Genomic DNA, 52639 nt, shown 5'->3' with positions numbered 1-52639 from the left:
CCGTCTGAAACCAAGTTTCAGACGGCCTTTATAATGAATAGTGCTATTCTTCGCGGCCATTGAAATACTCGGCCGCTCCACCTTCAAAAAAGCCTTGCAAAATCGCCTGTGCCGCTACTTGGTCAAGCACGGATTTTTGTTTTTGGCCAAATACTTGCGCTTCAGCAAGCAGGCTTTCCGCGTATAGGGAAGACATCCTTTCGTCCACCCAATAAACCGGCAACTTAAAACGTCCATACAAACGGCGGCCAAACTTGCGGCTCAATCGGGTCAGCTCATGTTCCGTACCGTCGGTATGCGTCGGCAGGCCGACCACAAAATACTTGGGTTGCCATTCTTTGACCATCTTGGCAATGGCCTCAAATTTCTCATCATTGCTGTTGCCGGTTACCGTCGCCAGCGGATGAGTCATGCCCAACTCGGCATCGCCCTGCGCCACGCCAATACGCGCCTCGCCGAAGTCAAAGGCCAAAACCGTACCTTTTGGTGCATCAGGCATGGCCGACTCCTGAAACCAAGGCGTTCGGATTGATACCCAATTTTTCAAAAGCGGCGGCATAACGGAGTTCGTAAGGCACATCAAAAAGAATATGCTCGTCCGCAGGCACGGTCAGCCAAACATTTTCTGCCAGCTCGCGCTCCAACTGCCCTTTGCCCCATTTCGAATAACCAATACTGATCAAAGCCTTGTCCACCGCACCTTCTTTAGACAGGTTTTCAATCACATCGCGCGAAGAAGTTAGCGCGACGTTATCGGTTACCACCATGCTGTTTTGCCAGCGGCCGATCGGCGTATGCACGACATAGCCGCGCTCAATCTGAACCGGCCCGCCCATCATCACGTTTTCATGTTGCAGACGCAACGGGATATTGCGGTCGGCGGCGGCGAAAATCATGTCCATGGTAATCGGCGAAGGTTTGTTGATGATGATGCCCAGCGCACCTTCTTCATCGTGTTCGCACACATAAATGACCGTATCCGTAAAAAACGGATCATCCATATGAGGCATGGCAATCAGGAAATGGTTGGCTAAATTCATATTCTTTTAATCTATTAAGCTGATTTTATTATTTTTGTCCATCGGCAACCGGCGCGTCCACCACGCACGCACCGTAAACCGCGCCGCCTGCCGGTACCGGCGTATCGGTTTTCGCATGGGCAAAACACGATACCGCGCTCAAAGAGTTCTTCGGCGAACCTTGAACGATTTTATCGCTGTATACCAAATAAGCAAAAGACTTACGTTTCGGATCGTAGTAGCGGATAATCTGCTGGCTCTTAAATGCTATGCTGGCACTGCGTTTGAACACTTGTCGCGGTTTCAAAACCGCAGCCTCGTTATAACGGATGACTTCCGCACTTTGCACGCAGGAAACCGATGCGTCGCTGGCATCTTCTTCCAGATTGACCGTTTCTTTCAAACCGCCTTTTTTCGCGTACGAAATATAACAGGCAACCCCTTGCACATCAGGATCGTCAAAACCTTCCACTTCAATACGGTCGTTTTTACCCAGCATATGAAACACCGTACTGGCGCGTCCGATTTTATCGGTATTGTCACCGCAAGCCGCCAAAACCATGGCACCCAACACTACTAATAAATATTTTTTCATAATATCCTGTCGATGCAGACTGTCAGTTTCCAGGCAGACTAAACCCCGTCCGCCTACTCTATCGTTACTATATAAGACTGTTCGTCCATATTGCAACCCGATATTATTTTCAGACGGCCTGACAGACAGTATAATCCGTCCTATTGTTCCTACTTTGATAGCAAGATCGAACCATGCGTTACAAACCCCTCATTCTCGCCCTGTTGCTCAGTTTCTCCCTGCCAACCTATGCTGCCAAAGACGCGCCGAAAGAAAAAGCGGCCGCCGTCAAAAAAGCTGCGCCCGTGAAAAAAGAGAAAGAAGCCGCCAAGGCAGATGTAAAAAAAGAAACCTCAAAAAAACAAGCGGTAAAAGAAAAAGAGGAAGACAAAAAAGCGGTTAAAGCCAAAGCTGCCAAAGAGAAGGAAACCGCCGACAAAAACGAACGCGCTTCAGCCAAAAACAAAACGGCTAAAGTCGCCGAAGCCGCTGCCGACAATAAAAAGTCCAGCCGCAAAGCCGAAGAGCCTAAAGAAACGGCAAAAGACAAAAAAGCCGCAGCCGCAAAATCCGGCAAGGCCAAAGAACAAGACAAGAAACCTGTTGAAGATAAAAAAGACAGCAAAGCCAAAGAACCCGTAAAAAAAGCAGACCCTAAGGAAACCAAAGCCAAAGAGCCTGCTAAAAAAGTAGCCGAGGATAAAAAAGACGACAAAAAAACCAAAGAGCCAGTAAAAAAAGCAGCCGAAGACAAAAAGGCCGACGCTAAAGAAGCCAAAGAGCCTGCCAAAAAAGCTGTTGACGCTAAAAAAGACACCAAAGCCAAAGAGCAAAACAAAAAAGACGACACTAAAGCTGAGCCTAAAGCCGTCTCTTCAGCCGACAACGATTTCAAAGCAGCCGTGGCTGCCGCTGCCAACGAAATGGAAAGCAAGAAATCCTTTGCCAAACGCAACGAGGGTTTCATTATCCATGTTAATGCCACGCTCAAACAGCTGCAACAAACACGCAACAACCTCTCCGGCATCAACCGCAAACAACGCGACGCTTGGGAAAAATTCCAAAAACTCAATGCCGATGCCAACCAGTTAAAAGCCGAAGTTTCCAACACGCGCGCCCAAATTTCGCGCTTTGTGTCCGGCAACTATAAAAACAGTCAGCCCAACGCGGTCGCCCTCTTTCTGAAAAACGCCGATGCCGGTCAAAAAACCCGCTTCCTGCGTTACACACGTTATATCAACAACGCCAACGACCAAGTTATGAGAGACTTGGAAAAACAACAAAAAGAGCTGGCGGCGCAAGAGCAAAAAATCAACAATGAATTGGCTTACCTGAAAAAACTGCAAGCCAATATTCAAGCTTCATTGCGTCAACAAGGCGTAACCAATACCGCCGAACAAGCCGAAAGCCGCCGTCAAAACGCGCAAATGGCCAAAGAAGCGCAAAAGAAAATCAACCACAAAGAAAACGAGCAACGCCTCAACAATCTCTTGAAAGATTTGGAAAAACGCAAAGCCGATCAACGCAAAGCCGAAGCCGAAGCGCGTAAAAAAGCCGCCGAAGCCCGTTTGGCCGCCGCTGAAAAAGCACGCAAAGAGCAGGCTGCCGCCCAACAAAAAGCCGAAGCCGAACGCGCCGCCATGTCCACGCTGACTGACGAAGACATGAAACTGCAAGCCCCCAACACCCAAGGCTTTACCGTCAGCAATGCCAACAGCTTCAGCCGTATGCAAGGCCGTCTGAAAAAACCGGTCAACGGCACATTGGCAGGCCTGTTTGGTCAAGACCGCGGCGATGGCGAAGTTTGGAAAGGCGTGTTCTACAATACCGTTCCTGCTCCGGTCAGCAGCATTGCCTCAGGCACGGTTACTTTTGCCGGCGAACTTGAAGGCTACGGCAAAGTAGTCGTCCTCGACCACGGCGACGGCTATGTCAGCATTTACTCCGGCCTGAACGAAATCGACATCGCCCAAAACTACGCCGTCAATGCCGGCAGCAAGATTGGCACCAGCGGCACTTTGCCGTCGGGCGAAACCGGCCTTTACCTTGAAGTCCGCTACAACGGACAAGTCATGAATCCGCTTTCATGGATTAACTGATGTTTCAGACGGCCTGAGTGAATTTTCCCCTTCAGGCCGTCTGAATTTTCATCATAAACTACAATAAAACACGATTTTCACGCCTGTTCAGCACATTAAACAACAAACTTTTACCTTAAACTTATTGTTCCAAGCGTTTAAATCACATAAAGTCAACGGGTTCAGAGAAAACAAAAACCACTTTGCTTACCGTACACAAAAAGAAAGTCAAACGAATGTCAACAAAATCCACTTTGAAAAAAGTTGCAATCTACACTCTCGGCGCATTTAGCGGCATCGCCCTCAGTCTGAGTGTACAAAGTTTTGCCGCCGAAAAAGACAAAAAAGACAACGAGGCCCTTCCCGTGCAAACCATCCGCACCATGGCAGAAGTGTACGGCCAAATCAAAGCCAACTATTACCAAGACAAACCCGATGCCGAGCTCTTTGAAGGCGCAATGAAAGGCATGGTGTCCGATCTCGATCCGCATTCCGAGTATATGGACAAAAAAGGCTATGCCGAAATGAAAGAGTCCACCAGCGGCGAATTCGGCGGCTTGGGCATGGAAATCGGACAAGAAGACGGGTTCGTCAAAGTCGTTGCCCCGATTGAAGACACTCCGGCAGAACGCGCCGGCGTGAAAAGCGGCGACTTCATCGTCAAAATCGACAATACCTCTACGCGCGGCCTGACCGTCAGCGAAGCCGTCAAAAAAATGCGCGGCAAACCGGGTACCAAAATCACCCTAACCCTTTCGCGCAAAAATGCCGACAAACCCATCGTCGTCAACCTGACCCGCGCCATCATCAAAGTCAAAAGCGTGCGCCATCACCTGCTTGAAAAAGACTACGGCTACATCCGCGTCTCCCAATTCCAAGAGCGCACCGTTGCCGCACTCAACGAAGCCGCACAAGCCCTCGTCAAAGAAAACAAAGGCCCGCTCAAAGGCATCATCCTCGACTTGCGCGACGACCCGGGCGGCCTGCTCAACGGTGCAGTCGGCGTATCCGCAGCCTTCCTGCAGCCTGACGTCACCGTTGTCAGCACCAAAGGCCGCAACAAAAAAGAAGGCATGGTACTCAAAGCAACTGCCGAAGACTACATCACCACCAGCGGCAAAGACCCATTGGCCGGATTGCCTGCCGAGCTGAAAACCATTCCTATGACCGTCCTGATTAACGCAGGCTCGGCCTCCGCTTCCGAAATCGTTGCCGGCGCATTGCAAGACCACAAGCGCGCCGTCGTCGTCGGCACACAAAGTTTCGGCAAAGGCTCAGTGCAAACCCTGATTCCGCTTTCCGGCGGCAGCGCAGTCAAACTGACCACTGCCCTTTACTACACGCCAAACGACCGCTCGATTCAGGCGCAAGGCATTGTTCCTGACGTTGAAGTCAAAGACAAAGACCGCACCTTTGAAAGCCGCGAAGCCGATTTGGTCGGCCATATCGGCAATCCGTTGGGCGGCCAAGACGTCAACAGCAGCACTGAAACACCTGCCAACACAGAAACCAAAGCCGATAAAGACAAGTCCAAAAAAGACAAAGACGAAGACATCTCCAGCCGCCGCATTCCAAATCCGGCCAAAGATGATCAGCTTCGCAAAGCCTTGGACTTGGTGAAAAATCCAGCCGAATGGCAAAAATCTTTGGGCTTGGCAGCGAAAAAACCTGCGCCGAAAAAAGATGCAGATAAAGACAGTAAAAAATAAACCTGTTATTTCTCAATAAAAAAGGTCGTCTGAAAACGATATGATTGTTTTCAGACGACCTTTTCACACATCAAATATTCCACAGGGAAAACACCATGGCAAAAGCCCCAAAAACCATCTACCAATGTTCCGAATGTGGCGGCACTTCCCCAAAATGGCAGGGCAAATGCCCGAATTGCGGCGAGTGGAACACGCTTCAGGAAAGCCTTGCCGCGCCCGAACCGAAAAACGCCCGCTTCCAATCTTGGGCGGCGGATACCTCGACCGTCCAATCCCTCTCCGCCGTCACCGCCACCGAAGTGCCGCGCAATCCGACCGGCATGGGCGAACTCGACCGCGTATTGGGCGGCGGTTTGGTAGATGGCGCAGTCATCCTACTCGGCGGCGACCCCGGCATCGGCAAATCCACATTACTGTTGCAAACCATCGCCAAAATGGCGCAAAGCCGCAAAGTGCTGTACGTTTCCGGTGAAGAATCCGCCCAACAAGTCGCCCTGCGCGCGCAGCGTTTGGAACTGCCCACCGAAGGCGTGAACCTGCTTGCCGAAATCCGCATGGAAGCGATTCAGACAGCCTTGAAACAACACCAGCCCGAAGTCGTCGTCATCGACTCCATCCAAACCATGTATTCCGACCAAATCACTTCCGCCCCCGGCTCCGTGTCGCAGGTACGCGAATGTGCCGCCCAACTGACGCGTATGGCGAAACAAATGGGCATCGCCATGATACTGGTCGGACACGTGACCAAAGACGGTGCGATTGCCGGCCCACGCGTGCTGGAACATATGGTCGATACCGTGCTGTATTTCGAGGGCGACCAGCATTCCAACTACCGTATGATACGCGCCATCAAAAACCGTTTCGGCGCGGCAAACGAATTGGGCGTATTCGCCATGACCGAAAACGGTTTGAAAGGCGTGTCCAACCCGTCCGCCATCTTCCTCGCCAGCTACCGCGACGACACGCCCGGCTCGTGCGTTTTGGTCACACAGGAAGGCAGCCGCCCGCTTTTGGTCGAAATTCAGGCATTGGTCGATGATGCACACGGCTTCACCCCTAAACGCCTCACCGTCGGCCTCGAACAAAACCGCCTCTCCATGTTGCTCGCCGTCCTCAACCGCCACGGTGGCATTGCCTGCTTCGACCAAGACGTCTTCCTCAACGCCGTCGGTGGCGTCAAAATCGGCGAACCTGCTGCCGACCTCGCCGTTATCCTCGCCATGCTCTCCAGCTTCCGCAACCGCCCTATGCCCGAAAAAACCGTCGTATTCGGCGAAATCGGCTTAAGCGGCGAAGTCCGCCCTGTCGCACGCGGACAAGAGCGGCTCAAAGAAGCGGAAAAACTCGGCTTCAAACGCGCCATCGTTCCTAAAGCCAATATGCCACGCAATGCCAAAGAATTTCCAAACCTGAAAATCTACGGCGTCAGCAGTTTGCAGGAAGCGATTGACGTTTGTCGTGACGGGGATTAAACCGTTTCGATAATCTGATTCAAAAAAACAATCATCTAAAAGACCGTCTGAAAACTTTCAGACGGCCTCTCTTTAAATTTAAATAATTTTGTTATATTATAACGAACCATTTTATTCTATCTTTTCTACACATCGAAAATCGGAGAGAAATCTTGAAAAAAACTGCTTTGCTTATCGCATCCGCCTTCCTGTTCAGCACTGCCGCACACGCCCATCGCGTTTGGGTTGAAACCGCCCACACACATGGCGGCGAATACCTTGAAGCCGAATTAGGCTATGGCGAATTCCCTGAGCTTGAGCCGATCGCCAAAGACCGCCTGCACATTTTCAGCAAACCCATGCAACTGGTAACTGAAAAAGGCAAAGAAAACATGATTCAAAAAGGCACATACAATTACCAATACCGCAGCAAATTGCCGGTCAAAGACGGCAGCTACTTGGTAACCGCCGAATACCAACCGACTTTCTGGTCAAAAAACAGCGCAGGCTGGAAACAGGCAAGCATCAAAGAAATGCCTGATGCAAACTATTGCGAGCAAACCCGTATGTTCGGTAAAAACATCGTCAATGTCGGCCATGAAAGCGCAGATACCGCCATCATCACCAAGCAAGTCGGCCAACATTTAGAAATCGTACCTTTGGACAACCCTGCCAACGTCCACGTCGGCGAACGCTTCAAAGTCCGCGTCCTCTTCAATGGCGAGCCGCTGCCCAATGCTACCGTTACCGCTACATTTGACGGCTTCGACACCAGCGACCGCAGCAAAACCCATAAAACCGAAGCCCAAGCCTTCTCCGATACCACTGATGACAAAGGCGAAGTCAGCATCATTCCATTACGCCAAGGTTTCTGGAAAGCCAGCGTAGAACACAAAGCCGATTTCCCTGATCAAAGCGTATGCCAAAAACAGGCGAACTACACCACACTGACTTTCCAAATCGGTCATTCACATCATTAATTTTTCCATAACAAAAGGCCGTCTGAAATATTCAGACGGCCTTTATTCATCCTATTTAAGGACGATGCGGCGCAAACTGCCATTGTCCCAATTCCAAATTCAAATCAAATAGGTTCAGACGGCCTATTGCCACGCGGACCAAACGCAAACACGGAAAGCCTGCTTTCGCCGTCATCCTTCGCACTTGGCGGTTTTTCCCTTCCGAAATTTTGATTTCCACCCAAAAATCAGGCACGGACTTGCGCACGCGAATCGGTGGCACACGCGGCCATAAAACATCCGCTTCGCCCTCTTCCAATACCCTGACCTCGGCCGGACGGGTGACAAAATCGCCCAAATCTACGCCACGGCGCAATAAATCCAATTTAGCTTCATCTGGAGAACCCTCCACCTGCGCCCAATAAGTTTTGACCTGCTTAAATTTCGGATCGGCAATCTGCGCCTGCAAACGGCCATTATTGGTCAGCAGCAGCAAACCCTCGCTGTCCGTATCCAAACGTCCGGCCGGATAAAATCCCGGTTTCTCGACAAAATCCTTAAGGCACTGGTGTTTTTCATGTGCAGAAAACTGGCAAATCACGCCATAAGGCTTGTTTAGAATAATCAAATCGTTCATTTCACACTTTCAGACGGCCTTAGATTTCAAGAAATTCCGGATAATAAAAAAGACACCGTATAAACGGTGTCTTTCATATTTGGCGGAGTAAGAGGGATTCGAACCCTCGATGCAGGTTGACCCCACATGCTTCCTTAGCAGGGAAGTGCCTTCAGCCTCTCAGCCATTACTCCTAAGGAAGACCGCAATATACGCTTTCTCCCCTCCCTCGTCAAGCATTACAGCCCCAAACTTTCTTAACGCTATGAAATCATTTAAATAAAAATATAATATTTTTTGCATCATCCTATTTTTATACTTCTTTCATATATGTTAAAATGATTCTGTTTTCTGTAAACCTTTTTTCACACCCCTTATTACAAAGGAGTTCGTATGTTACGTTTTTCTGCTTTAGTTGCCGTATCTGCCCTGATGCTTGCCGCTTGCTCACAATCCGGCAATTCCCAACCATCTACTTCCTCCTCTCAAACTTCTACTCAAAAAACAACTGCCGCCGATTCTGCCTGCCGCAGCATGGGTGAAGGCCATAAAGTCAATGGCAAAGGTCAAAACGATATTTATATGTGTAAAGTCGATGTGGCTTTGAACTCTGCCGAAGCTAAATCCGCTTTGGATCCTAGCATCCGCGTTCACTACGGTAGTACATCCGGCGCGACTTTGACCTCCCGTCAAATCTCCAACTCAGTCGGCAAAACCCCTGATGAAACCTGCCAACGCGCATTCCTGAGCGCGGTTAAACGCTTCCAAAGCACTGCACATCGTAAAAAAGCCAAATCCGTTCACCTGGTTAGCTACTTTGACAAAGTAACCAAAGGCGGTAACGAGTACGAATGCCACATCGCTACATTCAACAGCCGTGTGGTTTTGAAAGGCAGCTTCCACTAAGCAATGTCAAAAATGCCGGACTTCAACATGAAGTTTGGCATTTTTCTATTTTATGGATACGACACCCCTTCACTGCCTGCTGGCCGATCCGTCTTTTGCCGCCTGCTACGACCATGCTTCTCTAAACGCAGCCGATTCCCAACGTTTAGTTGCTACGCCGCAACTGGCGCAGCGTCAAGACTGGCAAGTCAGCCGCGCATTAAAACAGCAAACCGTTTTACCGACTGTATCGCTGAGCCACAGCCAAGGCTTTGCCGCTTTATTGTGTGCGCCTCAGCCCTTGACAGCCGGTGTCGATATCGAATTTATCCGCCCGCGTGATTTCAAAGCGCTGTCGGCTTTGGTCTGCACGCAGGAAGAACAAGACTTTTTGGAAACGGCAAACTGGCCGTCTGAAACGTTTTACCGATTGTGGTGTTTCAAGGAAGCATTGATTAAAGCGGCAAATTTGGATTTTCCGTCGGATATGAAATCGGTCGGCTATGTTTTCGATTCAGAGCAACCCGTCAGTTTACGCACTGGAAAGCAAACCGATTGGTACGGCACATGCGCAATTTTGGCGGATACGATGGCACTTGCCTGCGTTTGGAAGGAAAAAGCCGTCACTCTGCAATGGCAGTTTTTCGGCTCGCTCAAGCCCAATGATTTAACCGACCGGCAAACTATCTAACAACTGACAAAATAATAATAATCTGATTTAATTTACTGCACTTTTACTTATTCCACACACCAACAGCAGCATTTGCAAAAGGCCGTCTGAACGATGAATCTTCGCCTCCTAAACCGCCTCTATACTGCCCTTATCCTGTTTCTTACCCTGTTTTTGGTTTATGCCTTTGCCTCACAAGCGCGCATCCAAACCGATTTGACCGCATTGTTGCCAAGCGAGCAGCAACCCGATGCCTTACTGACGGCAGCAGATAAAGCCGCAGAAGCGCAGCTCAATTCACAAGTTATTTTGCTTGCAGGCAGTACCGATGCCGAAACCGCTTTTCAGACGACCGCACAAATTGCCGACACATGGCGCAAAAGCGGCGTATTTGAACAAGTCGACAGCAGCATGACGCCGAATTTGGATAAAGTGCGGGTGGATATGCAGAAGCTGAGTTTGGCAGTTTTGCCGCAAGACGAAATACGCCTGCTGTTTGAGCAGCCGCAAGCCTATTTTCAGGCTCGGGCAGAAGCCGCGGCCAATCCGTTTGCTGCCCCCTCGCCTTTGTCTTTAGAACAAGACTGGCTGGGCTTCGGACGCTTTGTTGCCGACAAGGCCAATCCGCAAAGCCGTTTACAGTGGGACATGGACAACGGCATGCTGTTTGCCGAAGACAAAGGCAAAACTTGGGTATTTTTGCGCGGACGGCTCGCCGGCAGCGATCAATTTTCCGGCAACGATGCCCTCTTGCCGCTGATGGCGCAAAGCCGTCAAATCGCTTCGGAAAACGGCGCAGAAACCTTAAGTGCAGGTGGCGCATTGTTCGCCGCCGTATCCAAAGCAGCCGCAGAAAAAGAAAGTCGGCTGATGAGTATGGTCGGACTTGGACTGACCTTTGCGCTGCTTTTGTGGGTCTTCCGCAGCGGCCGCGTATTTTTGCTGTCCTTGCCGCTGGCAGCCGGTATGTTGACCGGATTGGCAGTTGCGTTATTAACCTTCGGCGAAGTGCATATCCTGACCATCGTCATCGGCACCAGCTTGGTGGGTATGTTGGTGGATTTCCCGTTGCACTGGCTTGCGCCGTCGGTATTTGGGCCGTCTGAAAAGACCGTTTGGCAGGCTGAATCGGCAATGAAACATGTCTTGCCAAGTTTTGCCGTCAGCCTGACAATTACCGTCTTGGGCTATGCGCTGCTGTGGTTTACCCCTTTGCCTGTATTGCGCCAAACCGCCGTATTTTCAGGCTTCGCTTTATTTGGCGCGTTTGGTGCCACCGTTTTATGGCTGCCGCCGCTGTTTCGCCGCTACCGTGCCAAAACCGTGCCTTTTGCCGCATTAACCGAAAAGCTCTATTCCTTGTCAGGCCGTCTGAAAAACCGCCTGCACAAACGCGGCTGGTTAATCGTGGGCGGAATTTTGCTGGCAGTCGGACTGTGGAGCAGCGACTGGCGTGACGACATCCGTCAATGGGTCAATATGCCGACCGCGATGTTGGCCGAGGTACAACAAATCGGCCAGTTGAGCGGCACAGATTTTGGCGGCAAATATTTGGTGGCCGAAGCACAAAGCGAAGATGCCCTGTTGAAGAAAACTGCCGAACTCGGCCGCGCCCTGCAGCCCTTAATCGCGCAAGGCAAACTGTCCGGCATCCAATCGCCCGACCAATTCATCCTGCCGACAACGGAACAGCAAAAACTGCAAAACCGCCTGCGCGAATTGACCAAGTTGCCTGATAGCTGGAAACCGCTCACAGAAATCGGTATTCCGCGCAAAACCGTGCGCGATGCCCTGCTGCAAGCTGCCGATACGCAACCATTGTCGCTTTCAGACGGCCTGAATACCGATTTGGCAGAAGCTTGGCGTTCCTTGTATTTGGGCGAAGTGGAACCAGGCCGTTTTGCTGCCATCGTGCGTTTGAACGGCATGACCGATGAAGCCGCCGTACGCGCCGTGGCGCAACACGTCTCCGGCATACATTGTGCAGACAAACGCGCCCACTTAAACGAGCTTTTCCACCACACGCGCAATCAGGCCGCATGGTTGAAACTGGCTTCCTATGCGTTGGCATGGCTGCTCTTGTGGAAAATGTTTGGTTTCAAACGCGGCAGCAAAATCCTTGCCGTGCCGCTGGCCGCCGCCATCTGCACCGTTGCCGTACTCGGTTTGGCCGGGATTCCCGTCAGCCTGTTTGCCATGTTCGGCCTGCTTTTAGTGTCCGCCATCGGCGTGGACTATGCCGTCTATGCCGCCACTGCACATCACAGCGCGCCGGCAAAATTAGGCGGTATGCTGCTTGCCGCCGCGACGACAGCCATTTCCTTTGCCCTGCTCGCCATCAGCAGCACGCCCGCCGTTGCCGCGTTCGGCATGACAGTTACCATCGGTGTGGCATTCAATATTTGGCTGGCAGGCACATTGTTGAAAAATTAGACAAAAGATAAAGACGATTGAAATTAAGGCGATATTTTGTTTCAACTTCTATCGTCACGTTGTAAGAGGCCGTCTGAAAAACTTCAGACGATAGTTTAAACATTTTTTTATCATTAAAATCAAAGGTATTTTTAAATGTCTGTAGAATTTGACGTTGCCGTTATCGGCGCAGGCCCTTCAGGTTCGGTTGCTTCCGCTTTGCTGAACAAACAAGGCTTTAAAGTTTGCGTATTGGAAAAACAACATTTCCCGCGCTTTGTCATCGGCGAAAGCCTGCTACCGCATTGCATGGAAATGTTGGAAGAAGCCGGTTTTGCCGATGCAGTGCATGCCGAGCCCAGCTTTCAATTTAAAGATGGCGCTGCGTTTTCATGGGGCAGCCGTTACACAGATTTCAACTTTACTGAAAAATTTTCAGACGGCCCCGGTACTATTTATCAAGTGCGCCGCGGCATCTTCGACAAAATCCTGATTGATGAAGCGGCAAAACAAGGCGTCGATGTCCGCTTCGGACATGGCGTAACCGCATTTGACAACAGCGGCGATGTGGCACGTTTGAGCGTTGCAACCGATACAGGCGAAAACTATGAACTGACTGCCAAATTCGTTTTGGATGCCAGCGGTTACGGTCGTGTCCTGCCCCGCCTTTTGGACTTGGAAAGCCCGTCCGATCTGCCTCCGCGCCAAGCCCACTTCACGCATATCGACGATAACATCACCAGCCCGAAATTCGACCGCAACAAAATCCTGATCAACACGCATCCTGAACATCGCGATGTCTGGATTTGGCTGATTCCTTTCGGCGACAACCGCTGCTCCATCGGCGTTGTCGGCACGCCCGACAAACTGGCCGGCGAATCAGAAGCCGTGTTGAAAAAATTTGTGTACGAATGCCCGATGCTGGCGGAAATTTTGGATAAAGCCGTTTGGGAAAACGACTTCCCGTTCCGCTCTATCCAAGGCTATTCCGCCAACGTGAAAACCTTATACGGCAAACATTTCGCCCTTTTGGGCAACGCCGCCGAATTCCTCGATCCAGTCTTCTCCTCCGGTGTAACCATTGCCCTGCACTCTGCCAAACTGGCTGCCGATTTGTTGGGCAAACAGCTCAAAGGCGAAGCCGTCGATTGGCAAACCGAATTTGCCGACCAACTGATGATCGGCGTGAACGCATTCCGCACTTATGTAAACGGTTGGTACGATTTCCGCTTCCAAAATGCCATCTACGCGCCTAACCGCAGCCCTGAAATCAGCCGTATGATTTCATCTATTCTGGCAGGCTACGCTTGGGACACGAACAATCCATTCGTGGAAAAATCCGAGCAACGCTTGTCCACACTTGCCGCATTGGTGGGCGATTTGAAGGTAGAATAAGGACGAATGCCTTTCAGACGGCCAAGCCTGAGAACAGAACTGGCCGTCTGAAACTTCATCCATACCATTAAATATTTTGACCGATAGATAAAATCTTATGCGATTTATCCCTTTGCTTGCCGCACTGCTGCTTTCTGCATGCGCGACCTCGCTCCCCCATCCGCAAACGCTGCCGCCGCTTTCCAAAGAAGGTCAATGGTTCAAACTTGAGCAGACCAATGCGGCGGGGCAAACCGTTCAAACCAATCTCTTGGCAGTCGAGCCTCATTCAGACGGCATCCGCTTTGTCCAAACCGATGCACTGGGTGCGCCGGTATCGCGTCAATCGGTCAGCACCAAAGGCTGGAAAAATGACGGCTTTGTGATGCCAAATGCCAGTTCGCGCCGACTGTTTGCCGCCTTGTTGCCGCTTTTGGCCGCCGAACACGCCGCCACGCTTTACCCTGAAGCCCGCCAACAAAATGCCACCCATCAAGGCTTCTGCCCTGACGGCAAAGGCGCGGTGTTTAGCTACCGCGAGCGTGATTTGTGGTGTGTCGCCCACCATTCCGAACAATTCCTCATCGGCTTCCCCGACCAAACTTTCTGGACGGTCAGCCCGATTGCAGAAGACTAATTCATGAATACTCCTGTTTATCTCAGCCGTCCGGCACTGACCAGCGCATTGGGCAGCGGCTTGCAAGTTCATGCCGATTCCTTACTCACGCCGTCTGAAAACACACCCCTGACTTTTTCAGACCAATGGGTAAAAGGCAAAACGCATGCTTTTGGTGCAGTCAAAGAAACCCTGATGCCTCTGCCCGACAGCATTCCCGAAGCGCATCGCAGCCGCAACAACCAGCTTATCCTGCACGCGCTTTCGCAAATAGACGGACTGATTCAGACGGCCATTGCCCGTTACGGCAAAGAAAGGGTCGCTGTCGTGACCGGTACATCCACCAGTGGCGCAGACGAAAATATCCCTTTGTTCCAACACGTTGTCGAAGGCGGTGCATGGGCGGATGTTCCATTCAAACAGCTGCAACACACCATGGCTTCGCCCTCCGAATTTATCGCCCAAGTTTACGGTTTGGACGGCTTGCGCTATACCGTCTCCACCGCCTGCACTTCCGGCGCACGCGCCCTCATCAGCGCAGCCCGATTGCTTCGTGCCGGATTGTGTGATGCCGTGATTTGCGGCGGCGCGGATACGCTTTCTCCGCTGACGATTAATGGTTTTGCCTCTTTGGAAGTGCTTTCAGACGGCATCGCCAAGCCTTTTTCTGCCAACCGCAACGGCATCAATATCGGCGAAGCGGCCGCATTTTTCGTGATGACGCGCGATGCAGATTTTGACGGCGAAATGCAGTTGCTCGGCTACGGCGCAAGCAGTGATGCCTACCATATGTCTTCTCCCCGCCCCGATGGTTTGGGTGCAGCCCAATCCTTTCAAGCCGCTTTAGATAAAGTCGGTTTGAAAGCGGAAGACATCGGCTGGATCAATCTGCACGGCACCGGCACGCAACACAACGACAGCATGGAAAGCCGAGCCGTTGCCGAAGTGTTTGGCAGCCACACCCTTTGCACGTCAACCAAGCCGTCCACCGGTCATACTTTGGGTGCAGCCGGTGCGATCGAAGCCGCGTTTGCCTGGTTGATGGCCAACCGCCAATACAATCCGGAAGGTAAACTGCCGCCCCAACAATGGGACAACGTACCCGATTCCGAGCTGCCCAACATCGCTTTGACCGACGAAAACAGCCGCTGGCCGTTTGAAAAACGCATTGCCGCCAGCTCGTCATTTGCCTTCGGCGGCAGCAATGCCGTTTTGATTATCGGATAAGTCCTTATATTTAGGCTGTCTTTTCAGACGGCCTTTTTCTTTTCCGCAACTTAAAAAACAATAACATCAAAACAACAACCAAATCCGCCGAAATATGCCATAATAGGCTTAGCACGTTTCTTCTCGCGATGTGCCCGAAAAGAAAAACTTAACCTACATAGAGAATAATCCCATGACTAAATCCACCATTATCTATACCTACACCGACGAAGCTCCTGCATTGGCCACTCAATCCCTGTTGCCAATCGTGCAGGCGTTTCCCCGCCACGCCGATATTGATGTCAAAACCAGCGACATTTCTCTCTCCGGCCGTATTTTGGCGGCGTTTCCAGAATACCTGACCGAAGCGCAGCGCGTACCTGATGCGCTTGCCGAATTGGGCGAACTGGTTAAACAACCCGATGCAAACGTAATCAAACTGCCGAACATCAGCGCATCCGTACCTCAACTGACGGCCGCGATTAAAGAATTGCAGTCTAAAGGCTTTGCCGTTCCCGACTATCCTGCTGACCCTCAAACCGATGAAGAAAAAGCCGTACGCGAACGCTACGACCGCATCAAAGGCAGCGCGGTAAACCCTGTCCTGCGTGAAGGCAACTCCGACCGTCGTGCGCCTAAAGCAGTGAAAAACTTTGCGAAAAAACATCCGCACAGCATGGGCGCATGGACCAAAGATTCCAAAACCCACGTTGCCACCATGCAAAGCGGCGACTTTTTCCATAACGAACAATCCGTTACCGTACCTGAAGCGACTTCCGTATCCATCGTGTTCACCGACAAACAAGGCAACAAAAAAGAGCTGCGCGAGCCCGTCGCCCTGAAAGCCGGCGAAATCATCGACGCGACCGTGATGAGCAAAAAAGCCCTGCTCGCCTTCCTTGCCGAACAAGTAAAAGACGCGAAGGCAAAAGGCGTATTGTTCTCGCTGCACATGAAAGCTACCATGATGAAAGTGTCCGACCCGATTATCTTCGGACACGCCGTCAAAGTGTTCTTCGCGCCCGTCTTTGAAAAATTCGGCGACAAACTGGCTGCCGCTGGTGTCAACGTCAACAACGGTTTCGGCAACCTGCTTGCCAATCTGGACAAACTGGATGCGGACACCCGCGCAGCCGTTGAAGCTGAAATCGCTGCCGTTTACGCCGCCAACCCTGATTTGGCCATGGTTGATTCCGACAAAGGCATCACCAACCTGCACGTTCCCAGCGATGTCATCGTCGATGCTTCTATGCCTGCGATGATTCGTAATTCCGGCCGTATGTGGGATAAAGACGGCAAAGCGCAAGACACCAAAGCCGTGATTCCGGATAGCAGCTATGCCGGCGTTTACCAAGCAACCATCGATTTCTGCCGCGAACACGGCGCATTCGATCCGACAACAATGGGTACCGTTCCTAACGTCGGCCTGATGGCGCAAGCAGCCGAAGAATACGGTTCGCACAACAAAACTTTTGAAATCGAAGCCGACGGCCAAGTTCAAGTCATTGATGCAGCAGGTAATGTCCTGATGCAACACGACGTTGAAGCCGGCGACATCTGGCGTATGTGCCAAACCAAAGACGCTCCGGTTAAAGACTGGGTACAACTTGCCGTCAACCGCGCCCGTCTGAGCAATACACCAGCCGTGTTCTGGCTCGATGAAAACCGTCCGCACGACAAGAGCCTGCTCGCCAAGGTCAAAGCCTACCTTGCCGAACTGGATACCGACGGCCTCGACATCCGCGTCCTCGCTCCTGAAGAAGCCGCTAAATTCAGCTTGGGCCGTCTGAAAAACGGCGAAGACACCATCTCGGTAACCGGCAACGTCCTGCGCGACTACCTGACCGACTTGTTCCCAATTTTGGAACTGGGTACCAGCGCGAAAATGCTGTCTATCGTTCCATTGATGAATGGCGGCGGTATGTTTGAAACCGGCGCGGGCGGTTCTGCACCGAAACATGTTCAACAATTCCTCGAAGAAAACCACTTACGTTGGGACTCTTTGGGCGAATTCCTCGCACTCGCCGTATCGTTTGAACATCTGGCGCAAAAAACCGGCAACGCCAAAGCCCAAGTCCTCGCCGACACTTTGGATGCAGCCACCGAAAAACTGCTGTTGAACGACAAATCGCCTAAACGCAAAGCAGGCGAACTCGACAACCGCGGCAGCCATTTCTACCTCACCCTCTACTGGGCGCAAGAATTGGCGGCGCAAGACAAAGATGCCGAACTGAAAGCCGCATTTGCTCCATTGGCAGCCGCTTTGACTGCCGACGAAGCCAAAATCGTTGAAGAACTCTCTGCCGTACAAGGCAAAGCGGTCGACATCGGCGGCTACTACGCAGCCAATCCTGAAAAAGCGGCACAAGCGATGCGTCCAAGCGCAACCTTTAATCAGGCCTTGTCAGCCTTATAATTAAAGCAATAAAAGGCCGTCTGAATTTTCAGACGGCCTCAAACCTTATGGAAGCACAATGAAAAAAAACATTCTTTCTCTTACTCTCCTCATCAGCGCTCCGGCTTTGTGGGCATTTTCCCCTGCCGAATTGGCACAAACCCTGCAAAAACCGCAAAACGTGCAAGGCAATTTTGTCCAACAACGCCAGCTTAAATCCCTCAGCAAACCCATGACCACCAGCGGCAGCTTTACCCTTGTCCCACAAAAAGGCCTGCTCTGGAAAATGCAAAAACCATTTGAAACCACCCTGCGCGTGCGTTCAGACGGCATCATGCAATGGAACGGCAGCCAATGGGTCAACCCAAATGCCAGCAAGCTCAACGGCCAAAGCCGCCAAATCAAACTCTTCCTCGACCTTTTGGGCGGCAATACCCAAGGCCTGGAAAAACAATTTGATTTGAAATTAAACGGCAACGAGAAAAAATGGACGTTGACCTTAACTCCGAAAACCGCCATTACCCGTCAAATCTTCAACCGTATCGAAATCAACGGCGATACGCTGGTACGTAAAATCGAATTAGACGAAAAGCAAGGCGACAAAACCATCATGCAGTTCAACCAAATCCAAACTGATAAAGCCCTGGACAGCTTCAGCCGTACCGCCCTCTAAATTGCCTATTCCAACAAAAGGCCGTCTGAAAATAGATTTCAGACGGCCTTTTATATTAATCGGCAGAAGGCTGTTGCCCTTTTCGTTCCGCCTTTCTGGCTTCGCGAATGGCTTTAAGTTCGGCCTCTTTCTGTCTGGCTTTTTTCAGCCAAGCCTCCCATTGGTTTGGCGTTTCCAGCGTGATTCTGCCGATTTTTCCTTCGCGGAAATCGGTCAGGATATTTTCAGCAGCCTTTTGGTAGTTGACCCGTCCGCCGCTCAAAACCGCACCGCGTTTTTTGGCAATCCACTCCAGCCAAGAAGTATCGTCCCAATGGCTGCTTGGATCTTTGTCGGCTTGATAGCGCTCTTGCAACAGGGCCAGATAATGGCGGCGGAGGTAATCCAAAAGCTCAAGCGCTACTTCTTCTTCGTCCAGTGCGTTGCGTCCGACTGCACCGCCGGCCGCAAGGTTGTAGCCGCCTTCTTCGACGATAATTTTCGGCCACAACATACCGGGGGTATCGTAAAGCCAGAAATCGTCTGCAAGGAAAAGGCGTTGTTCGGCTTTGGTAATACCGGGTTCGTTACCGGTTTTGGCAGATTTTTTGCCGATCATGCCGTTAATCAAGGTGGATTTGCCGACGTTGGGAATGCCGCAAATCAGGACACGTAGCGGCTTCTCGATACCTTGGCGATGCGGAATCATGGCGCGGCAGGCTTGGGTAATTTTGCCATGAGCGCCGGTTTCGGAAGAATCAAGCGCAATGGCGCGGGTATCTTGGCGGCTGTTGTAGTGTTCGAGCCAAACTTTGGTACGCTCGGGATCGGCAAGATCTTGCTTGTTTAAGATTTTGAGTTTTGGCTTGCCTTTGGACAACTGGGCAAGCAAAGGGTTTTCGCTGGAAGCAGGCATACGCGCGTCTAACATCTCAATCACCATATCAACGCTTTTAATGCGTTCGGCAATGGCTTTTTTTGCCTTGTTCATGTGGCCGGGAAACCATTGGATAGCCATGTCTTTTTGTTCTTTCTATTCGTATCTGAGGCCGTCTGAACAATCATTTTTTTTCAGACGGCCTCGGTATTTGGATAATCGGTCAATCCGGATTTAGAGATTGCCATGTTCATAGCTGTAATAACCTGCTTCATCCATACATTGCTCGAACATCTTGTATGTATTTCTATTTTGGACTTGCGATTTGCAAGTATTGATTTGGCGGGAAACTTCAGCTTCGCTCGCGCCGGTACGATGCCAACGGTAAGCAGTGACAGGCTCTGTCGCGCAGGCGGTCAAGATAAGCAAGGATAATGCGGTCAGACTGATTTTTTTCATGGTTTCTTCCTTTGAGGCCGTCTGAAACGGCAAGTTAGCGTCCTGCCAAGCTTTGAGCCTGACGGTGGCGGACAAGGAGTTCATAACGGCCTTTGAGGCGCTCGGCCAGTTTTTCCACAACATAAACGGAGCGGTGCTGACCGCCGGTACAACCGATGGCAATCGTCACATAACTGCGGCTCTCTTGTTGCAGGCGCGGCAACCAGCGGCTAATAAAATGGTCGATGTCATCAACCATTTCTTGAACCAACGGCTGCTGGCCCAAATAATCTTGAATAGGTTTGTCCATGCCAGTAAAGGGGCGTAATTCCGGATCGTAATACGGATTGGGCAGGCTGCGCATATCAAACATAAAGTCGGCATTATTGGGAGCGCCATATTTGAAACCAAAGGATTCAAGAATGACCAGCAAACCGACACGTTCAATATTGAGCCATTGTTGCACAGCATAACGCAGCTGCTGAGCATTCATTTTGGACGTATCGATGCAATATGCGATGTCTCTAAGCGGAAAGAGCCACTCGCGTTCTTTTTGCAGGCTTTCCAACAAAGTCAGGTTTTGACCAGACAAAGGGTGTCCACGTCGGGTTTCTGAGAAGCGGCGAACCAAAACACCCTCTTCTGCTTCAACAAACAGGACTTCAACCTGATGTCCTTCGTCACGCAAATATTGGATTTGCTCTTGCGCTTCTTGGATATTAATACGGGAACGGATATCAACGCTGACACCGAGTTTGGTTTCATCGGCCCGTTCGATATGGAGTGAAACCAATGATGGAAGCATTTCCAAGGGAAGATTATCGACACAGTAATAGCCCAAATCTTCGAGCTGCTTAAGAGCTACGGACTTTCCCGAGCCGGATAAGCCGCTAATCAGGACGATTTTCATGATTTTGTTCGTTTTCTTTGAGTTGTGTTTGGTGACGTTCGAGAAATTCTTTGGTGCTGTCTTTACCACGCAATTGAAGGATGTAATTGCGTACTGCAGCTTCAACCAATACTGCTAAGTTTCGACCGATTGCAACAGGCAGGGTAACGGAACGGACGCTGACGTTGAGGATAGATTCTGTTTCGGTACGGATGCTCAATCGATCAAGTTGTTTCATATATCCGTCGTCGGCCGGAACCAAATTGATAATCAGCTGGAGGATTTTTTTCGGACGGATAGAGGTTTCGCCAAAAATATGGCGGATATTAAGTATGCCCAAACCGCGTACTTCGAGGAAATCACGCAGCATAGGCGGGCAACGGCCTTCCAGCATTTCCGGGCCGGTACGGAAAAGTTCGACCGCATCATCGGCAATCAGGCTGTGGCCGCGCGAAATCAGCTCCAATGCCAATTCGCTCTTACCCAAGCCGGATTGTCCGGTAATGAGTACGCCCACTTCAAATACATCCAAAAATACGCCGTGCTTGATGGTGGAAGTTGCCAATGTCCGTTGCAGATAAATCCGCAAAACGTCCATCAGGTGCGGGCTTTCCTGTTTGGAAGTCAGCAAGGGGATACTGTTGGTATGGCAATAATCGCGCAATTTGGGCGATACCGGCAAGCCGTTGGCGACAATGACCAAAGACATGGGGATGTCGAAAAGCTCTCCGAAATCGTAGTTGAGCTCGCCCGACTCCAAGCGGCGCAAATATTCGGCTTCAGCTACGCCGACAACTTGAATTTGGTTGGGATGGATAAAGTTTAAGTGGCCGACCAAGGCCAAGACGGGTTTATCGGCTTCGACACCGATACGGTTGTCCGCGCCAGAATTGCCGGCAGCCCAAGCAAGTTCGAGTTTGTGCTGATTGTCGGAAAACAGGCGGCGGACGGATATGCTGGGCATGAATTACTCTTCGGTCAGAAGTGTGCGTACTTCTTCGGCAGAAGTTGCGGCCATTAATGCTTCACGGATGGCTTTTTGAGAGAATCTGCCGGCCAGTTTGGACAAGACTTCCAAATGTTCGCCGGTAGCGTTTTCAGGCACAAGCAGGATGAAAATCAGGGAAACAGGTTTACCGTCAGGCGCATCAAAGGCAACCGGCTCTTTGGTGCGGATAAACGCACCGGTGGCTTTTTTCACGCATGCGTGACGGCCGTGAGGAATCGCCACCCCCTGCCCCAAACCGGTCGAGCCAAGCTTTTCACGGGCAAACAGGCAGTCGAACACGTTGGTATTCGGTAATTCTGCTTCATTCTCCAGCAGCTGTGCAGCCTCTTCAAACAGACGCTTTTTGCTGCTGACTTCCAAATCCAAAACGATATGGGACAAAGGTAAAATTTCGCCGATCAGGCTCATGTGTATCTCTTTTAAATGTCGCAAAACAATGGGATTGTACCGATTGTCGATGCAAATCTCAATCCTGAAGGCGTAATTTACACTCGCCCTGCTAACATTTTCCATGTTATTTTTGATATTTTTTAACGAGCTAAAAATAATCCAACTGTTTGCTTATATTGAATTTAAAGTAAAAATTCTATCATTAGCCAAACTATGATTCAAATGAAAAGGGGTATGCCTGGCATACCCCTTTTCCCTTTCTTTTCAGACGGCCTCAACCTAGTTTTTTTAAAACAGTTTGGAAACCAAAAATACCCAGAAATAATGGCAGACCAATCCGCAAAACCACGCCAAACCGATGCGGTTGTTGGCCAAAAACGTTTGGAAGCACAACTGGCGATTGCGCGTACGGATGACAACATATTGCTGATACTGCCAATAAACAGTTATCGGCAATATCAACCAATACGGCCAAGTTGCACCGATTTTGATACCCAATACCGCCATCAATACGGTAAACCAAAAATGACAAAGCATAGAGGCGGTAATGTCGTGATGGCCAAATGTGATTGCCGAAGTTTTAATGCCGATTTTCAAATCGTCTTCTTTGTCCGCCATGGCATAAATCGTGTCGTAAGCCAGCGTCCATAAGGCATTGGCGGTAAACATTAGCCATGCTTCGGGAGGCACTCGGCCTTGCACGGCGGCAAAGGCCATAGGAATGCCGAACGAAAATGCCAGTCCTAAATAAAACTGCGGCAACGGGAAAAAGCGTTTGGTAAAGGGATATGTGATGGCAAGGAACAAGGCCGGAAGGCTCATCAGCCAAGTAAAGCGGTTGAGCTGCACCAAGCATAAAGCCGCCATCAGACACAGCATGACGGTCAAAAGCAGCGCTTCGATTTTAGAAACCAAACCTTTGGCAAACGGGCGGTTTTTGGTGCGCTCTACTGCACCGTCAAAATTGCGGTCGGCAAAGTCATTCACCACGCAACCTGCGCTGCGCATCAAAAATGTGCCTGCGCTAAAGGCAATAAAAATATCCGCGTCGGGAACACCTTTAGACGCAATCCACAATGCCCAATAAGTCGGCCACAGCAAAAGCAGTGTGCCAATAGGTTTGTCGATACGCATCAGTTTGGCGTATATCACCATCCGTCCGACAGCGTAACGCGGTAAAAATTGTAGGAAAAATCGCCTTATGTTCATTGATGTAATGTGTCGTTGTTTATGTGTCGATTCGGAAGGAACGGTTTTTTAGAGCCTTAGCTCTTATTATAATGTATTGCCGTCTGAAATTAAACAGATCTTAACAATTTAATTTATTGTATTATATCAGAATTATGACAAACATCGGTAATTGGTTTTATTTTCAGACAGCCTTAGCGGTATAAATCTATTAATTTCAATAAGAAATATTCTGTTAATTCCAATGTTTCGCCATTCCAATCGAAATACGAACGGCGCGCAGTAATAGGCCGTCTGAAAGACGGATGGTCTAAATCGTCAAAACGAAGAAACTCAAAATCCGAACGCTTCAACGGCAATGTACCGTCAAACAGGCGCTCGCCCAAAGGCTGCGTTCCGCAATCCAATAATTCTGTCCATAGACGGCTATCCGGCCGGCACGCGCTTCTGGCTTGTATCACTGTTTCGCCGTCCAGTTTGAGCAAAACATCGCGCACAAAGATTTCGTCTCCGTTTTCTGCTCCCTTCGTCAAACCCAAATACACTGGCTCGACTGAAAAATCCTTACCTGAAGCGCGCAACGCAGCGGTTAGCGAAGAAACGGTCAGCAAAGGTTCGGCCTTAGACGGTAGAAGACTTGAAGCTTCGGCATATGAACAAAGTGTGCCACGCGGTATATCAAACGCCATTTACCACCTCTGTTTTGGCCAACTCCTGCCATTTGGCTTCAGGAAACTCATCTTTCAGACGGCCTTTAAGATATTCCAAGGTATCGCCTGCAATGGTTTCATCTTTGCTGTCGTGAATATGGTTGAAAATCAGGCTATACAAGCTGATACCGTATTGTTTGAGCGCGGAAAAGCTGAGCAGGGTGTGGTTGATGCTACCGAGCCGTCCACTGGTAACGAGGATGACGGGATAGCCTTGCTGACGGATATAATCAATGGTCAACAGATTTTCCGTCAGCGGAACCATCAATCCGCCCGCGCCTTCGACCAAGACGATTTCGTATTGCGTCGCCAACTCTTGAGTGGAGGTACGGATTTTGTCCAAATCCAAAGCCCTGCCGTCAAGACGGGCGGCGAGATGGGGCGAGGCTGGATAGCTGAAGATTTCGGGCATGGTCAGCCCTTGTTTGTCGGCTTCCTGCATGGGTATGCCCATGATTTTGCGGTGGACGGCGATGTCCTCGGCGATGTTTTGGCAACCGGTTTGCACGGGCTTTTGCGTGATCACGCTTTTGCCCTGCTGCAATAATTGTTTTGCCAATACGCCGGTGGCGACGGTTTTGCCGATGTCCGTGTCTATGCCGCTGACGAAGTAAACGCCTTTCATTTGCTGTATTCCTTCAAGATTTGTACGGTTTTGTCGGCAAGTTCGGTCAAGAGGTCGTCTGAAATGATGTAAGGCGGCATGAGGTACACCAGCCTGCCGAATGGGCGCACCCAAATGCTCTGCGCCACGCAATCCGCTTGAAAACGCGCCATATCCACGCCTTTTTCCAGCTCAATCACCCCGATAGCACCCAAAACGCGAACATCTTTCACACCGCGAATGTCCCACGCAGCTTTCAGACGGCCTTTTAAGATGCTTTCGATGCGGCGGATATTTGCCTGCCAATCTTGGGACAAAAGCAGTTTGACCGAAGCGCAGGCTACGGCACACGCCAGCGGGTTTGCCATAAACGTCGGCCCATGCATGAACACGCCCGCTTCGCTGCGAGAAATTATTTCGGTAACTTTTTGCGAAGTGATTGCAGCCGCCAGCGTCATATAGCCGCCGCTCAAACCTTTGCCGATACACATAATGTCCGGCACGACCTCCGCATGTTCGCAGGCAAACATCTTGCCTGTACGCCCAAATCCGGTGGCGATTTCATCAAAAATCAACACGATATCAAATTCGTCGCACAAATCGCGCAATCCTCGAAGATATTGAGGATGATAGAAATACATGCCGCCCGCGCCCTGCACGACCGGTTCCAAAATAAAGGCGGCGATATCCGCATGATGCGCTTCAAACAAAGTGCGGACAGGCTGCAAATCCGCCTCGTCCCATTCATCGTCGAAACGGCTTTTCGGATTATCGACAAAATAACGCTGCGGCAGAGCGCTGCCGAAAATATGGTGCATTCCCGTTTCCGGATCGCAGACGGACATCGCGTTCCAAGTATCGCCGTGATACCCGCGCCGCACCGTCGCAATATTCTGTTTCGCCGTCAAACCCCGTGCCTGCTGGTATTGCACCGCCATTTTCAGCGCGACTTCCACCGAAACCGACCCCGAGTCCGCATAAAAAATACGGTCTAGTCCCTGCGGCAAAATCCCGACCAACAACTTGCCCAGCTCCACCGCCGGCTCGTGCGTCAAACCGCCGAACATCACATGCGACATTTGCTTAATCTGCGCCTCAACCGCCTGATTCAAAACGGGATGATTGTAGCCGTGTATCGCACACCACCAAGACGACATCCCGTCAATCAGCCGCGTGCCGTCCGCCAATTCGATATGCACGCCCTCCGCACGGCGCACCGGATAAACAGGCAACGGGTCGGTCATGGAAGTATAGGGATGGAGTAGATGGTCGCGGTCGAAATCGAGCAGGGAGGAATGTTCAGACATGTTGAAAACAATGGTTTAATCAGTTTCATTATTATATAACATATTTACCTTTTCAGACGGCACGTCTTCCGTACTGCATCAACGCCAATCCGCCCACCGCCGCCAAACAGCCGGCAACCAAGGAAATATGCAACGCCTCGCCCAAAAACCAAGCGGAACACAGAATACCGAATACCGGCACCAAAGTGATGTACGCCGCAGCGCTGCCCGCGCCCAAAGTCTTCACGCCTTCAAAATACCACGCATAGCTCAAGACCGTTGCCCCGACAGACAGGCCAATCAAAGCAAACCAACCCCTGCCGTCCATTTCGGCAAGCATACCAAACGGCAGGCCGTCTGAAATCAGCGCAGGCGGCAGCAACATCATTGCACCCAGCCAAGCGGTGGCCACGGTGACCGTCAGCGCATCAATCCCCTGCAACACCGCCCTGCCTATCATCGTATAAGTAACCAAGCAGCAAAGGCTGCAAAACACCAGCACTTCGCCCCACCCTATGCCGCCGCCCGACAAAAATGCCGCAATCTCGCCATGCGTGACCGCCCATATCGAGCCTGCCACTGCCAACAATATGCCCGACACAATCTTGCCATTGAGTTTTTCACCAAACAGCAAAGCTGCAAAAAACATCGTCAACACAGGATTAAACGTAACCAACACCGTCGCCCTCGAAGCAGGAATCCGCTGCAAACCCAGCATAGACAATACGGTAAAACCAAATACGCCGAATGCCGCCGCCAGTGCCAATCCAAGCCATTGTTTTCGCGACAAAACCGCCAAAGTACGCAACCGATACCGTGCAAACAACCAGCCCAAAAGTAAGATTGCCGCCGTCAAAAAGCGCAGCATACCGCCCGTTAAAGGCGGCAGCGCCTGTCCCAGCATCCGCCCCATCGGCCAAGATGCGCCCCAAAACGCCGCCATGCCCAATAGTTTTAGATGGATTGCTAAATGTTTCATGGTGATGGATAAATTGAATAATTGGTTTAGAAAGCGTACAAGCTCGGTTTGGAAGGATAAATTTCCTTAGCCGCCGATACTTGATAGAGTTTGCGCGGATAAAATACTACGCTGAATCATTATGGAAACAAAGGCCGTCTGAAAGACTGAAATCCAGCTTTTTCAGACGGCCTTTACTGCTCAATCAATAAGACTTACAACTCAATGCCTTTGAGTTTCGCCACGGTATTAATGTCTTTATCGCCGCGGCCGGAGAGGTTAACCAAAATCACTTGGTCTTTGCCCATTTTCGGCGCATTTTTCACCGCCCAAGCAACGGCATGGCTGGATTCCAGCGCAGGAATAATACCCTCGAAACGGCAGAGCAAGTCAAAGGCTTCGAGTGCTTCGTCATCTTTGGCAACGGTGTATTCCACGCGGTTGATGTCGTTCAAATGGCTGTGTTCCGGGCCGATGCCTGGGTAGTCCAAGCCTGCTGAAACGGAGTGTGTACCCAAGACTTGACCGTTTTCGTCCTGCATCAAATAGCTGCGGAAACCGTGCAATACGCCGATGGGGGCTTTGCTGGTAATCGGCGCGGCGTGGTCAGGCGTATCTACACCCAAACCGCCGGCTTCTACGCCGACCAGACGTACGTTTTCTTCTTCGATATAGGGATGGAACAAACCGATGGCGTTCGAGCCGCCGCCTACGCAGGCAACGGCAACATCAGGTTGGCGGCCGATGGCTTCCAACATTTGCTCTTTGGCTTCATTTCCGATCACGCATTGGAAATCGCGTACCATTTCAGGATACGGCGCAGGGCCTGCGGCAGTGCCGATGATGTAGAACGTGTCGTCCACGCGCGCCACCCATTCGCGCATGGCTTCGTTCATTGCGTCTTTCAAAGTACGGCTGCCGCTGTCAACGCTGACCACGTTCGCACCCAATAATTTCATGCGGAAAACATTGGGCATTTGACGTTGGATATCGTCCGCGCCCATGTACACGTCACAAGTCATGCCGAAGCGTGCAGCGACGGTAGCAGAAGCCACGCCGTGCTGACCCGCGCCGGTTTCGGCAATCACGCGTTTTTTGCCCATGCGGCGGGCAAGCAATGCCTGACCGATGGTGTTGTTGACTTTGTGTGCGCCGGTGTGGTTCAAATCTTCACGCTTCAGCCAGATTTGTGCGCCGCCCAAATGCTCGGATAATCGCGCGGCATGGTAAACAGGGCTGGGACGGCCGACATAATGTTTCAAATCATGGCGGAACTCTTCCCAAAATGAAGGATCTTCTTTCGCTGCTTTATAGGCTTCTGCCAATTCTTGCAAAGCCGGAATCAGGGTTTCGGAAACGTACAGGCCGCCGTGTTCGCCGAAAAAGCCGTTCTCGTCGGGAGCGTAATAATTTTTCATGGGATTTTTCCTTGTTCGTTTTATGGTTTCAGACGGCCTGATTCAGTACAAGGCCGTCTGAAAGTAAAATTGTCAGCAATTATAGCCGTTTTCCATTCATCTTGTCGGCAACTAATTGAATAATAATATCAGCAGACAAAATAGGAATAACAGCGTACAGCTCGATATTGCAACTAATGCCGTACCCAACGGAGGCGCGATATATTGTTCTTCGTTTTTACTTCTCAGGCATAGTTTTAATACCAACATCCCCAACCACAGTGCCAGCAACCACCAACCCAAAAAGTTAAGCACAAGCAAAGCAATAATCAACTCATTGGTATTTATAGTGCTTATGTTCAAAAATATCCAATTAAGGCCGTTAACAGACATAATGACTGCAGATATTTGTATCACATACAAAAGCGTTCCGCCCAACAATACCTTGATATGCCATTGTTTGGCCTTCAGCCACACTGAGACGACATTAAAAAGCCACCACAAAGCCATAAACATCATTAAAGAAATTTCATAACGGTCCATCACCCTACTCCTGAAAAACAGTCAATCCAGCCATTTCAAAAAAAGCCCGATATGCCGCCGCTTTTTTCGCCAAACTCAAAGGATAGGCACGCGAAGTCGAAGGCAGGCGCGTCAGGGTCAACTCACGCCCTGCATAGGGGAACGGCACTGTTTCTCCGGTTTTCGGCATTTTCATGCCGCTGCCCTGAATCTCCAACAAAACTTCGGTTGCCTTGCCACCGGTGGTGCAAAGATGGCGGCACTCGGGCATTTGTGCCAATACTGCCGCCAAATCGACGGTTTCTATCACTTTTAAAAACTTATCCGAAGCATTGCCATGTTCGCGTATCGCTTTCAACACGGTCGGACAGGATGCAATCCCCTTCTCACTTAAAAACGCTTTGATTTTATCGGCATCAAACGCCTTTTCGCCCTGCTTTTGAAAATGCGTCGCATCACCAAAAAACACCAACCCATACACACGCCACATATCGTTTTGAAAATTCGGATAATGAAACTGCATCGCGTGTTTTTCTTCTTTAGGCGGAAACGTCCCCATCATCATGACTGTTGCCTGCGGCGGCAACAAGGCTGCGAAGGGGTGGGATTCAACGATTGGCTCTTGCATATCTGTATTCCGGTTGCTTTGAATTCAAACAAAATTTCAGACGGCCTTTACTGCTTGAATAAACGCCGCCATTTTCTCCCTGCTCTTAACCCCGCCGGAGATTTCCACGCCGCCGGACACATCCACCGCCGCCGCGCCGCTGATTTTTACCGCTTCGGCAACGTTTTCCGCAGTCAATCCGCCGGCAAGTATCCATGGTTTGCCGATAGTGCCGTGCAACATGGTCCAATCGAAACTTTGTCCCGTACCGCCGTATTCAGTCGGATGATAGGCATCAAACAGCAAGGCTCGGGCATTCGGGAATTTGGCACAGGCCGTCTGAATATCGGCAGCGGACTGTACACGCACAGCCTTCAAATACGGGCGGTCAAACCGACGGCAAAAATCATCGTCTTCATCGCCGTGAAACTGAATCACATCTATCGGCACCTGACGCAAAATCTCGCGGATGGTTTGCTCGTTTTCATTCACAAACAAGGCCACCACCGATACAAACGGCGGCAGATTTTTCACAACCGCCTGCGCCTGCTCAATACTCACTGCCCGTTTACTCTTGGCGTAAAACACCAGCCCGATGGCATCCGCGCCCAATTCGGCAGCGGCCAGCGCGTCTTCAGGTCGGGTAATACCGCAAATTTTGGTGCGTATGGTGTTCATGGGGATTGCCTTTTTAAACAGATGGGTTGGATATTATATAAGTTTAAGGCCGTCTGAACATGAAATATCAGGTGCAAACGGCCTTAAACTTTAAAACAACCATCAGCCGATAATATTGGCGGCTGTCAGCTGCGCAGCGTCTTCATTATAGAAACGCACAAACTCTGTGCTGCTTTAGGCTCTGCTTGATATACAGAACATCATACCGATTATTACTAATAACTTTGTAATTATTTTCCTCTTTTCTATTTGCCTATTATTTAATCAAATTTATTTTATCCTTTATTATCAATGAGTAAAATAAACTATCCACAATTGGATTCACACAAAATTTGGATAATGCCCGTCAATAAAAAATATTAAGGCTGTCTGAAAAGTCTTTCAGACGGCCTTTTAGCCTTTTTACTCAAACGGTTTCTTCTGCCAATAAAACTTATCCTTTTTCAGACGGCCTTGAAATATATCGTCCTGTCCCAAAGCAAACACCAACGCGCCAGACAAATCCGTTCTCAATAAAGTAATACCATGCGCGCGGACACGATTTTGTACGGCAACGGTCGGATGTTTGTAGGCATTGGCATAGCCGCTAGATGCCACGGCATATTGTGGCGAAACCGTATGCAAAAAGCTGCCTGACGAAGCCGTGCTGCTGCCGTGATGTCCCAACACCAACACTTGGCTATACAGCGCATTGCCGTATTTCTCAATCAAACCGGCCTCGCCTTTCACGCCCAAATCGCCGGTTATTAACAAGGCTTTTCCGTTTGCCACGACACGCAATACGCAGCTTTGGTCGTTATCTTCCTTGCCTGCATTTTCAGACGGCCTGAGCAACTCGAAATCTACGCCGTCCCATTGCCATTTGTCTTCTTGGCAAAACTCTGCATTCGGATAAAATTCAGGTTGTCCGGCAAGCAATTTATCGGTACCGACAGCCGCCACACTTTGAAAACCGCCGTCATGGTCAATATCATGGTGTGACAAAATCAGGCTGTCCAAACGGCGCACGCCCATCGCGTTCAAACTCGGCACAATACCTGTTTGCGCCACTTGCTCCGTTCCCGTATCAAACAAAAGATTACGATTACGCGTTTGTATCAACACCGACAAACCTTGTCCCGCATCCATCACCGTAACTCTTGCCACCCCCTCCTCCAGCTTGGCAGGACGGTAAAACACAAAACCCAATAAAACCAGACATACCCAAGGTTTCAAGCCTAGTCCTCGTGGCAACAATAACAGCAAAGCCGCCATCATCGCTAACACCAGCAAAGGCACTGGCGCCGCTGCGACGGCAAATTCAGGCGATACCGTAGCCAGCCATACCAAACCGCGTAAAGTATATTCCGCCAAAAATGCCGCTACCAACTGGACAAGTTCGAACGGGAAAACAGAACCCAGCAAAGCCAACGGCGTCAACACCCAAGAAAACCAAGGAATAGCCAGCGCATTAACCAACGGACTGAGCAAAGGTAACGAAGCAAACAAATAGCCCAGCAATACCACCGACAATACAGTCGCTGCCCATTGTCCCCGTACAGCCAACCGCCAGCCCGACTCTTTCAGACGGCCTGATGAAGCCCAAATCAAAGCAGCAACCAAGCCGAATGACAACCAAGTTCCCACGCCCAATACAGCCAACGGGTCCAACAGCAAAACAACGGCCAAGGCCTGCCACCACGCCGTCCACCCCGATCCGCCACTGCCGCGCCACCATGCCCACGCAAACGCAGCCAACATCAACACACTGCGTTGCGTCGGTACGGAAAAACCGGCCAAAAGCGCATAAAACAAAGCCCCGGCAACACCGCCTGCCAATATCCACACACGCGGTTTTGCCGGAATCCACGGCAAATAACGGAAAATTCGCTTAATCAGCCAGGCAAACAATACCGCCACCATCGTCACATGCAAGCCCGAAATACTGACCAAGTGCGTCAGTCCCAAAGGCCGGAATGCCTGCCACAAAGGCGGCCGCAACGCCGATTGCTCGCCAATACTCAAAGCACGCATCAGCCCTATGCCGTCTGAAAACTCAGGATATTTGTCCGCCGTTCTCTGCCAACTCCGGCTTACCGCATCACGCATATCAGCCAAACCAAAACCACCACCTTGCCGCACGAGTTTCCTGTCGCGCCCCAAAGTACCCATGCCATCGATACCATTGGCCAAAGCCCATGTTTCACGGTTCAAACCGCGCACATTCACTTCACCGATTACCGGCCTTACCCGCGCCGACACAGACCACCTGCTGCCCACCGCCCAATCGCGCCGCTGATAATCCGACAACATCAAATCAAAAGCCTGCCCACGTTCATCCCACGCCCTTGCTGCAAACTGCACGCGCCGGCCATCATCACGCGGCATATCCGCCACTTCAACCGTCAAAACTTTAGCCGATGCCTCCCCTACAGGCCATTGACCAGCCAAGACCAGCCCGGTCCGCCACACCCCAAACGCCATGCCCACACAGACGGCCAGCACCAACCAAGCCACAGCAAATCTTCGACACAACGCAAGCGCGCCAATAATTACAGCCAACCAAACCCACCATGGCGGCAAAAACGGCAACGCAAATGAAAGCACTACACCCACCACCCAAGCAGGCAACACAAACCGCCACGCCATGACCGTTTTCCCTTAAATTATGATTATTAGATATATAATAATAAATGCTTTTAGTAGATTATGACAAATGCCAACCAGCATTAGCAGATAAAAAAAGAGGTTCAAATCATTTCAAAACCGATAAACGCAAAAAAGCGCAATCTGAAACAGATTGCGCTTTTTTATAAACTGGCACGCCCACGGGGAATCGAACCCCGGTTACCGCCGTGAAAGGGCGATGTCCTAACCGCTAGACGATGGGCGCGGATAAATCTTGTGGCGCACCCGGAGCGATTCGAACGCCCGACCCTCTGGTTCGTAGCCAGATACTCTATCCAACTGAGCTACGGGTGCATCAAGAAAGATTTGAATTATAAAGAGAGGGCTATTTACTGTCAAGCGTTTTATTTGGAAAACTTGCAGACAGCGTGTAAAATGCGCATTTGCTATTGAATTTACAGAGAATAAAATGTCAGATTTCGCACACTGGCCGCTCTTATCCGAAGCATTTTCCCGTTTGGGACGGCCTGTGGTCGTGGTGGATTTGGAGACGACCGGTGGAAATTTCTATCAAGACAGGATAACGGAAGTCGCCCTTGTTCGTTTTGAGCAAGGACGCGCCACACATTACGAGCAATTGGTCAATCCTTGCCGCAGCATTCCCGAATTTGTTGCCAGACTGACCGGGATTCATGATGAAACAGTGAAAAACGCGCCTGTCTTTGCCGATATTGCAGCCGATTTGTTGCCGCTATTGCAAGGTGCAGTGGTTGTTGCCCACAACAGCCGCTTTGACTACACCTTCCTGCGCCACGAGTTTGCGCGTATCCATACTGACTTTGCCGCACCCTCGCTCTGTACGGTTCAACTGTCACGCCGCCTCTATCCTGAGTTTTACAAACATAGCCTCGACAGCATTATCGAACGCACCGGCATTCAGACGGCCAACCGCCACCGCGCCATGACTGATGTTGCCGCATTATGTGATTATCTCGAATTAAGTTTGGCAGAAAAAAATCATCAACAATGGGACGAACACGTCCGTGTATTGATGAATCCGAAAATGTTACCCACTTGGCTGCCTGATTCACTCGCCCAACAGCTCTATGCCCTGCCCGACAGTTACGGCGTATTGGTTTGGTTTGACCATTTCGGCAAAGCCCAAGCCATTGAAGCACATGAACGCGCATACAGCGAAACCGCCACTCTGCTGCACAGCAAAAAACTGCCGCCGCATATCAAAGCCGCAGCCTCCATCCGTTTTATTCCGGCAGTCGGGCAGCTCCATACATTATGGCTCAAAGCCCAGACCATGCAGGAATACCAACTGATGCCGTCTGAAAAGTCCACATCGTTTTCTACCGTCCGCTTTATCGCGGACGAACACGGCAGCCTTCAAGCACGCATTGTCTTGTTAAACAGCGGTACAAGAAACTGGCGCCCTTACGGTTTGTTTGCCCACAAAAAAGCAGCCAAACGCGCTTTGACGCAATGGTCGCAAGAACACAGACTCTGCCCAGATTCGCTCAACATTTTGCCGACCAGCTACGCAAAGGGCGAACCCTGCCCAGTCGAGGCCGTCGGAAAATGCAATGGCAACTGTCGCCAGCCAAACGGCATCAAACATCAAAACCAACGCATTACCGAGCTTGCCGCCCTACTCCCCGTAACCGATTGGGGCAAAGCGCACGAAATTGAAATTACCGAAACCGACCCCCTGACCGGAAACAGCATTACCCTGCTCTGCGCCGGCGGCGCGTTGGCATTGCCTGATGGAAGCTGGTATTTCGACAGCAGCCTGCCTCTCGTGATTAAAAACAAATTCAGGCAAGACAAAGAAAATATCCGTTTGATTGCTTAAAACAAGGCCGTCTGAAAACCAAATTTTCAGACGGCCTATTGTGAATAATTTTCCGCTTTATTCTCAAAATAAAAATCTGCCTAAATTTTAATCAGAACTTATTTTTATAATAGCAATCAAATACTAAACCAATTTATACACAAGCTGTTCACACAATTTTCAATGAAAGCTGTGTATACCCAGCCCAACGAGTAAACCATGAATAATCCTGAAATCATCTTCTTTGACATCGACGACACCCTCTATCGAAAATACACGGATACCCTGCGTCCTTCGGTTGCTCAAGCCATGCGCGCATTGAAAGCCAAAGGCATTTTGACTGCCATTGCCACCGGCCGTCCGGAAGCCGCCATTCCCGCCAAAGTCAAAGCCTTGATTCAAGAATGCGGTATCGACATGCTCGTTACCATCAACGGCCAATATATTTCCTTTCGCGGCAAACCCCTGCAAAGCTACCCGTTGGACATTGCCGACATAGAAACCGCCATCAACCTGCTTGAACAACACAAAATAGACTACGCATTCGTCAACAACCAAGAAATTGCCGTTTCCTCCCATTCGCCGCGCGTTATCGAAGGCTTATCGCATATCCTGCCCAACTTCCTGACGGACAAAGAATATTTCCGCAAACAACCTGTTTATCAAATGTTGGTCTTTGTGGATAAGGAAGAAGAAAAAATCCTGCAACCGCTAACCCAGCAACACGGCTTCAAATCCGTCCGCTGGCATGAATATGCTGTGGACCTGCTACGCAAAGAAGGTTCAAAAGCACGCGGCATTGCTCACGCAGTGGAAAAACTGGGGATTGATATGAGCAAAGTAATGGCATTCGGCGACAGCTTCAACGACTTAGAAATGCTGTCAACCGTCGGCTTTGGCGTTGCCATGGGCAATGGCGAAGAAGCTGCTAAAGCTGCTGCACAATTCGTCTGCCCAAGTGTCGATGAAGACGGCGTATTGCGCGGCTTGCAAGAATTGGGCGTAATTTAAAACATTAAATCAAAAGGCCGTCTGAACATTTTTTCAGACGGCCTTGTTCTATCAATAAACTTCCTGCCTACTTCGGCAATACCAAAAAGCTAATCAGCAATTCTTTAAATACGAATCCAAACACACCCAAGCCCAAAACCAAGAAGAGCATGGCAATGCCGAATTTGCCGGCTTTGGATTCTTTACCCAAGTTCCAAACAATAAAGCCCAAAAAGATAATCAGGCCGCTCAGTAGGATTTTCATTGCCCATGAGGCGAATTCTGCTTCAGACATTATTTTTTTCCTTTTATTCTTAAGATGTGTGTTTAATTGCTTTCAGACGGCCTATTAAAATTTAAGGCCGTCTGAAATTTGTTTTTAGATTATTTGTTCAATACTTGTTGCAAATCATCAATCAAATCGTCGATGTATTCCAAACCGACAGAGAGGCGGATCAAGCCCGGGCGGATATTGGCGGCGAGTTTTTCTTCAGGCTGCATCCGGCCGTGCGTGGTTGTCCACGGATGGGTGATGGTCGAGCGCACATCGCCGAGGTTGGCAGTACGGGAAAAGAGTTCTACGCCGTCCACAATTTTCCATGCTTCTTCTTGGTCTGCAACTTCAAAACCCACGACGATACCGCCGCCATTTTGCTGTTTGCGGATCAGTTCGGCTTGCGGATGGTCGGGCAAACCGGTGTAGTACACAGCTTGGACTTGCGGCTGCTCTTTCAACCATTGGGCGATTTTCAGCGCATTGTCGTATTGTTTTTCCATACGCAGCGACAAGGTTTCCACGCCGCTCAACAACTGCCATGCGTTAAACGGAGACATCGCCAAACCGCAAGAGTTGCAATACATGGCTACTTGCGTCATCAATTCTTCCGAGCCGGCCAACACGCCGCCCATCACGCGGCCGTGACCGTCAATCGCTTTGGTTGCGGAAGACACGGAAATATCCGCACCGTGTTTCAAAGGCTGCGAACCGGCTGGCGACAAGAGGCTGTTGTCCACCACCAAAAGCGCGCCAATGCTGTGTGCCAGTTCGGCTAAAGCTTCCAAATCGGCAACTTCGCCCAAAGGGTTGGATGGGGTTTCCAAGAAAAACAGTTTAGTATTGGGCTTGATGGCCGCTTTCCATTCATCTACATCAACCGGCGACACATGGCTGACTTCGATGCCGAACTTGGTTACGATGTTATTGATAAAACCGACAGTCGTACCAAACAGGCTGCGGCTGGAAATCACATGATCACCGGCTTGCAAGAAGGTGAAAAACGCTGCCTGAATCGCGGACATACCGGTCGAAGTGGCTACCGCGCGCTCTGCGCCTTCCAATGCAGCAATGCGTTTCTCAAAGGCGGCAATGGTAGGGTTGGCCGTACGGGTATAGGTAAAACCTTTGATTTTTTTAGAAAACAAATCAGCAGCATGTTGGGCGTTTTCCCACATGAAGCTGCTGGTCAAAAACAGAGCCTGATTGTGTTCATAATATTCGGTTTGCTCTTTGCCACTACGGATGGCAAGCGTTTGGGGATGAAGTTTTTTGCTCATTTGTTTTTCAATCTACTGTATGTTGCGATGGGCGCAGTAAACAATACGCCCGTTTAATTTGTTAACATTTTGCGCTTATTCCTGTCATCTTTCAAGCAGGAGGCCGTCTGAACGGTTATTGATAAACCTGTCCGCCGTGCTTCAGCCAACCGTCTTCATGACGGCCTGCCGGATCATGATGCGTCCAATGGATAACACCGCCCTGCTCCGACCATTCATATTCGCCGTAAAACGCTACTTTATCACCTTTTTTCAAGCCTTTGATTTTGTCGGCAAGGTCGATATTGTGTGCCACTAAAAGCGTTTGGCCGCTGGAGAGCTTCAAGATAAAGCGTTGGTGGCGCGTGCCTTTGTTGTCATCCGGCAGGGTTTTCCATACCGTGCCCTCGCCCTCAACCTGAATATCGCTTTGCTCGTTTTCAAACGCCTGTTTCAAAACCGCTTCGGCTGATTCTTTGCCCGAACCGATTTGCTGTTGAGCCGTATCGGCGTTTTTTCCTCCCGCATTATTTTGTTTTTGAACGGCTTCTATTTTCTGCTGATTCTGCGATTGTACCGACTGCTTGTTTTGCATTTTGTTATAGGCAAATACGGCAACCAAAGCAATCAGCAATACAATGATTTTATTTTTATTCATAACAATCTCAAAAAAAATGCCCGATTCTGCATCGGGCATATCAACTATTTAGAAAGGATATTTATCACGAAAACGTGAGCCGCCATTATACACGCTTCGTAAAATTTTAAGGGAAATTTACGCCGAAGGCCGTCTGAAACTTTTCAGACGGCCCGGATACTCAACGGCGGTATTTCATTTCAGTCTTCATATCGTCCAAAATACGTTTGACGTTGTGTTCCAATACATCCTCCACCAAGCCCGGCGCCTGCTCGTTGAGCATTTGCTGCAACTGGTAAGTGAACAAGGCCATTTGTTTTTGCACGGCAATCCGAATCATGCCGTTGACTGCATCGGCTACATGGGGGCGCAAACGCTTAATCAGACGCTCGGTCAAATCTTTTTCAGAAACGCAGAATACCTCCCGACGGCCAATCGCTTGCGGGTTCAATACATTGATATGGACATTGATGGCCGGTTCTTTTTCAAGGCCGTCTGAAACCGCCTCTTCAGCCGCTTCCGCATCATCATTTTCCGGTTTTTCAGTTTCTTCCACTTCAGGCGCATCAAAATCTACCGCACCTGATTTCGGATTCAGTCTGACGGTACGCGTTGATTCGATATGACGCTCTGAAGCCGCGGCCTGCAATGCCGATTGCGCGCTCAACCAGTTGTCCTGCAAAACCACCATCGCATCGGTTTCCACTGCTTCGCCATCGTCTGCAAGGGCAGTATTGTGTTCCAACTGCCAGCGGTACAAATACTCTTCCAATACTTTTTCACGATTATCAGCATCTAATTTATATTCTTTTTTAGACGCGGTTTTGGGCGCAGCTTCGACAGCGTCGTCCGATTTTTTGACCAATGGCGCATGAGTCGGCACGGTATTGAATTGTCGTGCCTGACGCAATCTTTCCAGGCGTTTTTCCCAATTCAGGTCTTCTTCCTCGAGGGCTGCGGGGTCAAGACGGTTGTTTTCCATAATAATCTCGTTTTTTCATTTTTATTGTGAACCGCATTCAAACCTAAAATCACTTGAAATACGGCCGATGGTTGGACATATCCGGCAAGCCGGCGCAAGCGTCACATTTTAATATTAATTCGCTATATAATCACTATTTTATTTAATACTCAAGGATACATCATGAGCAGCATCGAACAACGCCTCGAATATCTGGAAGAGGCCAACGACGCTTTGCGTATGCAAAACCACGTCCTCGCCACCGCACTCAAAGGCCTTATCCGCTCCCTGCCCTCCGACATGGCCAACGATGCCGTAGAATCCATCCAGCTTGCCTTTGAAGACGCGTTGGCGGAATTGAGCTATGAAGACAGTCCGCACACCGACCTCTTCCATGACGTGACCTACGCATTTTTCCGAGAAAAAGACCACTGATTTCGGCTAGTTTGTTCACAAAATTATGCTAAACTAAGATTTTATCCGTTAACATTTTATTAAGAAAGCACATATCATGAACATGAAAAAATGGCTGGCCACTGCTCTCGCTTGCTCCGCCCTTGCCCTGACTGCCTGCGGCGGTCAAAGCAACAATGCCTCTGCTCCTGCCGATAAAGTGTACCGTGTCGGCTCTAACGCCGAGTTTGCCCCATTTGAATCTTTGGATTCTGCCGGCAAAGTAGAAGGTTTTGACGTAGATTTGATGAATGCCATGGCCAAAGCCGGCAACTTCAAAGTCGAATTCAAACACCAGCCATGGGAAAGCCTCTTCCCTTCTCTGAACAACGGCGACGTGGACATCGTTATGTCCGGCGTAACCATCACTGACGACCGCAAACAAAGCATGCTCTTCAGCGATCCATACTTTGAAATCACCCAAGTTGTCCTCGTTCCCAAAGGCAAAAAAGTAGCTTCCTCCGAAGACCTGAAAAACATGGCCAAAGTCGGCGTGGTAACCGGCTACACCGGCGACTTCTCCGTTTCCAAACTCTTGGGCAACGACAATCCGAAAATCGCCCGCTTTGAAAGCGTTCCCCTGATTATCAAAGAATTGGAAAACGGCGGTTTGGATTCTGTAGTCAGCGACAGCGCAGTCATTGCCAACTATGTGAAAAACAACCCGACCAAAGGCCTGGATTTCATCTCCCTGCCTGACTTCACCATCGAAAACTACGGTATCGCTGCACGCAAAGGCGACGAAGCCACCATCAAAATGTTGAACGATGCGCTGAAAAAAGTACGCGAAAGTGGCGAATACGACAAAATTTACGCCAAATACTTTGCTAAAGAAGGCGAAAAAGCAGAAAAAGCCGAAGCAGCCAAATAATCTGGTTTGACTTCCTAAACTAAAGGCCGTCTGAAAAGTTTTCAGACGGCCTTTAATCTGGTTAACGCCATTAAACGCAAGCGTCCCCTATAATCCGCTTGTTTTTATCTTTCAAATGAAAGAGGCGCCATGATCAAACCCATCATCCTTAGCCTCACTGCCGCAACCGCTTTGGCCGCCTGCTCCGCTTCTGAAAAACAAGAATCTCCTAACGTCGGCGTGGCCAATCCGGCTTCCGAATTCTGCGTCAAACAAGGCGGCAAATCCGAAATCAAAAGAGACAAAGACGGCAACGAATACGGCGTGTGCCACTTGCCTGACGGTACCGTTGTCGAAGAATGGGAATATTTCCGTCAACACAACAAATAATTGCTAAACCATATAAAAGGCCGTCTGAACCCAAGTTTCAGACGGCCTTTTTATTTAAACAACGATTATTTTACTTCCAATTTGGTCACGCCGCCCATATACGGTTGCAACGCAGCAGGAATATTAATGCTGCCGTCGGCATTTTGATGGTTTTCCAATACTGCCACCAAAGTACGACCGACTGCCAAGCCTGAGCCGTTCAAAGTATGTACCAAACGGTTTTTACCGTTTTCATCTTTGAAACGCGCTTTCATGCGGCGAGCTTGGAAATCTTCGCAGTTGGAACAGCTGGAAATCTCACGATAAGTATTTTGCGCAGGAACCCAAACTTCCAAGTCGTAGGTTTTGGTTGCGCCGAAACCCATGTCGCCGGTACACAAAGTAATCACGCGGTATGGCAGTTCCAACGCTTTCAAAATATTTTCAGCATGGCCGACCATTTCTTCCAGCGCTTCGTATGATTTTTCTGGATGAACGATTTGCACCATTTCCACTTTGTCGAATTGGTGTTGGCGAATCAAACCGCGCACGTCTTTGCCGTATGCGCCCGCTTCGGAGCGGAAACATGGGGAATGCGCAGTCAATTTCAACGGCAAATCGCTGCCAGCCACAATGCTGTCGGCAACAGTATTGGTCAGCGTCACTTCTGCGGTCGGAATCAGATATTGCGTTTTCTTACTCTCATCACCGCCGCGGGTAACGTGGAATAAATCTTCTGCAAATTTAGGCAGTTGACCCGTACCTTGCAGGGTCAGATCGTCCACGATGTAAGGCGTGTAATGTTCAGTATAGCCGTGTTTCAGCGTGTGCGTGTCCAGCATGAACTGAGCCAAAGCGCGATGCAGACGGGCGATTTGGCCTTTCATCACCGTAAAGCGCGCGCCAGACAGTTTCGCACCGCCTTCAAAATCCAAGCCCAAAGGCTCACCCAAATCAACATGGTCTTTGATTTCAAAGTCAAATTCGCGCGGCGTGCCAACTTTGCGAACTTCAACGTTTTCAGTTTCGTCTTTACCGACAGGAACACTTTCGTGCGGCAGGTTCGGAATACTCAGCAGCCAAGCATCCAATTCTTTCTGAACGGCATCCAAATCAGCGGCAGCCTGCTCCAAATCCGCTTTGATTTGGGCAACCTGATCCATCGCAGCTTGAGCCTCTTCGTGTTTGCCTTGACCTTTCAACGCGCCGATTTGTTTGGAAATACTGTTGCGCGAAGCCTGCAACTCTTCTGTTTTCACTTGAACGGCTTTGCGTTGCTCTTCCAAAGCGTTGAAACGCGCGGTATCAAACTCATAACCGCGTGCGGCCAAACGTTCGGCAACTGCGGCGGTATTGCTGCGGAGCAATTGGATGTCTAACATTGTTTTCTCTCGTTAAGATTCAGAATGGCATTATTGTAAACCAATTTAAAGATATTTTCACAGCGACAGGCCGTCTGAAAACAAAAAACGCCCCTGCAAAAAGCAGGAGCGTTTTTTAAGAATTTTGGCACGCCCACGGGGATTCGAACCCCGGTTGCCGCCGTGAAAGGGCAGTGTCCTAGGCCTCTAGACGATGGGCGCGTAACCGAAGCGCGAACTATACAGAAAGCCTTTTCTTCTGTCAACGTCTTTACTGCATTTTTAAAGATGCTGCCGATTTCCGTATGTTATTTTCCCTGTATAATGCCGGTTTTAATAAAAAGGAAAACTCGCCATGTGGTTTAAGCAAATCAGTTTTTATCCGCTCAACAAAGACAAGTTGCCCGAATTGGAAGTCATTGCCGACAAATTGGTGCAATCCGAATTTGCCCATTGTCAGGGTTTGGACTGGTTTAGCGAAGGCTTTGCCACGCCGGTTTCCTTTTCGCCCGAGCTGGTTTTCCCTGCCGATTACACTTGGCGCGTTGCTCTGAAAAAAGAAGAAAAAGTCCTGCCTGCCGGCGTGATCCGCGATATTTTGGATGAAAAGGTTTTGGAAATCCAAAACAACGAAGCGCGCAATGTCGGCCGCAAAGAAAAACAAGAGCTGAAAGAACAGATTACTGACGACCTGCTGCCCCGTGCCTTTACGCGCAGCAGCCGCACACAGGCGATTTTCGACACGCGCCACGGGTATCTTTTAGTCAACAATGCCGCCTCTGCCAAAGCGGAAAATATCCTGACCAAACTGCGCGAAGCCTTGGGCGGTCTTGAAGCAGCCCTGCCCAATACCAAACAATCGCCCTCCTCACTGATGACCAGCTGGCTACTGCAAGGCCACTGTGACGGCGGTTTTGAATTGGACAGCGATTGCGAACTCAAAGGCGTAGGCGATGTTGTCCCGGTCGTCAAAGTTTCCAAACAAGACCTGACCGCCGATGAAGTGGTACAACACGTCAAAAACGGCAAAACCGTTACCCAGCTGGGCTTGGTATGGCGCGAACAAATCGCGTTTATCCTTACCCAAGACTTTACACTCAAACGCATCCAGTATCTGGACGTTTTGCAAGAAGAAGCCGAAAGCAACGGCGACGATGCCGCCAGCCTCGCCTTTGCCTCGCAAATCCTGATGACCGAAGCCATCAGCACCATGTTGGAAGAACTGGTTTCTTATTTAGGCGGCTGGCAAGAATAATTTTTCAGACGGCCTTTTGATTGGGAAATATCAAAGGCCGTCTGAAATATAATACGCATGGTTTCCGCCTGTTGGGCGCGCTCTTCAGGCGTGGCAAGGCTGTCCACATGGGCAAAGTGTGTAAGCTTCTGCACTTCGTCCACACCTTTGACCAGCTCGGCGACAGTACTGTTGCAGCGTTCCGTGAGCAGCTCGCGCCAGTCGGGCACAAAACGCACGATGTCAGCCAAAAGCGTGGCGGCCACCGCATCGGGCAGCAAATCCAATTCGTTCACCATACGCGCCGCACCCAAAAGGTGCGCCAAAAGCGGCTCGCCCGCAGGCGTGGCCGCATCGGCAGGATAATGCGTCTCGGCCAGCGACAAGGCCGTCTGAAGCAGCTTTTGCGCAGGTTCGGGCAAACCGGCGGTATGCGCGTCAAACCGCGCGCGGGATTCTTGCATCGGTGCGGCGGGGATTTCCGGTGTTTGTCGTGTGTTGCTCATGGCGTGCCGTTTCTCCGTTTGTTTTGTTTCGACATAGCGGCTGTATTGTAGCAGCTTGCCCGTATTTTGCGACAAAGCATGTTTCAGACGGCCTGGGCTACCCAACTTGCAATAACATATAAACATCAAAATAAAACAAACAATTAGCGTGTAAATGTGCTTGCAGTGAAAAAATATTAGAAATAATATCAATGCAAGTAATAATTTTTATCAAGAAGGAGATGAGTGTGAAATTTTTAGCTGCTTTGCTGTGGCCGGCCATGTTGCTGCCCATTTTGTCTCATGCTGATAGCGGCATTCAGACGGTCTCTGTTTCTCAAGCATATGCGGATGACGCAACGGGCTGCGAGCAGCTTTATCCTGTAAATAGCTTCGAGAGTTTGTTCAGACAGATGGCCGGCACGCTGCATAGTGCCTGTTTGCTTGATATGCCACCTGAAGATTTAGCGAAAAAGTGGCAGATTCCCGTGTACCGGCGCTATCTGCGGCTTTCCGGCCGTTTGCGGCCTGACGGAGAAAAACAGGCGGTACTCAGATGGAAAGACAAGGCAGAGCGGCAGAAATGGCTCAAACACAGGCGGCGTAAGCTAAAACGGCCGACCGACGGCTTTACGGTAGTGCATCAGACCAACTACAACGGCAGTACTTTTTTAGAAATCGAAGCAACGCCTGATTATATAAAACGATACCGTTCATTGTTTCCTGACGACCGTTATCCTGATGATTTGCCGAAACCCTATGTTTCATCTCATATCCTAAGCCCGGTCAGCGTATGCTTTAACAATGGAACAGAACAAGTTTTTCCTAGGTATACGGTAGTAAAACAAGTAGCAGTAGATGAAAACAACCATTTGATTGGGAGTGATAGACATTTGGTTATAAGGGAGGAGAAAGGTGCAGGAATATTATTTCAGCATCCAACAGACAAATGCATTAATGATATTTCCAGCATCTTTCTTATCAGATAGTCGATAGTATTTAATTTTAAAGGTATATGGTATGGCTACAACAGCACAAATCCGGCAGCATTTTTTAAAATTAGGGATGCCTGTTTCGGAAGTTAATCAGATTATTCGGGATTCAATTTTACTGGGGCAAACCCATAACTTTATCAATCAATGGGGGTTAGGGAGTATTCAAGCAATACACTAGATATTCCGGCATATTTTTCCAAAGCAAACTAATTGGCAGTAAAGAAAATAGAAGTATTGTATTCGGTACGGCAGACAAAAGATATCTGACTGCTTCTGATTGGGCTCATGAGTTAGGACATGGTTTGTTGAAAACAATTTCCAAGCTTGATCTTGATATTGATGGAAATCGCAATATAACAGCGAATGAATATGCACGAAGATTTGTTTATGAAGAAGGAAAAGCCGAATACAACCGTTTTCAGTTTGATTTGCGGAACAACCCAAAAGAAACCAAATACGGCTCAAATACAGAAGCAATCAAGGCAATGAACCAGCAACAGGCTGTTGATTATTTTGCCCATAAGATGAAAACCCAAAACCCCAGCGGACAGCCCGGCCATACTTATTGGACATTGGCGAAATCTGTATTCCTTGAGCAAACCAATCCAAACCTGCTAAACGGTAAAACTCCGGCCGAAAAGCAAAAAATTCTGTAATCAGGAATGGATGAAGCAGCGCCTGACCATCCCAACAGACTGTTTGGCGTAGGTGACGAGCGGGTTCGCTTTCAGAAAACCGATCCAAATATGCCGCTTAGTCTGATGCCGATGATGGCGCGTGGAAATCCTACGCTGATGGTGGTATTTGTACCTGCCAACAGCTGTTTGGCAGACGGTACGGTAACGACGATAGAAGTATCAGAAAGGATGTCATGATGTTGGGCGCAGTCATTGGCGATATTGCCGGATCAAGATTCGAGTTTGACAACTACCGTCACACCGATTTTGATATTTTCAGCCCCGACAGCGACTTTACCGATGACACGATTTGCACTGTTGCCATTGCCGATTGGGTTTTACAAGGCTGCAACGATAATTTGGCCTCTATTTTGCAAGGCTGGTGTAGGGCATATCCCTGTCCGAAAGGCGCATATGGCGGCCGCTTCTCACAATGGATAGAATGGAAAGATCCAGAACCTTATAATAGCTGGGGCAACGGCTCAGCCATGCGTGTTTCTGCCGTTGGTTGGGCATTTGCCACATTGGAAGAAACCCTGCATTTTGCCGAACAATCCGCTATCGTAACGCACAACCACCCAGAAGGCATTAAAGGTGCGCAAGCCGTAGCCGCCGCCATCTTTTGGGCGCGTACCGGTATGGGCAAAGCGCAAATCAAAGAAAACATTACAAGGCAATTCGGCTACGACTTGAGCCAAAGTTGCGACCAAATCCGCCCGCATTATCATTTCAACGAAAGCTGTCAGGAAACCGTGCCTCAAGCGATTACTGCCTTTCTTGAAAGCGATGATTTTGAACACGCCATCCGACTGGCAGTTTCCCTGGGTGGAGACAGCGATACCTTGGCAGCCATTACTGGCAGTATTGCTGAAGCATACTACGGTATCCCTACGGCCATGCGCGAACACGCTTTAGCCATATTGCCACGCCGTATTGCTGAAACCCTACTGACTTTTGAATCCCAATATCAGGCCGTCTGAAACTGCCTACAAAAAGGAATAAATGATGAAATACCTCGCCCTACTCCCTATCGCCTTCATGCTGGGTATGCCTGCCATTGCCGAAACCATCAATCCTTATCAGGAAAAAGGTTGCGCTTATGATGGCGATGTCGGCAAAGACGGCAAACCATCCGGTAAAGGTACATGGAAATGCCAAGACGGCCGCAGCTATGTCGGCTCATTTAAAAACGGCAAATTTGACGGCAAAGGCGTATATACCGTTTCCGGCAACGGCGAAACCTTTATCGAACCCTTCTCCTCCAATAGCGCCAAATTACGCAATATGACGCTGGAAGGGATGTTCAAAAAAGGCAGGGCGCACGGAAACTTTACCGCCTCCCAAAACGGCACACCAGTCTTCATCATGAAATGCGAAGACGGTATGATTAAAGAAGTCAAACTACCTAAGAAATCTGCGTCCAAAACCAAATAAACAGCCTTTCAGACGACCTTATCCGGCTTTTAGGCGGTCTGAAACATCAATTAACAAGCCTGCCTAAAGGCTGTTATGTTGATTTTAAAGAATTTCCAAACAACCCTTACCCCAGGACAACCACCATGAGCATTAAATCCGACAAATGGATACGCCGCATGGCCGAAGAACACGGCATGATTGAGCCGTTCGAGCCCAACCAAATCAAAGAGGCCAACGGCCAACGCATCATTTCCTACGGCACATCCAGCTACGGCTACGACATCCGTTGTGCTAATGAATTTAAAATCTTCACCAATATCAACAGCACCATCGTCGACCCGAAAAACTTCGACCCGAAAAACTTCGTTACAGTCGAAGATGACTGCTGTATCATTCCGCCCAACTCCTTTGCTTTGGCGCGCACAGTCGAATATTTCCGCATCCCGCGCAACGTCCTGACCGTCTGCTTAGGTAAATCCACTTACGCACGCTGCGGCATCATCGTCAACGTTACTCCGTTCGAACCTGAGTGGGAAGGCTACGTTACGCTTGAGTTTTCCAACACCACCCCCCTGCCTGCCAAAATCTATGCAGGCGAAGGCGTGGCTCAAGTCTTATTCTTTGAAAGCGATGAAGTCTGCGAAACTTCATACAAAGACCGCAACGGCAAATACATGGGACAAACCGGTGTTACCCTGCCTAAGACTTAATACACAAAATAAACAAAGGCCGTCTGAAATTTCAGACGGCCTTTTATCATTTCATTTAGAAACGGCGTTTCAACTTGCAAGCCTGCAAGATATGAACGGCAAGTTCTTCCACTGATTTATCGGTTGTATTGGTAAACGGTACACCGTGGCGTTTGAACATATTTTGCGCATCAGCAATCTCGCTGCGGCAAGTATCGATTTTGGCATAGGTCGAATTAGGACGGCGTTCCTGACGGATAGCCTGCAGACGCTCAGGCTGAATGGTCAAACCGAACAGCTTGTCTTTATAAGGTTTGACCATACGCGGCAAATCGGTCGATTCCAAATCATCGGGAATCAATGGATAGTTTGCGGCGCGGATACCGTATTGCAGGGCCAGATAGAGACAGGTCGGCGTTTTACCCGAACGGGACACGCCCATCAAAATCACATCCGCTTCCTGCAGGTTTTTATCGCTGACGCCGTCATCATGATTCAGTGAAAAATTGACCGCCTCCATACGCGCATCATAGCGTTGAGTATTGCCGATACTGTGGTGCCCCTGCCGGGCAGCAACTGCCTCCGTATTGAGTTCCTTTTCCAAAAGACCGAGAAAGGTTTCAAAGAAATTAATATGGAACGCATTGGCTTTCTTGATGATTTCACGGATTTCGTCATTGACCACACTGACAAAAGCAATCGGGCGCACACCGAATTTTTCAGCTGACTGGTTGACTTTGTCTACAACAGCACGCGCTTTTTCAGGCGTATCGATAAACGGATAGGTATGGCGTTTGAACTCAACATTGCCAAATTGGTTCAGCAAGGCTTCACCGATATTTTCAGCGGTCAGGCCGGTTCGGTCGGAAATATAGAAGACTTGGCGTGGATCAGTCATAATGAATCCTCTTGAGGGTAACGTTTCAGACGGCAATCATAGCAGTTACAGCCTTTGCAATAAAGCGATTCCCGACAGATTACACAGGATTACAACAAATTTGAACAATTTTTAAATTGGCATAAAATTTTATTTTTTTCCATTTTGTAGAATTTTATTCTAAAATTGCAAAATAAATCTTGTTTATTAAATTTATTAACTTATTTTGTTTTCCATATTTAACAAGAAGATAACACGTAAAAACATGAATCTTATATTCACATTTCAGAAGGCTACACGCCTGAAAAGCACAATATCACAGACGAATTTGTGATTTTTAAAAAGATAAAACACATGACAGCCATCAAACGAATGGCTACAATAAGCAGGCGGATTTGTTTCTTTTTTAACATTTTTTGGATTGGATTGGACACACAAATGGCCGAAAACTACGTTATTTGGTTTGAAAACCTGCGTATGACTGACGTTGAGCGAGTGGGCGGTAAAAATGCCTCTTTGGGCGAAATGATCAGCCAACTGACTGAAAAAGGCGTGCGCGTTCCCGGCGGTTTTGCAACCACAGCCGAAGCTTATCGTGCTTTCCTGGCTCACAATGGTCTGAGCGAGCGTATTTCCGAAGCCCTGAAACAACTGGATGTTGAAGACGTTGCCGAGTTGGCGCGTGTGGGTAAAGAAATCCGTCAATGGATTTTGGATACTCCGTTCCCTGAGCAGCTGGATGCTGAAATCGAAACAGCTTGGAACAAAATGGTTGCCGATGCCGGCGGTGCGGACATCTCCGTTGCCGTACGTTCTTCCGCAACAGCAGAAGACTTGCCGGACGCTTCTTTTGCCGGCCAACAAGAAACCTTCCTGAATATCAACGGCTTGGATAACGTTAAAGAAGCAATGCGCCATGTATTCGCTTCCCTGTACAACGACCGTGCCATTTCTTACCGTGTCCACAAAGGCTTCGAACACGACATCGTTGCCCTTTCTGCCGGCGTACAACGCATGGTGCGCTCTGACAGCGGCGCGTCCGGTGTGATGTTCACCATCGATACCGAATCCGGTTACGACCAAGTCGTTTTCGTTACCTCTTCTTACGGTCTGGGCGAAAACGTCGTACAAGGCGCAGTAAACCCTGACGAATTCTATGTATTCAAACCTACTTTGAAAGCAGGCAAACCGGCTATCCTGCGCAAAACCATGGGTTCGAAACAAATCAAAATGATCTTTACCGACAAAGCCGAAGCCGGTAAATCTGTGACCAACGTTGATGTACCTGCAGAAGACCGTCAACGCTTCTCCATTACCGACGCTGAAGTTACAGAGTTGGCTCATTACGCGCTGACCATCGAAAAACACTACGGTCGCCCAATGGACATCGAATGGGGCCGCGACGGCTTGGACGGCAAACTCTACATCCTGCAAGCACGCCCTGAAACTGTAAAATCTCAAGAAGACGGCAGCCGCAACCTGCGCCGCTTCTCTATCAACGGCGAAAAAGTTGTCTTGTGCGAAGGCCGTGCCATCGGTCAAAAAGTCGGCCAAGGCAAAGTACGCCTGGTGAAAGATGCTTCCGAGATGGATTCCGTTGAAGCAGGCGATGTACTCGTTACCGACATGACCGACCCGGATTGGGAACCGGTGATGAAACGTGCTTCCGCCATCGTGACCAACCGCGGCGGCCGTACCTGCCACGCAGCGATTATCGCGCGTGAATTGGGTATTCCGGCTGTTGTAGGTTGTGGCGACGCTACCGATCTGCTGTCCGAAGGCCAAGAAGTTACCGTATCTTGTGCCGAAGGCGATACCGGCTTCATCTACTCCGGTCTGCTGGACGTACAAATTACCGATGTTGCTTTGGACAATATGCCTAAAGCACCTGTAAAAGTCATGATGAACGTTGGTAACCCTGAATTGGCATTCAGCTTCGCCAACCTGCCTAGCGAAGGCATCGGCTTGGCGCGTATGGAATTCATCATCAACCGTCAAATCGGTATCCACCCTAAAGCCTTGTTGGAATTTGACAAACAAGACGACGAGTTGAAAGCTGAAATTACCCGCCGCATGGCCGGTTACGCTTCTCCTGTCGACTTCTATGTCGATAAAATCGCAGAAGGTGTAGCAACTTTGGCTGCTTCGGTTTATCCACGCAAAACCATCGTTCGTATGTCTGACTTCAAATCCAACGAGTACGCTAACTTGGTGGGTGGCAGCATCTACGAACCACACGAAGAAAACCCAATGTTGGGCTTCCGTGGTGCAGCGCGTTATGTAGCCGATAACTTCAAAGACTGCTTCGCACTCGAGTGTAAAGCCTTGAAACGCGTTCGCGATGAAATGGGCTTGACCAACGTCGAAATCATGATTCCATTCGTTCGTACTTTGGGTGAAGCGGAAGCTGTTGTTAAAGCCCTGAAAGAAAACGGTCTGGAACGCGGCAAAAACGGCCTGCGCCTGATCATGATGTGCGAGTTGCCAAGCAACGCTGTATTGGCAGAACAATTCCTGCAATACTTCGACGGCTTCTCCATCGGCTCTAACGACATGACCCAGCTGACCCTCGGCCTCGACCGTGACAGCGGCTTGGTATCTGACTCCTTCGACGAGCGCAACCCTGCCGTTAAAGTGATGTTGCACTTGGCAATCTCTGCCTGCCGCAAACAAAACAAATACGTCGGTATTTGCGGTCAAGGCCCATCAGACCATCCGGACTTTGCCAAATGGCTGGTTGAAGAAGGTATCGAGAGCGTATCGCTTAACCCTGATACCGTCATTGAAACCTGGCTGTATCTGGCTAACGAATTGAACAAATAAGTTCGATAAGACAAAAATCCCCTGCCCGTTTATCCCGGCAGGGGATTTTTATTGCCTTACTCAATGCCATCTGAAAAAACTTTCACTTTCTTTTACCTTGCTAAAAAAATCCTTTATCATCAAAATGATAAAAAAATATGCCGATATATCTACAAATTTTCAATGTTAATATACTGCCTTTCTGTATTTTACCCCATGCCTTTTGAGTGAACCTTTTTTCACTCTTCCCATCTATCATACACAGCATAACGATACATTTTGAAATAACCCATGAATACAAACTTTATTTCCACCTTTCAGACGGCCTTGAAACGTCTGGCACTTATCAGCACCATTGCCGTCTTAGCAGCCTGCGCCGGCAACAATACCTCTTCCAACCGCGCCGTACCTGACGGCTACTACAAAGTCCGCCCTGGCGATACCCTGACCCAAATCGCCAAACGCTACGGACAAAATGTCAACACACTGGTTGCATGGAATAACCTTCCCAACGCCTCACAAATCGAAGTCGGTCAAGTATTGCGCGTCCGCCGTCATGTCGCCCCACGCAGCACCGCAACACAGCAACGCCAAACTACTGCCGTTACTCCGATCAACCGATTGAACCTGCAATGGCCGACCGATAACGCCTCATCCTCCATTATCCAACGCTACAACGGCACAACCAGCAAAGGCATAGATATTGCAGGCACGCAAGGCCAACAAATCCGTTCTGCCGCAGCCGGTACCGTCATCTACGTTGGCGAAGAAGTCCGCGGCTACGGCAAGCTGATTTTAATCAGCCACAACGACTACACCATTACCGCCTATGCCCACAACGATACGATTTTGGTACAAAAAGATCAAAAAGTCCAAGCAGGTCAAGTTATCGCCACCATGGGCAGCAGCGATACAGACAGCGTCAAGCTTCATTTTGAAGTTCGTCTAAACGGCAAAGCAGTCGATCCCCTGCCTTATTTGACCAGAACAAATTAATACCTTAATCAAAAGGCCGTCTGAAATAGCAGTATTTCAGACGGCCTTTTGATTATCTTGCTATAACAGTTATTTCAACAAAATCTTTTCCTATTTAACTTATGTTGATTGAGTGTAAATGCCGTTATACAATAACAACTCTTTTTAACATTCCATTTCAGGTACCCTACTATGTCTCCTAACCGTATCCTTGCAACCGCATTCTTGTTTGCATCTGCATTTGCCAGCGCAGATGTCCATATTGATGAAAACATTCCTTACCGCGATGAAGAAGAAATCGATACCCGTATTGTTTCCGAGTGTTTAGAAGTGGGCGGCATCATGTCCAAATCTTTGCAAGAAACTGCAGCCAAAAGCGATGTAACGGTTGTCCGTGACGGTAAAAAACAAGGCACATACGCAGATATCGCCATTACTTCGGCCATGAGTGCAGGCAATGCCTTTATCGGCCACGCCAAAGGTATGGCTGTTTCAGCCACTTTGTATGTTGACGGCAAACAAGTTGGCAAAAAAACCTTTACCCGCAATTCTTCCGGCGGTATGTTTGGCGCTTATAAAAGCTCTTGTGCCGTCTTGAACCGTACTTCCAAAGTATTGGGTTCTGACATTGCCCAATGGGTTGTCCGCGAACAAAAAAACGCTCAAGATAAATAATTTATCGAACTAAAAAGGCCGTCTGAAAGTATTTTCAGACGGCC

Annotated in this window: 53 protein-coding genes, 4 tRNA genes and 1 pseudogene; 28 read left to right on the top strand and 30 right to left on the bottom strand. The window is 49.5% G+C overall.

The features are described from left to right. Window positions 1–43: 43 nt before the first annotated feature. From ruvX to HMPREF3047_RS01705, 3 genes are read right to left on the bottom strand one after another with little or no spacing between them, the layout of a single operon-like run. A complete protein-coding gene (gene ruvX / locus HMPREF3047_RS01715; RefSeq protein ID WP_070712019.1) occupies window positions 44–499 on the bottom strand; it encodes a Holliday junction resolvase RuvX in 456 nt (151 codons plus the stop codon). After that, window positions 492–1040: a YqgE/AlgH family protein gene (locus HMPREF3047_RS01710; protein WP_004520085.1), complete on the bottom strand. Its 549-nt coding sequence runs from the start codon at window positions 1038–1040 to the stop codon at window positions 492–494. Before HMPREF3047_RS01710 ends, ruvX begins: the two co-directional genes overlap by 8 nt. Before the next feature lie 28 nt (window positions 1041–1068). Next, a complete protein-coding gene (locus HMPREF3047_RS01705; protein WP_049328632.1) occupies window positions 1069–1614 on the bottom strand; it encodes a CreA family protein in 546 nt (181 codons plus the stop codon). A gap of 173 nt (window positions 1615–1787) precedes the next feature. On the opposite strand from HMPREF3047_RS01705, the gene HMPREF3047_RS01700 reads away from it, so the two are divergent. The 4 genes from HMPREF3047_RS01700 to HMPREF3047_RS01685 all read left to right on the top strand — a co-directional run bounded on the left by HMPREF3047_RS01700 (window position 1788) and on the right by HMPREF3047_RS01685 (window position 7811). Then, window positions 1788–3692: a murein hydrolase activator EnvC family protein gene (locus HMPREF3047_RS01700; protein ID WP_070712018.1), complete on the top strand. Its 1905-nt coding sequence runs from the start codon at window positions 1788–1790 to the stop codon at window positions 3690–3692. Window positions 3693–3907: 215 nt separating this feature from the next. After that, complete coding sequence (locus tag HMPREF3047_RS01695; RefSeq protein ID WP_049328634.1) at window positions 3908–5380, top strand: S41 family peptidase; 1473 nt, start codon at window positions 3908–3910, stop codon at window positions 5378–5380. A 95-nt stretch (window positions 5381–5475) separates the two neighbouring features. Next, window positions 5476–6852: a DNA repair protein RadA gene (radA, locus tag HMPREF3047_RS01690; RefSeq protein WP_070712017.1), complete on the top strand. Its 1377-nt coding sequence runs from the start codon at window positions 5476–5478 to the stop codon at window positions 6850–6852. Between the two features lie 152 nt (window positions 6853–7004). Continuing rightward, on the top strand, window positions 7005–7811 hold the full coding sequence (locus HMPREF3047_RS01685) for a DUF4198 domain-containing protein (protein ID WP_039863911.1): 807 nt from the start codon (window positions 7005–7007) through the stop codon (window positions 7809–7811). 55 nt (window positions 7812–7866) lie between these two features. On the opposite strand, the gene HMPREF3047_RS01680 is transcribed toward HMPREF3047_RS01685, so the two are convergent. Both HMPREF3047_RS01680 and HMPREF3047_RS01675 read right to left on the bottom strand, forming a co-directional pair. Then, the gene (locus HMPREF3047_RS01680) at window positions 7867–8427 is read right to left on the bottom strand and encodes a pseudouridine synthase (RefSeq protein WP_049332414.1); all 561 of its coding nucleotides are present in this window, start codon (window positions 8425–8427) and stop codon (window positions 7867–7869) included. A gap of 80 nt (window positions 8428–8507) precedes the next feature. Beyond that, window positions 8508–8600: transfer RNA gene (locus tag HMPREF3047_RS01675), tRNA-Ser, on the bottom strand. A 199-nt stretch (window positions 8601–8799) separates the two neighbouring features. Here HMPREF3047_RS01675 and HMPREF3047_RS01670 point away from each other — a divergent pair. The 8 genes from HMPREF3047_RS01670 (at window position 8800) to HMPREF3047_RS01635 (ending at window position 18637) form a co-directional block, all read left to right on the top strand. Next, window positions 8800–9312: a hypothetical protein gene (locus tag HMPREF3047_RS01670; RefSeq protein WP_283127028.1), complete on the top strand. Its 513-nt coding sequence runs from the start codon at window positions 8800–8802 to the stop codon at window positions 9310–9312. A gap of 52 nt (window positions 9313–9364) precedes the next feature. Continuing rightward, on the top strand, window positions 9365–9982 hold the full coding sequence (locus tag HMPREF3047_RS01665) for a 4'-phosphopantetheinyl transferase family protein (RefSeq protein WP_070712016.1): 618 nt from the start codon (window positions 9365–9367) through the stop codon (window positions 9980–9982). 93 nt (window positions 9983–10075) lie between these two features. Further along, window positions 10076–12394 (top strand): MMPL family transporter, encoded by a 2319-nt coding sequence (locus HMPREF3047_RS01660; protein ID WP_070712015.1) that lies wholly within the window; start codon window positions 10076–10078, stop codon window positions 12392–12394. A gap of 135 nt (window positions 12395–12529) precedes the next feature. After that, window positions 12530–13768 carry an NAD(P)/FAD-dependent oxidoreductase gene (locus tag HMPREF3047_RS01655; RefSeq protein ID WP_070712014.1) on the top strand — a complete coding sequence of 413 codons (1239 nt, stop codon included), beginning with the start codon at window positions 12530–12532 and terminating at the stop codon, window positions 13766–13768. Between the two features lie 97 nt (window positions 13769–13865). Then, window positions 13866–14384 carry a hypothetical protein gene (locus HMPREF3047_RS01650; RefSeq protein ID WP_070608118.1) on the top strand — a complete coding sequence of 173 codons (519 nt, stop codon included), beginning with the start codon at window positions 13866–13868 and terminating at the stop codon, window positions 14382–14384. A gap of 3 nt (window positions 14385–14387) precedes the next feature. Then, the gene (locus HMPREF3047_RS01645; RefSeq protein ID WP_070712013.1) at window positions 14388–15590 is read left to right on the top strand and encodes a beta-ketoacyl-ACP synthase; all 1203 of its coding nucleotides are present in this window, start codon (window positions 14388–14390) and stop codon (window positions 15588–15590) included. Between the two features lie 172 nt (window positions 15591–15762). Further along, on the top strand, window positions 15763–17985 hold the full coding sequence (locus HMPREF3047_RS01640; protein WP_070712012.1) for an NADP-dependent isocitrate dehydrogenase: 2223 nt from the start codon (window positions 15763–15765) through the stop codon (window positions 17983–17985). 58 nt (window positions 17986–18043) lie between these two features. Further along, window positions 18044–18637 (top strand): LolA family protein, encoded by a 594-nt coding sequence (locus HMPREF3047_RS01635; protein ID WP_070461622.1) that lies wholly within the window; start codon window positions 18044–18046, stop codon window positions 18635–18637. A gap of 55 nt (window positions 18638–18692) precedes the next feature. Here HMPREF3047_RS01635 and ylqF read toward each other — a convergent pair whose 3' ends face one another. From ylqF to HMPREF3047_RS01550, 17 genes are all read right to left on the bottom strand, one after another. Continuing rightward, window positions 18693–19634 carry a ribosome biogenesis GTPase YlqF gene (gene ylqF, locus HMPREF3047_RS01630; protein WP_070461623.1) on the bottom strand — a complete coding sequence of 314 codons (942 nt, stop codon included), beginning with the start codon at window positions 19632–19634 and terminating at the stop codon, window positions 18693–18695. A gap of 93 nt (window positions 19635–19727) precedes the next feature. Further along, window positions 19728–19952, bottom strand: a complete 225-nt coding sequence (locus HMPREF3047_RS01625; RefSeq protein ID WP_070712011.1) for a protocatechuate 3,4-dioxygenase — start codon at window positions 19950–19952, stop codon at window positions 19728–19730. A gap of 34 nt (window positions 19953–19986) precedes the next feature. Continuing rightward, complete coding sequence (gene rapZ, locus HMPREF3047_RS01620; protein WP_070461625.1) at window positions 19987–20841, bottom strand: RNase adapter RapZ; 855 nt, start codon at window positions 20839–20841, stop codon at window positions 19987–19989. Continuing rightward, the gene (hprK, locus tag HMPREF3047_RS01615) at window positions 20822–21784 is read right to left on the bottom strand and encodes an HPr(Ser) kinase/phosphatase (protein ID WP_003747372.1); all 963 of its coding nucleotides are present in this window, start codon (window positions 21782–21784) and stop codon (window positions 20822–20824) included. Before hprK ends, rapZ begins: the two co-directional genes overlap by 20 nt. 3 nt (window positions 21785–21787) lie before the next feature. Then, complete coding sequence (gene ptsN, locus HMPREF3047_RS01610) at window positions 21788–22237, bottom strand: PTS IIA-like nitrogen regulatory protein PtsN (RefSeq protein ID WP_039862228.1); 450 nt, start codon at window positions 22235–22237, stop codon at window positions 21788–21790. Window positions 22238–22507: 270 nt separating this feature from the next. Beyond that, a complete protein-coding gene (gene ubiA / locus HMPREF3047_RS01605) occupies window positions 22508–23428 on the bottom strand; it encodes a 4-hydroxybenzoate octaprenyltransferase (protein ID WP_070712010.1) in 921 nt (306 codons plus the stop codon). A 173-nt stretch (window positions 23429–23601) separates the two neighbouring features. Then, window positions 23602–24096: a chorismate--pyruvate lyase family protein gene (locus HMPREF3047_RS01600; protein WP_070584052.1), complete on the bottom strand. Its 495-nt coding sequence runs from the start codon at window positions 24094–24096 to the stop codon at window positions 23602–23604. Then, window positions 24086–24742: a dethiobiotin synthase gene (gene bioD, locus HMPREF3047_RS01595; protein WP_070712009.1), complete on the bottom strand. Its 657-nt coding sequence runs from the start codon at window positions 24740–24742 to the stop codon at window positions 24086–24088. The genes HMPREF3047_RS01600 and bioD overlap by 11 nt, the downstream gene beginning before the upstream one ends. After that, window positions 24739–26028 carry an adenosylmethionine--8-amino-7-oxononanoate transaminase gene (gene bioA, locus HMPREF3047_RS01590; protein WP_070712008.1) on the bottom strand — a complete coding sequence of 430 codons (1290 nt, stop codon included), beginning with the start codon at window positions 26026–26028 and terminating at the stop codon, window positions 24739–24741. Before bioA ends, bioD begins: the two co-directional genes overlap by 4 nt. A 52-nt stretch (window positions 26029–26080) precedes the next feature. Beyond that, entirely contained in the window at window positions 26081–26986 is a 906-nt protein-coding gene (locus HMPREF3047_RS01585; RefSeq protein ID WP_070584047.1) for a DMT family transporter, read from the bottom strand. Window positions 26987–27180: 194 nt separating this feature from the next. Beyond that, window positions 27181–28383: a tryptophan synthase subunit beta gene (gene trpB / locus HMPREF3047_RS01580; protein ID WP_070584045.1), complete on the bottom strand. Its 1203-nt coding sequence runs from the start codon at window positions 28381–28383 to the stop codon at window positions 27181–27183. A 111-nt stretch (window positions 28384–28494) separates the two neighbouring features. Further along, on the bottom strand, window positions 28495–28905 hold the full coding sequence (locus HMPREF3047_RS01575; protein WP_070712007.1) for a hypothetical protein: 411 nt from the start codon (window positions 28903–28905) through the stop codon (window positions 28495–28497). A 4-nt stretch (window positions 28906–28909) separates the two neighbouring features. Continuing rightward, window positions 28910–29512, bottom strand: a complete 603-nt coding sequence (locus HMPREF3047_RS01570) for a DNA glycosylase (RefSeq protein ID WP_070712006.1) — start codon at window positions 29510–29512, stop codon at window positions 28910–28912. Window positions 29513–29548: 36 nt separating this feature from the next. After that, window positions 29549–30169 carry a phosphoribosylanthranilate isomerase gene (locus tag HMPREF3047_RS01565; RefSeq protein WP_070712005.1) on the bottom strand — a complete coding sequence of 207 codons (621 nt, stop codon included), beginning with the start codon at window positions 30167–30169 and terminating at the stop codon, window positions 29549–29551. Window positions 30170–30571: 402 nt separating this feature from the next. Next, window positions 30572–32797 (bottom strand): DNA internalization-related competence protein ComEC/Rec2, encoded by a 2226-nt coding sequence (locus HMPREF3047_RS01560; RefSeq protein ID WP_070712004.1) that lies wholly within the window; start codon window positions 32795–32797, stop codon window positions 30572–30574. 169 nt (window positions 32798–32966) lie between these two features. After that, window positions 32967–33041: transfer RNA gene (locus HMPREF3047_RS01555), tRNA-Glu, on the bottom strand. A 12-nt stretch (window positions 33042–33053) separates the two neighbouring features. Then, a tRNA-Arg gene (locus HMPREF3047_RS01550) sits at window positions 33054–33130 on the bottom strand. A gap of 115 nt (window positions 33131–33245) precedes the next feature. Between HMPREF3047_RS01550 and HMPREF3047_RS01545 the strand changes: the two genes are divergently transcribed. Both HMPREF3047_RS01545 and HMPREF3047_RS01540 read left to right on the top strand, forming a co-directional pair. After that, entirely contained in the window at window positions 33246–34637 is a 1392-nt protein-coding gene (locus HMPREF3047_RS01545; RefSeq protein WP_070712003.1) for a 3'-5' exonuclease family protein, read from the top strand. 198 nt (window positions 34638–34835) lie between these two features. Then, window positions 34836–35627 carry a Cof-type HAD-IIB family hydrolase gene (locus HMPREF3047_RS01540; RefSeq protein ID WP_070584037.1) on the top strand — a complete coding sequence of 264 codons (792 nt, stop codon included), beginning with the start codon at window positions 34836–34838 and terminating at the stop codon, window positions 35625–35627. A gap of 67 nt (window positions 35628–35694) precedes the next feature. Here HMPREF3047_RS01540 and HMPREF3047_RS01535 read toward each other — a convergent pair whose 3' ends face one another. The 4 genes from HMPREF3047_RS01535 to HMPREF3047_RS01520 all read right to left on the bottom strand — a co-directional run bounded on the left by HMPREF3047_RS01535 (window position 35695) and on the right by HMPREF3047_RS01520 (window position 38758). After that, window positions 35695–35901, bottom strand: a complete 207-nt coding sequence (locus tag HMPREF3047_RS01535; RefSeq protein WP_004521104.1) for a DUF2788 domain-containing protein — start codon at window positions 35899–35901, stop codon at window positions 35695–35697. 89 nt (window positions 35902–35990) lie between these two features. Further along, a complete protein-coding gene (metZ, locus tag HMPREF3047_RS01530; protein WP_070584035.1) occupies window positions 35991–37160 on the bottom strand; it encodes an O-succinylhomoserine sulfhydrylase in 1170 nt (389 codons plus the stop codon). A gap of 115 nt (window positions 37161–37275) precedes the next feature. Next, window positions 37276–37836: a DUF3465 domain-containing protein gene (locus HMPREF3047_RS01525; protein WP_070584033.1), complete on the bottom strand. Its 561-nt coding sequence runs from the start codon at window positions 37834–37836 to the stop codon at window positions 37276–37278. A 121-nt stretch (window positions 37837–37957) separates the two neighbouring features. Next, the gene (locus HMPREF3047_RS01520; RefSeq protein WP_070584032.1) at window positions 37958–38758 is read right to left on the bottom strand and encodes a hypothetical protein; all 801 of its coding nucleotides are present in this window, start codon (window positions 38756–38758) and stop codon (window positions 37958–37960) included. A 162-nt stretch (window positions 38759–38920) separates the two neighbouring features. On the opposite strand from HMPREF3047_RS01520, the gene HMPREF3047_RS01515 reads away from it, so the two are divergent. From HMPREF3047_RS01515 to HMPREF3047_RS01505, 3 genes are all read left to right on the top strand, one after another. Next, on the top strand, window positions 38921–39172 hold the full coding sequence (locus tag HMPREF3047_RS01515; RefSeq protein WP_003680526.1) for an NGO1151 family protein: 252 nt from the start codon (window positions 38921–38923) through the stop codon (window positions 39170–39172). Between the two features lie 76 nt (window positions 39173–39248). Beyond that, window positions 39249–40061 carry a basic amino acid ABC transporter substrate-binding protein gene (locus HMPREF3047_RS01510; protein WP_003747411.1) on the top strand — a complete coding sequence of 271 codons (813 nt, stop codon included), beginning with the start codon at window positions 39249–39251 and terminating at the stop codon, window positions 40059–40061. Between the two features lie 129 nt (window positions 40062–40190). Further along, window positions 40191–40430, top strand: coding sequence for a putative hemolysin (locus HMPREF3047_RS01505; protein WP_070712002.1), 240 nt, complete (start codon window positions 40191–40193; stop codon window positions 40428–40430). Window positions 40431–40495: 65 nt separating this feature from the next. On the opposite strand, the gene serS is transcribed toward HMPREF3047_RS01505, so the two are convergent. After that, window positions 40496–41791, bottom strand: coding sequence for a serine--tRNA ligase (gene serS / locus HMPREF3047_RS01500; RefSeq protein WP_070712001.1), 1296 nt, complete (start codon window positions 41789–41791; stop codon window positions 40496–40498). Window positions 41792–41916: 125 nt separating this feature from the next. Then, a tRNA-Glu gene (locus HMPREF3047_RS01495) sits at window positions 41917–41992 on the bottom strand. Between the two features lie 133 nt (window positions 41993–42125). Between HMPREF3047_RS01495 and rdgC the strand changes: the two genes are divergently transcribed. Continuing rightward, complete coding sequence (gene rdgC / locus HMPREF3047_RS01490) at window positions 42126–43025, top strand: recombination-associated protein RdgC (RefSeq protein ID WP_070712000.1); 900 nt, start codon at window positions 42126–42128, stop codon at window positions 43023–43025. Between the two features lie 53 nt (window positions 43026–43078). On the opposite strand, the pseudogene HMPREF3047_RS10840 reads toward rdgC, so the two are convergent. Then, window positions 43079–43510 (bottom strand): annotated as a pseudogene (locus HMPREF3047_RS10840) (HD domain-containing protein); the annotation flags it as partial. Between the two features lie 221 nt (window positions 43511–43731). Between HMPREF3047_RS10840 and HMPREF3047_RS01480 the strand changes: the two are divergent. The 7 genes from HMPREF3047_RS01480 (at window position 43732) to dcd (ending at window position 47287) form a co-directional block, all read left to right on the top strand. After that, window positions 43732–44478: a hypothetical protein gene (locus HMPREF3047_RS01480; RefSeq protein WP_283127029.1), complete on the top strand. Its 747-nt coding sequence runs from the start codon at window positions 43732–43734 to the stop codon at window positions 44476–44478. Between the two features lie 31 nt (window positions 44479–44509). Continuing rightward, on the top strand, window positions 44510–44662 hold the full coding sequence (locus HMPREF3047_RS11545) for a hypothetical protein (RefSeq protein ID WP_225905468.1): 153 nt from the start codon (window positions 44510–44512) through the stop codon (window positions 44660–44662). Between the two features lie 127 nt (window positions 44663–44789). Continuing rightward, window positions 44790–45140 carry a hypothetical protein gene (locus HMPREF3047_RS11540; RefSeq protein ID WP_234397377.1) on the top strand — a complete coding sequence of 117 codons (351 nt, stop codon included), beginning with the start codon at window positions 44790–44792 and terminating at the stop codon, window positions 45138–45140. A 6-nt stretch (window positions 45141–45146) separates the two neighbouring features. Continuing rightward, window positions 45147–45359: a hypothetical protein gene (locus HMPREF3047_RS01470; RefSeq protein WP_070711996.1), complete on the top strand. Its 213-nt coding sequence runs from the start codon at window positions 45147–45149 to the stop codon at window positions 45357–45359. Continuing rightward, window positions 45359–46141 (top strand): ADP-ribosylglycohydrolase family protein, encoded by a 783-nt coding sequence (locus tag HMPREF3047_RS01465; RefSeq protein ID WP_070711995.1) that lies wholly within the window; start codon window positions 45359–45361, stop codon window positions 46139–46141. Before HMPREF3047_RS01470 ends, HMPREF3047_RS01465 begins: the two co-directional genes overlap by 1 nt. A 22-nt stretch (window positions 46142–46163) precedes the next feature. Beyond that, a complete protein-coding gene (locus HMPREF3047_RS01460) occupies window positions 46164–46595 on the top strand; it encodes an MORN repeat-containing protein (RefSeq protein ID WP_070711994.1) in 432 nt (143 codons plus the stop codon). Between the two features lie 125 nt (window positions 46596–46720). Beyond that, the gene (gene dcd, locus HMPREF3047_RS01455) at window positions 46721–47287 is read left to right on the top strand and encodes a dCTP deaminase (protein ID WP_003680541.1); all 567 of its coding nucleotides are present in this window, start codon (window positions 46721–46723) and stop codon (window positions 47285–47287) included. 55 nt (window positions 47288–47342) lie between these two features. On the opposite strand, the gene HMPREF3047_RS01450 is transcribed toward dcd, so the two are convergent. Next, a complete protein-coding gene (locus HMPREF3047_RS01450) occupies window positions 47343–48164 on the bottom strand; it encodes a posphoenolpyruvate synthetase regulatory kinase/phosphorylase PpsR (protein ID WP_036491303.1) in 822 nt (273 codons plus the stop codon). Window positions 48165–48581: 417 nt separating this feature from the next. On the opposite strand from HMPREF3047_RS01450, the gene ppsA reads away from it, so the two are divergent. The 3 genes from ppsA (at window position 48582) to HMPREF3047_RS01435 (ending at window position 52595) form a co-directional block, all read left to right on the top strand. Further along, on the top strand, window positions 48582–50966 hold the full coding sequence (ppsA, locus tag HMPREF3047_RS01445; protein ID WP_070711993.1) for a phosphoenolpyruvate synthase: 2385 nt from the start codon (window positions 48582–48584) through the stop codon (window positions 50964–50966). 270 nt (window positions 50967–51236) lie between these two features. Further along, a complete protein-coding gene (locus HMPREF3047_RS01440) occupies window positions 51237–51941 on the top strand; it encodes a peptidoglycan DD-metalloendopeptidase family protein (RefSeq protein WP_070711992.1) in 705 nt (234 codons plus the stop codon). A 171-nt stretch (window positions 51942–52112) separates the two neighbouring features. After that, entirely contained in the window at window positions 52113–52595 is a 483-nt protein-coding gene (locus tag HMPREF3047_RS01435) for a hypothetical protein (protein ID WP_070584011.1), read from the top strand. The last annotated feature ends 44 nt before the right edge of the window (window positions 52596–52639 follow it).

This window comes from Neisseria sp. HMSC075C10 (genome assembly GCF_001815615.1).
In the GTDB taxonomy this organism is placed as follows: Bacteria; Pseudomonadota; Gammaproteobacteria; order Burkholderiales; family Neisseriaceae; genus Neisseria; species Neisseria subflava_A.
This window is presented reverse-complemented; position numbering and strand designations above follow the sequence as displayed.

What these genes read in the sequence shown, in the direction of transcription:
- ruvX (WP_070712019.1), bottom strand. Translation starts at nt 499, where the DNA reads ATGCCTGATGCACCAAAAGGTACGGTTTTGGCCTTTGACTTCGGCGAG.
- HMPREF3047_RS01710 (WP_004520085.1), bottom strand. Translation starts at nt 1,040, where the DNA reads ATGAATTTAGCCAACCATTTCCTGATTGCCATGCCTCATATGGATGAT.
- HMPREF3047_RS01705 (WP_049328632.1), bottom strand. Translation starts at nt 1,614, where the DNA reads ATGAAAAAATATTTATTAGTAGTGTTGGGTGCCATGGTTTTGGCGGCT.
- HMPREF3047_RS01700 (WP_070712018.1), top strand. Translation starts at nt 1,788, where the DNA reads ATGCGTTACAAACCCCTCATTCTCGCCCTGTTGCTCAGTTTCTCCCTG.
- HMPREF3047_RS01695 (WP_049328634.1), top strand. Translation starts at nt 3,908, where the DNA reads ATGTCAACAAAATCCACTTTGAAAAAAGTTGCAATCTACACTCTCGGC.
- radA (WP_070712017.1), top strand. Translation starts at nt 5,476, where the DNA reads ATGGCAAAAGCCCCAAAAACCATCTACCAATGTTCCGAATGTGGCGGC.
- HMPREF3047_RS01680 (WP_049332414.1), bottom strand. Translation starts at nt 8,427, where the DNA reads ATGAACGATTTGATTATTCTAAACAAGCCTTATGGCGTGATTTGCCAG.
- HMPREF3047_RS01670 (WP_283127028.1), top strand. Translation starts at nt 8,800, where the DNA reads ATGTTACGTTTTTCTGCTTTAGTTGCCGTATCTGCCCTGATGCTTGCC.
- HMPREF3047_RS01665 (WP_070712016.1), top strand. Translation starts at nt 9,365, where the DNA reads ATGGATACGACACCCCTTCACTGCCTGCTGGCCGATCCGTCTTTTGCC.
- HMPREF3047_RS01660 (WP_070712015.1), top strand. Translation starts at nt 10,076, where the DNA reads ATGAATCTTCGCCTCCTAAACCGCCTCTATACTGCCCTTATCCTGTTT.
- HMPREF3047_RS01655 (WP_070712014.1), top strand. Translation starts at nt 12,530, where the DNA reads ATGTCTGTAGAATTTGACGTTGCCGTTATCGGCGCAGGCCCTTCAGGT.
- HMPREF3047_RS01650 (WP_070608118.1), top strand. Translation starts at nt 13,866, where the DNA reads ATGCGATTTATCCCTTTGCTTGCCGCACTGCTGCTTTCTGCATGCGCG.
- HMPREF3047_RS01645 (WP_070712013.1), top strand. Translation starts at nt 14,388, where the DNA reads ATGAATACTCCTGTTTATCTCAGCCGTCCGGCACTGACCAGCGCATTG.
- HMPREF3047_RS01640 (WP_070712012.1), top strand. Translation starts at nt 15,763, where the DNA reads ATGACTAAATCCACCATTATCTATACCTACACCGACGAAGCTCCTGCA.
- HMPREF3047_RS01635 (WP_070461622.1), top strand. Translation starts at nt 18,044, where the DNA reads ATGAAAAAAAACATTCTTTCTCTTACTCTCCTCATCAGCGCTCCGGCT.
- ylqF (WP_070461623.1), bottom strand. Translation starts at nt 19,634, where the DNA reads ATGGCTATCCAATGGTTTCCCGGCCACATGAACAAGGCAAAAAAAGCC.
- HMPREF3047_RS01625 (WP_070712011.1), bottom strand. Translation starts at nt 19,952, where the DNA reads ATGAAAAAAATCAGTCTGACCGCATTATCCTTGCTTATCTTGACCGCC.
- rapZ (WP_070461625.1), bottom strand. Translation starts at nt 20,841, where the DNA reads ATGAAAATCGTCCTGATTAGCGGCTTATCCGGCTCGGGAAAGTCCGTA.
- hprK (WP_003747372.1), bottom strand. Translation starts at nt 21,784, where the DNA reads ATGCCCAGCATATCCGTCCGCCGCCTGTTTTCCGACAATCAGCACAAA.
- ptsN (WP_039862228.1), bottom strand. Translation starts at nt 22,237, where the DNA reads ATGAGCCTGATCGGCGAAATTTTACCTTTGTCCCATATCGTTTTGGAT.
- ubiA (WP_070712010.1), bottom strand. Translation starts at nt 23,428, where the DNA reads ATGAACATAAGGCGATTTTTCCTACAATTTTTACCGCGTTACGCTGTC.
- HMPREF3047_RS01600 (WP_070584052.1), bottom strand. Translation starts at nt 24,096, where the DNA reads ATGGCGTTTGATATACCGCGTGGCACACTTTGTTCATATGCCGAAGCT.
- bioD (WP_070712009.1), bottom strand. Translation starts at nt 24,742, where the DNA reads ATGAAAGGCGTTTACTTCGTCAGCGGCATAGACACGGACATCGGCAAA.
- bioA (WP_070712008.1), bottom strand. Translation starts at nt 26,028, where the DNA reads ATGTCTGAACATTCCTCCCTGCTCGATTTCGACCGCGACCATCTACTC.
- HMPREF3047_RS01585 (WP_070584047.1), bottom strand. Translation starts at nt 26,986, where the DNA reads ATGAAACATTTAGCAATCCATCTAAAACTATTGGGCATGGCGGCGTTT.
- trpB (WP_070584045.1), bottom strand. Translation starts at nt 28,383, where the DNA reads ATGAAAAATTATTACGCTCCCGACGAGAACGGCTTTTTCGGCGAACAC.
- HMPREF3047_RS01575 (WP_070712007.1), bottom strand. Translation starts at nt 28,905, where the DNA reads ATGGACCGTTATGAAATTTCTTTAATGATGTTTATGGCTTTGTGGTGG.
- HMPREF3047_RS01570 (WP_070712006.1), bottom strand. Translation starts at nt 29,512, where the DNA reads ATGCAAGAGCCAATCGTTGAATCCCACCCCTTCGCAGCCTTGTTGCCG.
- HMPREF3047_RS01565 (WP_070712005.1), bottom strand. Translation starts at nt 30,169, where the DNA reads ATGAACACCATACGCACCAAAATTTGCGGTATTACCCGACCTGAAGAC.
- HMPREF3047_RS01560 (WP_070712004.1), bottom strand. Translation starts at nt 32,797, where the DNA reads ATGGCGTGGCGGTTTGTGTTGCCTGCTTGGGTGGTGGGTGTAGTGCTT.
- HMPREF3047_RS01545 (WP_070712003.1), top strand. Translation starts at nt 33,246, where the DNA reads ATGTCAGATTTCGCACACTGGCCGCTCTTATCCGAAGCATTTTCCCGT.
- HMPREF3047_RS01540 (WP_070584037.1), top strand. Translation starts at nt 34,836, where the DNA reads ATGAATAATCCTGAAATCATCTTCTTTGACATCGACGACACCCTCTAT.
- HMPREF3047_RS01535 (WP_004521104.1), bottom strand. Translation starts at nt 35,901, where the DNA reads ATGTCTGAAGCAGAATTCGCCTCATGGGCAATGAAAATCCTACTGAGC.
- metZ (WP_070584035.1), bottom strand. Translation starts at nt 37,160, where the DNA reads ATGAGCAAAAAACTTCATCCCCAAACGCTTGCCATCCGTAGTGGCAAA.
- HMPREF3047_RS01525 (WP_070584033.1), bottom strand. Translation starts at nt 37,836, where the DNA reads ATGCCCGATGCAGAATCGGGCATTTTTTTTGAGATTGTTATGAATAAA.
- HMPREF3047_RS01520 (WP_070584032.1), bottom strand. Translation starts at nt 38,758, where the DNA reads ATGGAAAACAACCGTCTTGACCCCGCAGCCCTCGAGGAAGAAGACCTG.
- HMPREF3047_RS01515 (WP_003680526.1), top strand. Translation starts at nt 38,921, where the DNA reads ATGAGCAGCATCGAACAACGCCTCGAATATCTGGAAGAGGCCAACGAC.
- HMPREF3047_RS01510 (WP_003747411.1), top strand. Translation starts at nt 39,249, where the DNA reads ATGAACATGAAAAAATGGCTGGCCACTGCTCTCGCTTGCTCCGCCCTT.
- HMPREF3047_RS01505 (WP_070712002.1), top strand. Translation starts at nt 40,191, where the DNA reads ATGATCAAACCCATCATCCTTAGCCTCACTGCCGCAACCGCTTTGGCC.
- serS (WP_070712001.1), bottom strand. Translation starts at nt 41,791, where the DNA reads ATGTTAGACATCCAATTGCTCCGCAGCAATACCGCCGCAGTTGCCGAA.
- rdgC (WP_070712000.1), top strand. Translation starts at nt 42,126, where the DNA reads ATGTGGTTTAAGCAAATCAGTTTTTATCCGCTCAACAAAGACAAGTTG.
- HMPREF3047_RS01480 (WP_283127029.1), top strand. Translation starts at nt 43,732, where the DNA reads ATGAGTGTGAAATTTTTAGCTGCTTTGCTGTGGCCGGCCATGTTGCTG.
- HMPREF3047_RS11545 (WP_225905468.1), top strand. Translation starts at nt 44,510, where the DNA reads ATGGCTACAACAGCACAAATCCGGCAGCATTTTTTAAAATTAGGGATG.
- HMPREF3047_RS01470 (WP_070711996.1), top strand. Translation starts at nt 45,147, where the DNA reads ATGGATGAAGCAGCGCCTGACCATCCCAACAGACTGTTTGGCGTAGGT.
- HMPREF3047_RS01465 (WP_070711995.1), top strand. Translation starts at nt 45,359, where the DNA reads ATGTTGGGCGCAGTCATTGGCGATATTGCCGGATCAAGATTCGAGTTT.
- HMPREF3047_RS01460 (WP_070711994.1), top strand. Translation starts at nt 46,164, where the DNA reads ATGATGAAATACCTCGCCCTACTCCCTATCGCCTTCATGCTGGGTATG.
- dcd (WP_003680541.1), top strand. Translation starts at nt 46,721, where the DNA reads ATGAGCATTAAATCCGACAAATGGATACGCCGCATGGCCGAAGAACAC.
- HMPREF3047_RS01450 (WP_036491303.1), bottom strand. Translation starts at nt 48,164, where the DNA reads ATGACTGATCCACGCCAAGTCTTCTATATTTCCGACCGAACCGGCCTG.
- ppsA (WP_070711993.1), top strand. Translation starts at nt 48,582, where the DNA reads ATGGCCGAAAACTACGTTATTTGGTTTGAAAACCTGCGTATGACTGAC.
- HMPREF3047_RS01440 (WP_070711992.1), top strand. Translation starts at nt 51,237, where the DNA reads ATGAATACAAACTTTATTTCCACCTTTCAGACGGCCTTGAAACGTCTG.
- HMPREF3047_RS01435 (WP_070584011.1), top strand. Translation starts at nt 52,113, where the DNA reads ATGTCTCCTAACCGTATCCTTGCAACCGCATTCTTGTTTGCATCTGCA.